This window comes from Patulibacter brassicae, assembly GCF_033949425.1.
GTDB lineage: Bacteria > Actinomycetota > Thermoleophilia > Solirubrobacterales > Solirubrobacteraceae > Patulibacter > Patulibacter brassicae.
Window position 1 is genome coordinate 55644 of the sequence record NZ_JAXAVX010000001.1, and the last position, 56651, is coordinate 112294.

Consider the following 56651-nt stretch of genomic DNA (forward strand, 5'->3'; position numbering starts at 1 on the left):
CCGTGCCCGTTCCGAGCCCCGCGCCCGAGCTGCCCGTCGTGATCCTCTGCGGCGGCCGCGGCACGCGCCTGGGGGCCGGTCAGACGCTGCCCAAGCCGCTCGTGGAGGTCGGCGGCCGTCCGATCGTCGAGCACGTCGTGGCGATCTACGCCGCGCAGGGGCAGCGGCGGTTCCACCTCGCCGCCGGCTACAAGGCCGACCTCCTGCGGCAGGCGGTCGCGGCGATCGCCTGGCCCGACGGCGTCGAGGTCCGCTGCCACGACACCGGGCTGGACACCGAGACCGGCGGGCGCGTGCTGGCGCTGCGCGACGCGCTGGCCGGCGAGCCGTTCCACCTGACCTACGCCGACGGCGTGGCGGACGTCGACCTCGCGGCGCTGGAGGCCGAGCACGTCGCGGCGGCCGCGACCGCCACGGTGACCGTCGTGCGCCCGGAGCTGCAGTTCGGCGTCGTCGACCTCGAGGGCGACGGGCGGATCAGCGGCTTCCGCGAGAAGCCGCGCTCCTCGCACTGGATCAACGGCGGATTCATGCGCGCCGAGCCGGCCCTGCTCGACGTCCTCACGCCCGAGGCGGTCCTCGAGCGGGAGCCGCTCGAGCGCCTCGCCGCCGCCGGCACGCTCCGCGGGCACCGGCACGAGGGGTTCTGGGCCTGCATGGACACGTACAAGGACGCCCGCCGGCTCAACGAGCTCTGGGAGTCCGGCGCGGCGCCGTGGGCCGGACCGGCGGTGCCGCCGCTCGTCGACGTCGATCGCCCCGCGACGGGCGCGCCCCGCCCGTGAGGCCCGAGGCGCTGCAGCGACTCGCGGAGCTGCCGGCCGCGGCGCGGGTCCTCGACGTCGGCGGCTGGGCGGCACCGGTCGCGCGCGCGGACGCGGTGATCGACCTGCTGCCGTACGAGACGCGCGGGCTCTACGGCCCCGCCCGGCCGGAGGAGGAGCGCTTCGACGCCGGCAGCTGGGCCCAGGCCGACATCTGCGGGCCGGACCCGTGGCCGTTCGACGACGGCGCCTTCGACGTCGTGCTCTGCTCGCACACCCTCGAGGACGTCCGGGACCCGGTCTTCGTCGCGCGCGAGCTCTCGCGCGTGGCGCGGTCCGGGTACGTCGAGGTGCCCGCCCCGGTCGAGGAGCTCACGCACGGCGTCCAGGGCGACTGGGTCGGCTGGTCGCACCACCGGTGGATCAGCGAGCGCGAGGAGACCCCGGACGGCCCCGGGCTCGTGCTGACGCACAAGCCCCACCTGCTGAGCGAGCCGGGCCGGCACCTCCCGACGGGCGCCCTGGACGGCGTCCCCGCTCCGCAGCGCGTGCTGGCCTGGTGGTGGGAGGGCGCCCTGCCGGTGCGCGAGCAGGTGCACGTCGCGGCCGAGACCTTCGACGCCTGGCTCGACGGCGTCCTGCGCGACGCCGCGGCCGTCGCCGGCGTCCCGGTGCCGCAGCGGCGCCCACCGGGCGATCCCGGTCGCGTCCGACGGATCGCGCGCCGGCTCGCCGGGCGCTGAGCGGGCGGGCGCGTCGCCCGGGTCCGGGGACCGCGCCCGAGGCCGGCGGCAGGCTCCCGGCCGGCGGCCGGACGACGTGGCAGGATCCGCGCCGATGACGGAGCACGGGAGCGCGATCGCCGGCCGGTCGGTGCTGGTCACCGGCGCCTACGGGATGCTCGGCGGCTGGCTCGTGAAGGCCCTGCTGGAGCGCGACGCCGCCCGGGTCGTCGTCCTGCGCCGCGACCAGGTCCGGGCCTCGCTGCTGACCGTCGAGGAGCTCGAGCGCCGGTGCGTCGTCGTGCAGGGCGACCTCACCGACCCCGGGTTGCTGGAGCGCGCGATCGGCGAGCACGAGTGCGACACGGTCTTCCACCTCGCGGCGCAGACGATCGTCGGCACCGCGAACCGCTCGCCGCTCTCGACGTTCGAGGCGAACGTCCGCGGCACGTGGCTGCTCATGGAGGCCTGCCGCCTGCAGGGCGTGCGCCGCGTCGTCGTGGCGGCCTCCGACAAGGCCTACGGCCATCACGCCGAGCTGCCCTACCGCGAGGACCTCGCGCTGCAGCCGCGGTACCCCTACGACGTCTCGAAGGCCGCGACCGACCTCATCGCCCGCTCGTACTGGCACACCTACGGCGTGCCGGTCGCCGTCACCCGGCTGGCGAACATCTACGGGGGCGGGGACCTCAACCCCTCGCGGCTCATCCCGGAGGCGGTCTCCGCCGTGCTCCGCGGCCGGGCGCCGGTGATCCGCTCCGACGGCTCGCCCGAGCGCGACTTCCTCTACGTCGAGGACGCGGTGGCCGCCTACCTGGCGATCGTCGACGCCCTGGACGCGGACGTGCACGCGACCCCGGGCGAGGACCCGGGTCCGGACGCCGTGCGCGGCGAGGCGTTCAACGCCGGCGGCGACCGGCCCTACCGGGTGCTCGACGTCATCGCGGCGATGATCGCCGCCAGCGGCGTGGCGCTCGAGCCCGACGTCCGCGGCGCGGGGGTGCCGGAGGGCGAGATCTCGCGCCAGTACCTCGACTCGACGAAGCTCCGCACCCGCACCGGCTGGGCGCCGCGCGTCGGCCTGGAGGAGGGCCTGCGCCGCACGCTGGAGTGGTACCGCGCCCACCCCGACGCGCTCGGGCGCTGATGGCGCGAGCCGGCCGGGCCGGGCTGGGGGCGACGGGGGCCGTCGCCGAGCGGCCGGACGCGCCCGAGGCGCCGCGATGAGCGCGCCGCGGCCACTGCGCCCGACGCTGCTGGCCCCCGCCTACTGGCCGGAGGTCCGTCGCGGCACCGAGCGGGTGATCCGCCTGCTGGCCGACGGGCTGCGCGACGCCGGCCACCGGCCGCGGCTCGTCACCGGCCACCCGGGCGCCCGCCGCGCCGTCGCCGAGGAGGACGGGCTCGAGGTCGTGCGCCTGCCGCGGCCGCCGGCCGTCCGGGCCGCCGTGTCCCGGGGACGGATCGACGAGCACGCCGCGCACCTCCCCGGCGTCGTCGCCGAGCTCGTGCGGGACCCCGGCGACGTGCTCCACGCGCTCTATCCGACCGACGCCGTCGCCGCGGCGCTCGCCCGGCGCGCGCACCGGCTGCGCGGCCGGCGGGTGCCGCTGGTCGTGTCGAACATGGGCCCGCCCGATCGTCGCTGGGCCCGCGAGCGCCGGGGTCGCACGACGGGACTGGTGACCGTCGCGCGCCGCGCCGACGCGGTGACGACGCTCAGCGCGTTCGCCCGCGACCGCGTCCGGGCCGAGCTCGCGGTCGACTCGCTCGTCGTCGCCCCGCCGGTGGACCTCGACGCGTTCGCCCCGCCCGCCGACGACGTCCGCCACGCCGCGCCGACGATCCTCTTCGCGTCGGCGCCGGAGAGCGACGCCAAGCGCCTCCCGCTCCTGCTGGAGGCCGTCGCGCTCCTGCGCGACCGCGACCCGGCCGTGCGCCTGGTGGCGCAGGCCCCGCGCGATCCGGCCGCCCGGCGGGCGCTCGACGCGCAGCCCGGCGTCGCGACCGTCGACCTCGACGACCACGCCGCGCTGCGCGAGGCGTACGGCCGAGCCTGGGTCACGGCGCTGCCCTCGCGCGACGAGGCGTTCGGGCTCGTCGTCGCCGAGAGCCTCGCCTGCGGGACGCCGGCCGTCGCCTGCGCGGGCGAGGGGCCGGCGGAGATCGTCGTCGACGACGGCGTCGGCCGGATCGCCGCGGCCGCCACGCCGCAGGCGCTGGCCGACGCGCTCTGCGGCGCGCTGCGCCTCGCCGGCGAGGCGGGGGTGCGCGCGTGCTGCCGCGCCGCGGTGCGCGACCTCGGCGTCGACGCCCACGCGGCGCGCTGGCTGGCGCTCTACGAGCGCCTGCTCGCGGACGCCGCGCGCTGACCGGCCGGGCGCGGACGGGACGTCGGCACGCCGCCCGGCGGTACGCTGGAGACCATGGCCGGGCACTCCAAGTGGGCGGGGATCAAGCACAAGAAGGCGATCGTCGACGCGCGGCGCGGCAAGCTCTTCACGAAGCTCGCGCGGCACATCACCGTCGCGGCGAAGGAGGGCGGGGGCGACCCCGTCGGCAACGCGGCCCTGGCGCTGGCCATCCAGAAGGCCAAGGACGCGTCGATGCCCAAGGACAACATCCAGCGGGCGATCGACAAGGGCACGGGCGCCGGCGCCGACTCGGCGAGCTTCGAGTCGGTGCTCTACGAGGGCTACGGACCCGGCGGCGTGGCGCTGCTCGTGGAGGCCCTGACCGACAACCGCAACCGGACCGGCTCGGAGGTCCGCCACCTCTTCTCGAAGCACGGCGGCAGCCTCGGCGAGCCCGGGTCGGTCGCCTACCTCTTCGACAAGAAGGGCGTCATCGCCGTCGACGGCGAGAAGCACGACGAGGACGCACTGATGGTCGCCATCGACGCGGGCGCCGACGACATCGAGTCCGACGAGGGCACGTTCGAGGTCCTCACCGACCCCTCCTCGCTGACCGCCGTCCGCGAGGCGCTCGAGGCGGAGGGCATCGAGTTCGAGCGCGCCGAGGTCGTCTACCGCCCGCAGACGCGCACGCCGATCGACGAGGAGCAGACGACGAAGCTCATGAAGCTCATCGACGCGCTCGACGACAACGACGACGTCTCCGAGGTCCACGCGAACTTCGACGTCGACGCCGAGATCCTCGAGCGCGTGCTGGGCTGAGCCGGCGCGCCCCGGCCCACCCGTCACCGCCGCCCGCGCGCCGGTCGTGTCCGCTCCCGCCGCGCCGCGCGTCCTGGCGATCACCAACCTCTACCCGCCGCACCACCTCGGCGGCTACGAGCTCGTCCACGCCGGCGCCGACGAGCACCTCGCCGGGACCGGCTGGGCGGTCCACGTGCTGACGACGGACCATCGCGAGGCCGGCGCGCCCGCGGACCCGCGGCCGTCGGCGCCGGGGGGCCCGGGCACCGTGTCCGTCGCCCGTGCGCTGCCGTGGTACTGGCAGGACCACGCGTTCCCGCGGCGCAGCGCCCGCGAGGTGCTCGCCCTCGAGCGTCGGGCCCACGCGGCGCTCGACGCCGCGCTGGCCGCCCATCGCCCCGACGTCGTGGCGCTCTGGGCGATGGGCGGCCTGAGCACGTCGCTGCTCGGGACGCTCGCGCGGCGCGGGGTGCCGGTCGTCTCGGTCGTCCACGACCTGTGGCCCCGCTACGTGCACCGCGTCGATCCGTTCGCGCGGCGCCTGCGGCCGCTCGGGCCGCTGGCCGGCCCCGTCGCGCGGCGGCTCGGCAGCGACGCGGGGCCCCGGCCGGCGCCGGTCGCCCGGGCGGCCGGGGGCGCCGGGCCGACGGCGACCGCCCGCCGCACCGCGGCGGCGCTGCGCCGCCGCGTCCGCGGCGAGCTGCCGGTCCTCCCGCCCGGGCCGGTCCTCCTGAACTCCCGCCGGCTGGGGAACGAGCTGCTCGGGGCCGAGGACGCGCCGTGGCCGTCGGGGTGGCGGGTGGTCGCGCCCGGCGTCGCCCTGCCGGACGCGCCCCCGCCCGAGCGGGCGTGGACGGGCGCGCTGCTCTGCCTCGGCCGGCTCGACGAGCGCAAGGGCGTCGACCTGGCCGTCGCCGCGCTGGCGCAGCTGCCCGGCCACCGGCTGACCGTCGCCGGCGGCGGGGACGACCGCGTCGCCGCGGGGCTGCGCGCGCAGGCCGCCGCGCTCGGGATCGACGACCGGGTGACGCTGCTGGGAGCGGTCGGGCGCGAGCGCGTGGCGGCGCTGCTGGCCGCGCACGACGCCGTCCTCTTCCCGGTCCGCTGGTCGGAGCCGTTCGGTCTCGTGCCGCTGGAGGCGATGGCGCACGGCCGGCCCGTCGTCGCCACCGGGGGCGGGGGGCAGGACGAGTACCTGCGCGACGGCGCCAACGCGCTCGTCGTGCCGCACGAGGACCCGGCGGCGATCGCCGCGGCCGTCCGGCGGCTGGCCGGGGACCCGGACCTGCGCGCCCGCCTGCGTCGCGGGGGCCGCGAGACGGCGGCCGGGCTCGACGAGCGAGCGTTCCGCGAGACGGTCGCCGGGGTCCTCGCGGACGCGGCGGCGGGCGGACGTGGCGCGTGACGCCGCCGACCGGCGCACGCGGGGGCGCGACGGCCGCCGGCGGCGGGCGGCGCACGAGATCGTGCGAACATCCGTTCCCGTGCAGGACGTCCGGCCCGATGCGGAGAATGACGGCGTGGTGATCGTCCTCGGCATCGACCCCGGCCTGGCCAACACGGGCTTCGGCGTGGTCCAGCGGCGCTCGCGCGACCTCGTGGCCCTCGACGGCGGCGTCATCGCCACCGGGGCCCGGGAGCCGCTGGCGGACCGGCTGACCCGCATCCACCGCGTCGTCGGCGAGCTCCTCGAGCACTACCGACCCGACGCGGTGTCGATGGAGTCCCTCTACTTCGGGCGCAACGCCACGAGCGCGCTGGCCGTCGGCCAGGCGCGCGGCGTCGCCCTGCTGGCCGCCGCGCAGCGCGGGATCGACTGCATCGACTACACCCCCCAGCAGATCAAGGGCGCGGTCTGCGGTCGCGGGGGCGCGGACAAGGCCCAGGTGCAGCGCATGGTCCAGGCGCTGCTGCGGCTCGACGCCCCGCCGACGCCCGACCACGCCGCCGACGCGCTGGCCGCGGCGATCTGCCACGCCAACCACGCGCCGCTGCGGGCGGCGCTCAGCGCGTGATCGCGCTCCTGCGGGGCACGGTCGTCGAGCGCCGGGCCGATCAGGTCGTGCTGCTGACCGCCGGCGGCGTCGGCTACGCGGTCGGCTGCTCGGCGACGACGCTCGCCGCGCTCCCCGGCAGCGGCGAGGTCGAGCTGCTCTGCCACCTCGCGGTGCGCGAGGACGCGATGACGCTCTACGGCTTCGGCACGCCGGCGGAGCGCGACCTCTTCCACCTGCTCGTCGGCGTCCAGGCGGTCGGGCCGAAGATGGCCCTCGCCGTGCTCTCCGGCGGCACGCCGGACGAGATCGCCGCGGGCATCGCCGCCGGCGACGCCAAGCGGCTCCAGCAGGCGCCCGGGATCGGCAAGCGGCTCGCGGAGCGGATCGTCAGCGAGCTGCAGGAGAAGCTCGCCGGCCACGCGACGCTCGGCGGGGGCGTCGGCGTCCCGGCCGGGATCGGGGACCCGGGCTCGCCCGTCGGCGAGGCGCGCGAGGGCCTCCTCGGCCTCGGGCTGCCGCTGGCCGAGGTCGACGCCCTGCTCGCGGTCGCCCACGGCGAGACCGCGGCGGAGCTCATCGCCGACGCCCTGCGGAGGTCCCGCGCGTGAGCGACCTCGACCCGCTGGGTCGGCCGCTCGGCAGCGGCATCCGCACCCCGGACGGCGCGTCCGCGCGCCTGCCCGATCCCGTCGCCGCGGCGGGGGAGGAGGACGAGGAGCGCTCCCTGCGCCCGCGGACCCTCGAGGAGTTCGTCGGCCAGCCCCACGTCCGCGACCAGCTGTCGATCGCCGTCGACGCCGCCCGCCGTCGCGGCGAGGCGCTCGACCACGTGCTGCTGGCCGGCCCTCCGGGCCTCGGCAAGACGTCGCTGGCGCGGATCCTCGCCGAGGAGCTCGAGGCGCCCTTCGTCCTGACCGCCGGGCCGTCGCTGGAGCGCAAGGCGGACGTCGCGGCGCTGCTCACGGCGCTCGAGCCCCACAGCGTCTTCTTCGTCGACGAGCTGCACCGGCTCCCGCGCGCGCTGGAGGAGACGCTCTACCCGGCGATGGAGGACCGGCAGCTGCCGGTGACGATCGGCCAGGGCCCCGGCGCCCGGGTCGTGACGATCGACCTGCCGCCCTTCACGCTCGTCGGCGCGACGACGCGCGCCGGGCTGCTCTCGCGCCCCCTGCGCGACCGCTTCGGCCTCCAGCAGCGGCTGGAGCCCTACGCGCTGGACGACCTCGTCTCGATCGTCCACCGCTCCGCCCGGCTGCTCGGGCTCGGCGTCGACGAGGAGGGCGCCGCCGCGATCGCGCTGCGCTCCCGCGGCACGCCCCGCGTCGCCAACCGGCTGCTGCGCCGCGTGCGGGACTTCGTCGAGGTCCGCGCCGGGGGGCACGTCACCGGCGCCGCCGCGGGGGAGGCGCTCGATCGCCTCGGGGTCGACGCCCGCGGCCTCGACCGGCTGGACCGCGAGATCCTCGCGGCGATCTGCGGCCAGTTCGCGGGCGGGCCCGTCGGGCTGTCGACGCTCTCGGCGGCGGTCGGCGAGGAGGCCGACACGATCGAGGACGTCTACGAGCCCTACCTCCTGCAGCAGGGGCTGCTGCAGCGCACCCCGCGGGGGCGGACCGCGACCCCCGCGGCCTACGAGCACCTGGGCCTCGCCCCGCCCGGCTGAGCGTCGTGCCCGGGAGGTCGCGCGGATCCCCCGCGCGACCGGGGAGCGGGTCGCGGCTCGGGTCGCGCGGGCGACGGGTACCCTTGCCAGCGCGCCATGACCGACCGTCGCCGCAACTCGCTGATCCTCCTGCTCGTGGCCCTGATGGTCGCCGCCTCGTGCGTCGTGCTGGCCACGAAGCCGACGAAGCAGGGCCTGGACCTCAAGGGCGGCGTCCAGCTCATCTACGAGGCGCAGGCGACGAAGGGCGAGGAGCTCGACCAGGCCGCGCTCGACCGCACGATCGACGTCATGCAGGAGCGGGTCAACAGCCTCGGCGTCGCCGAGGCCGAGATCCAGCGGTCCGGCAGCAACCAGATCGACGTCGGCCTGCCGGACGTCACGAACCCGCAGGAGGCGGCCGACACCGTCGGCTCCACCGCGCAGATGGCGTTCTACGACTGGGAGGCGAACGTCGTCGGCCCGGACGGGGTCATCGACCCGACGAACCCCGAGATCGTCCAGGCCGCCGGCTTCCGCCAGAACGTCGCCGCCGCCCCCGCCTACGAGGCGATCATGCGGGCGCGGGAGCTGAAGCCCGCCGACGGGCGCCGAGCCGTCGCCGACGCGCAGTGGTACGCGGTCAACGACCGCACGAAGACCGTCGTCGCCGGACCGCAGCAGACGCGGGAGCAGCTCGCCACGAGCACGTCGCTCGGGCGCGCCTTCGAGCGCCAGCCGGACGTCCTGCGCGACCTGCGCCGCTCCGGCACCGCCAAGCCGTACCGGCTCGTCAGCATCCCGTCGGGCTACCGGATCGTCGAGGCCGAGGACGACCCGGACACGAAGATCGAGGGCGACCCGATCACGCGGCGCAACAGCCGCTGGTTCGTCCTGCGCGACGTGGCCGAGCTGCGCGGCGAGGACATCAAGAACCCGGCCCAGGGCTTCGACCAGCGTCCCGGTGGGCGCGGACCGAACGTCACCTTCGAGTTCAGCGACCGCGGCAAGGACGTCTGGAAGGACATCACGAAGCGGATCGCCGACCGCGGCCGCGACAACTGCGTCGCACCGGCCGGGGCGAACCCCCGCCAGCAGGCCCAGATCTGCGCGAACCACTTCGCGATCGTCCTGGACCAGAAGCTCGTCTCGGTCCCGCTGATCGACTTCAACGAGAACCCGAACGGCATCTCGGGCTCCGGCGGCTCGTCGATCTCCGGCAGCTTCACGATCGACTCGGCCCAGCGCCTGGCCAACCAGCTGAAGTCGGGCTCGCTGCCGCTGAAGCTCGAGCTCATCTCGCAGCAGCAGGTCTCCGCGACGCTCGGCCAGGAGGCGCTCTCGCAGGGCCTGAAGGCCGGCATCTTCGGCTTCCTCGGCGTCGCGATCTTCCTCGTCCTCTTCTACCGCGCGCTCGGCGTCGTGGCCGTCCTGGGCCTCGCCGTCTACACGGTCTTCTTCCTCGCGCTGATCAAGCTCATCCCGATCGTCCTGACGCTGCCGGGCATCGCGGGCCTGATCCTCACCGTCGCCGTCGCCGCCGACGCGAACGTCGTGATCTTCGAGCGCGTGAAGGACGAGCTCCAAGCGGGCAGATCGGTCCCACGGGCGATCAAGGACGGCTACCGCAAGGGCCTGTCGGCGATCCTCGACGGCAACGCGATCACGTTCCTCGTCGCGTTCATCCTCTTCATGGTCGCCACGGCCGGCGTGAAGGGCTTCGCCTTCAACCTCGGCATCGGCGTCATCGTCTCGATGGTCACCGCCCTCGTGATGACGCAGGCGATCCTCGGCCTCCTGTCCCGCTCGCCGATCATCACCCACCCGGCGATGCTCGGCGCCCGCAAGCGCGACCCGATCTGGCACCGCTTCGACTTCGTCAAGGCGTCGAAGTGGTTCTTCTCGATGTCCGGCGTGATCCTCGCGATCGGCGCGATCGGCATCGGCGCCAAGGGCCTGAACTTCGGCATCGACTTCGAGTCCGGGACGCAGATCACCGCGACCGCGCGCCAGGGCACGACGGTCGAGGACGTCCGTCGCGTGCTCGAGCCGCTCGGCGAGGGCGACGCGAAGATCCAGACGGTCGAGCTCAGCGGCGACGCCGCCCGCGAGCGCGGCAACGGCCAGACCTTCCAGCTGGCGACCCAGAACCTCGACCGCGACGAGCTCGAGGCGGTGACGCGGGCGCTCGGGACCCTCGGCGTCGATCCGGCGACGCTGGACTCCAACACCGTCGGACCGACCTTCGGGCAGACGGTCGCCCGCCTCGCGGTGATCGCGATCATCGCGTCGTTCATCCTCATCGCGCTGATCGTCTGGTTCCGGTTCGGCGTCCGGTTCACCGTGCCGATCCTCATCGCGGTGGTCCACGACCTGCTCATCACCGCGGGCATCTACGCGCTCACCGGGGCGGAGATCACCGCCTCGACGGTCGCGGCGCTGCTGACGATCATCGGCTACTCGATCTACGACACGGTGATCGTGTTCGACCGCATGCGCGAGAACCTCAAGCGCCTGCCGTCGGCGGCGTTCAGCCAGATCGCCAACCGCTCCCTGAGCGAGGTCCTCGGCCGATCGCTGATCACCTCGTTCTCGGCCGGCGTCCCGACGCTCGCGCTGCTGCTCTTCGGCGGCGACACGCTGAAGGACTTCGCGCTCGCGATGCTCGTCGGCACCCTGTCGGGCGCGTACTCGTCGATCTTCATCGCCGGTCCGGTGCTCACGGAGTGGATGGAGCGCCTGCCGACCTTCAAGGCCAAGCGCCGTCGCCTGACGCTCGCCGCCGGCGGCACGCTGCCGCCGTACCCGGACGCCAACGCGTCCAAGGGCGGCGTCGACCCGTTCGCGCAGCGCCCGAAGAGCGAGCGGATCACGGCGCCGGAGCCCGAGGCCGGCACCGCGGTGTCGGCGAACGAGTTCCAGCGGATGGTCGACGAGCTCGGCATCGAGCCCGGCTCCGGTGGCCGGCAGCGGACCGCCGCGCCGGAGGAGCCCGCCGCGCCGGAGCAGCCGTCGCGGGCCGCCGACCTCAGTCCGGAGGAGGTCGTCCTGCGCGACGACCGGACGCGGGGGACCGGTGCCCGCAAGGGCAAGGGCAAGAGCAACCGACGCCACGGCCGGCGCTGAGCCGTCGTCCCCGGAAGCGAGGAGCTGCACCATGGCCGCGTTGACCTGGGTCCTGATCGCCCTGGCGATCTGGCACTTCACGATCTTCGTCCCGGACAGGTTCTGGGGCGGGATCGTCGGCGGGTTCGTGTTCTCGATGATCGGCGGCGTGCTCGGGGGCTGGCTCCTGAGCGGCCTCTCGATGCCCTCCCGCGCCGACACCGACGTCGTCACCGTCCTGCTCGGGATCCCGGGGACGCTCGTCGCCCTGACGGCGCTGTGGTTCTACGGCGCCCGCAAGGAGGCGCAGGAGGAGGCGGCCGCCGCCGCGGCCGGCCGCGCCTGACGCCGTCCGGCGGGGCCCCGGCGACCGGACGCGACCGTCCGGTCCGGGCCCTACCGTGCAGGGGGTGAGCGTCCGCTTCGAGATCCCGCCGGCCCCGCAGGCCGCGGTCGACGGGATCGTCGCGGCGCTCGGCGTCCACGAGGTCACCGCCCAGGTGCTCGTGCGGCGCGGGCTCGCGGACCCGGACGCCGCCGCGCGGTTCCTCGCGGCGGAGGAGCGTCATCCGCTCGAGGCCTTCGACGGCCTCCGGGAGGCGGCCGAGCGGATCCTCGGCCACGTGCGACGGCGCGGCCGGATCGTCGTCCACGGCGACTACGACTGCGACGGGGTCTGCGCCACCGCGACGCTCGTGCGCGCCGTCCGCCAGGTCGGCGGCGACGTGACCTGGTTCGTGCCGCACCGGCTCGAGGACGGCTACGGGCTCGGCGCCGACACCGTGCGGCGGCTCGCCGGCGACGGCTTCGACCTCGTCGTGACCGTCGACTGCGGCGTCACCGCCGTCGACGAGGCCGCGCTGGCCGCGGAGCTCGGCCTGGACCTCGTCGTCACCGACCACCACCGCCCGCGCGCCGACGGCGCGCTGCCCGCGGTGCCGATCGCCCACCCGGGGCTGCCGCGCGACCCCGCCGACCCGGACGGGCCGACCCGCTATCCGGCGCCCGAGCTGTGCGGCGCCGGCGTCGCGTGGCGGCTGGCCGGGGCGCTCCTGGCGGCCGCCGGTCACGATCCCGCCGGCGCGGACATCGACCTCGACCTCGTCGCGATCGCGACGATCGCCGACGTCGTGCCGCTGCGGGGCGAGAACCGCTGGATCGTCCGCCGGGGCCTCCAGGCGATCACGGACTCCCGCCGCCCCGGGCTGCGGGCCCTGCTCGACGTCTCGCGCACCGCGCCCGCCGACGTCGACGAGCGGTCGGTCGCGTTCCGGCTCGCGCCGCGGATCAACGCCGCGGGCCGGGTCGGCGACGCGAACGCGGCCGTCGCCCTGCTCGTCGAGCACGACCCCGGGGAGGCGCGGCGGCTCGCCGACCGGCTCGATCTCGCCAACCGCGACCGCCGGGAGCTCGAGCGACGGATCCTGCGCGAGGCCGAGGCGCAGGCCGACGCCCAGGGCGAGCAGCCCGCGTACGTGCTGGCCGGCGAGGGCTGGCACCCGGGCGTCGTCGGGATCGTGGCCTCGCGCATCGTCGAGCGCACCGGCCGGCCGGCGGTGCTGCTGGCGATCGAGGGGGAGGAGGCGGTCGGCTCGGGGCGCTCCGTGCCCGGGTTCGACCTGCTCGCCGGACTCGACGCCTGCGCCGATCGGCTGCTCGCGCACGGCGGCCACCGCGCCGCGGCGGGCCTGCGGATGCAGCGGGACGCGATCGACGGCTTCGCCGCCGCGTTCCGTGCCCACGCGGCGGAGCACCTCGACGAGGACGCGCTCGTCGCGGTCGAGCGGGTGGACGCGATCGTGGGCGGCGCCGACCTCTCGCTCGGTCTCGCCGAGCAGCTGCTCGCCCTGGGGCCGTTCGGCGAGGGCAACCCCGAGCCGGTCCTGCAGGTCGTGGGGGCGCGCGGCGAGGGCGTGCGGACCCTCGGGAGCCGCGGCGCGCATCTCGCGTTCACCGTCCGCAGCGGCGGTACGCGGATCGCCGCGGTCGCGTTCGGCTGCGAGGAGCTGCCCTGCCCCGACGGCCCGTTCGTCGGGAGCTTCGCGCTCGAGCGGCACGCGTTCGCCGGCTCGGTGCTCCCGCGCCTGCGAGCCCGGCGCATGGCGCTCGCCGCCCCGTCGGCGATCGACCGGCTGGACGGGGATCCGCTCGACGCGGCCCTCTCGGTGCTCGAGGCGGAGGACCCGTTCCCGTCGCCGTCGGACCCGGGTGCCCCGCCGACGCTCGCCGCCGCGGCGGAGCGGCTCGAGGATCGCGCGCCGTGCGGCGCGGTGGCCGCCCTCGCGGCGCTCGTGGCCACCGGCGAGCCCGTGGTCGCGCTCGTCGCCGATGCCCGTCGCCGTCACGCGCAGCTCGCGCCGATGCTCGGCGGCTTCGCGCTCACGGACTGGTGGAGCGCGGTGCGCACGCCCGCGACCCTCGACGGCGCGGTGCACCTCGTCGCCGTGGACCCGCCGAGCGACGCCGCCCACCTCGGGCTGCTCGACGCGTTGCCGGACGGGCGCGCGTGGCGGACCTGGGGCGACCCTGAGCTACGCTTCACGGTGGATGCGCTGCATCACGAGCACGACCTGCGCGGCGACGCGATCGCCCTCTTCCGCGACCTGCGGACCGCGGGTCCGTCGCCGTTCGCCGCGCTCCTGGGCGAGCGCCCGGGCTGGCGCCTCGGGCTGCTGCTCCGCGTCCTGGAGGAGTGCGGCGCGGTCGTGGTCGACCGCGCCGAGCGGATCGTCGCGCCCGGCTCCGGACCCGTGGCCCCGCTCGAGGACGGCCCGACCCATCGCGCGTGGACGGCGCGCGGCGAGGAGCGGCACCGATGGCTGAGCACCCCGGACCCGCGACGAGCGCCGCTCCGGGCGTGACCGACGCCGCCGACGACGCCCGCTCGCCGGTCACCGTCACCGACGAGCGCACGCGCGAGCGGATCGGCGTGTCCGCCGGTGCCCCGGCGAGCTGCGACGACGCCACCGCCCGCGACCGCGACGCGCTGACCGAGGAGGAGCTGTCCCTGCGGGCGGACCTCCACGCCGTGATCGCCGAGCACGCGGAGGACGACCGCACCGCGGTCGATCTCGCGCGGGTCGACGACGCGTTCCTCTTCGCCTGCCTGCACCACCGCGACCAGCGTCGCAAGTCCGGTGAGCCCTTCATCGCGCACCCCACCGAGGTCGCGAAGATCTGCGCGGGGATGCGGCTGGACACCGAGGCGGTCGTGGCGGCGCTGCTGCACGACACCGTCGAGGACACCGCCGCGGAGCTCGACGAGATCGAGCGCCGCTACGGCGCGACCGTGCGGCTGCTCGTCGACGGCGTCACGAAGCTCGACGGCATCCAGTTCACGAGCCGCGACGAGGCGCAGGCCGAGAACTACCGCAAGATGGTCGTCGCGATGGCCGCCGACGTGCGGGTCATCCTCATCAAGCTCGCCGACCGGCTGCACAACGCCCGCACGCTCCAGGCCCACAAGCGCCCGAAGCAGCTGGAGATCGCGAAGGAGACGCTCGAGGTCTACGCGCCGATCGCGCACCGGCTCGGCATCCACGCGATCAAATGGGAGCTCGAGGACCTCGCGTTCGCGACGCTGCACCCGCGCAAGTACCAGGAGATCAAGGGCCTGGTGAACCAGCAGCGCGGCGAGCGGGAGACGTACGTCGCGAAGGCCGGCGAGTACCTGCAGCGCGAGCTGGAGGCCGTCGGGATCGAGGCCGAGATCTCCGGCCGGGCGAAGCACTTCTACTCGATCTACCTGAAGATGACCCGCAAGGGTCGGGAGTTCAACGAGATCTACGACCTCACCGCGATGCGGGTCGTCGTGGACTCCGTGAACGACTGCTACGGCGCCGTCGGGGTCATCCACGCGCTGTGGAAGCCGCTGCCGCGACGGTTCAAGGACTTCGTCGCGATGCCGAAGGCCAACATGTACCAGTCGCTGCACACGACGGTCGTCGGGCCCGAGGGTCGTCCGCTCGAGATCCAGATCCGCACGTACGACATGCAGCGGACCGCCGAGTTCGGCGTCGCCGCGCACTGGATGTACAAGGAGCGCCCCGCGGGCAGCACCGCCCCGGTGACCCCCGGCGACGCGGCGTCCGGCAACGGCCACGAGGCGCGCGCGGCCGGCAACGGCGCCGCGCCCGCCCCGGGCACGGCCGACGGCGACAAGTTCGCCTGGCTGCGCGCGATGCTCGACACCTCGCGGGACAACGACGACCCGCAGGAGTTCATGGACGACCTGAAGGTCGCCCTGTTCGAGGACGAGGTCTACGTCTTCACCCCGAAGGGCGACGTGAAGTCGCTCTCCCGCGGCGCCACCCCGGTGGACTTCGCCTACGAGGTCCACACGGACGTCGGTCACCGCTGCGTCGGCGCGAAGGTCAACGGCAAGATCGTGCCGCTGAGCTACACCCTGCGCTCCGGGGACATCGTCGAGGTCCTCACCGCCAACCGCGAGCGCGGACCCTCGCGCGACTGGCTCGCCCTCGCGCAGACGAGCCGGGCGCGGTCGAAGATCAAGGCGTGGTTCAAGGCCGTCGGTCGCGAGGACGACGAGCACCAGGGCCGCGACCTGCTGCAGGAGCAGCTGCGCAAGGCCGGCCTGCCGGCCCAGCGGCTCGTGGGATCGACGCTCCTGGCGGACGTCATCCACGAGATGGGCTACCGCAAGGCCGACGACTTCTACATCGCCGTCGGCGGCGGCAAGGTCAGCCCGCGCGTCGTCGTCAACAAGGTCCTGAAGCACCTCAAGGAGGGCGAGGCCGGCGACGACGAGACCGCCGGGCCGGTCGAGCAGCTCCTGCGCCCCGACGTCGCCCGCCGGCAGCCGACCGGCTCGGCCTCCTCCTACGGCGTCGCCGTCGACGGGGTCGGCGACGTCATGCTGCGGATGGCGAAGTGCTGCCGCCCGGTGCCCGGCGACCCGATCGTCGGCTACGTCTCGCTGGGCCGCGGCATCACGATCCACCGCGACGACTGCCCGAACGTGCAGCAGCTGCGCAAGGACCCCGAGCGGTTCGTGCCGGTCGACTGGGCCGGGCAGCACCAGCAGTCCTTCAAGGTCGAGATCCAGGTCGACGGCTACGACCGGCACCGGCTGCTGGAGGACCTCACGCGGATCTTCGCCGAGGGCGGCGTGAACATCGTCTCCGCCGTCTGCACGACGACGCCGCCGATGGTGCGCAACCGGTTCGTCGTCGAGGTGGGGGACACGCGGCAGCTGCGCACGACGATCAATCGCCTGCGCAACATCGACGCGGTCTTCGACGCCTTCCGCGTCACGCCGAGCGCCTAGACGGCGGCGCGCCGGTCCTTCCCCGCCGGACCCTGCGCCGCCGGGTCGTGCGGTCACCGGCGGCGACGCTCAGGCGATGACGCGCAGCGCGTCGTGTCCGACCGCGATCTCGGCCTCGACGAGGTCGCCGGCGTAGTCGCCGTCGACCTGGAACGGCAGCGGGCGACCGTCGCGGGTGCGCAGCGTCGCGCGCTCGAGGTCGCGGGCCGCGTCGATCGCGCGGCCGGCGGAGACCTCGAGCGACGGCACGAGCGCGCGGAGCATCACGCCGGGCATGACGGTCGGCCGCGTGTGGCGCAGCACCGCGCCGCTCACGCGGCCGGACTCGAGGGTGACGTCCTGGATCAGCCGGACCGGCGAGCGGGAGAAGTACGTGAACTCGCGCGCGTTCTGCAGCACGAGGGTGACGCCGTCGAGCCGCTGGCCGTCGGGGAGCTCGAGCTGGAGCTGCGGCGGGTTGACGGTGTAGCGCCGAAGGAACACGCCGACGGCCACCGACGCGAAGAACCACGGCCCGAGGCGGGCCTTCAGCGCCGGGCGCGCGTCGACGCGCCGCACGACGTCCGCGTCGAGGCCGACGCCCGCGGCGAAGGTGAACCACCGCTCGCCGATCCGGCCGAGGTCGACCGGGCGCGGGACCCAGCGATCCGCGAGCGTCAGCGCGTGCTCCGTCGCGTCGATGAGGTCCGGCGGCATGCCGATGAGCCGGTGGTAGACGTTCGTGGCGCCGCCGGGCAGCGGCAGGAGCGCGACGTCGCTGCCGGCCAGGCCGTTGGCGATCTCGTTCACCGTCCCGTCCCCGCCGAGGCTCACCACCGCGTCGACGCCCTCGTGCACGGCCTGCCGCGCGAGCTCGGTGGCGTGGCCCGGCGCCTCGGTGTCGGTGACCTGGACCTCGTACCGGTGGTCCAGGGCGTGGACGACGAGCGCACGGAGGCGCGGGTTCGTCGTCGTCGCGTTCGGGTTGACGATGACCTGGAGGCGACGACGCTCGGTCGTCGGCAGGCCCTCGACGGGGAGGGAGGGCGACGAGGCCACGGACCCGGACACGTCTGCTGGAGACACCACGGCCGCGCGCAGGTTACCCGCCACCCGCTGGCGGGGGCCCGCGGCGGCCGGCGGCGGTGCTCATCTAGCATCGGCGCTCGTGACCGACGAGCACGCCGTGGCCCGGATCGCGCGCTTCTGGGAGGCGCGGGCCCGCGAGAGCGCCCTGCGGTTCTCGCTCCCCGGCGCGCCCGCGGGCCCGGCCGGCACCGATCAGCTCGCCTTCGCGGCGTCCGGTCGCGACCTGCTCGACGCGGCCGCAGAGCTCGTGGGCTGGCGGCCGTCGGGCCTGCGGCTGGCCGTCGACGTCGGGTGCGGCGCGGGCCGCCTGCTCGAGCCGCTGAGCCGGCTGTCCGACGCGGTGATCGCCGTCGACGTCGCCCCGACGATGATCGAGACGGCGCAGGAGATCCACGGGCACCGCGAGGGGTTCTCGTGGCTCGTCGGGCACGCCGGCGCGCTCGAGGGCGTCGCCGACGCCGCGGCCGACGCCGTGCTCGCCCTCGGCGTCCTGACGCACCTGCCGACCCAGGCGCTGCAGCTCGAGGCGCTCGCGGAGCTCGCCCGCGTCCTGCTGCCCGGCGGAGCGGCGCTGTTCGACGTCCGCGACCGGCCCGCGCCGCTGGAGCTGCCGGGCGAGTCGGCGGTCCCGGACCGGGTGGCCCGCCACCCGCTCTGGCGCGGCGTGCCGCTCGACCTCGAGACGCTCGCCGGTGCCGCGGCCGAGGAGGGGCTCGAGCTGGAGCGGATCGCCGGCTCGGGCAGCGGTCGCTGCCTCGTCCTGGCCCGCCGCGCCTGAGCCCGCGCGGGGAGCCGCCGCGGATGCCGGCGCGGAGCGCCGGTCCGGGCACGAGCGCGCGCCACGGCCCGGTCGGGCCGTAGCATCCGCCGTCATGTCGCAGCCCGCCGCACCCGCTCCGACCGTCTCGCCGGACGAGGTCCGTCGCGCGGTCGACGACGTCCGGCTCTGGTACCACACGATCGAGCTGCCGCACGGCGTCGCCTCGCCGGGCTGGTTCGACCTGCGCCCGATCCTCGACCGGATGCCGTGGCCGGACGTCCGCGGCAAGCGCTGCCTCGACGTGGGGACCTGGGACGGCCACCTCGCCTTCGAGATGGAGCGCCGCGGCGCGTCGGAGGTCGTCGCGATCGACATCCCGGACCACTCGATGTGGGACATCCCGATCCGCGGGCGCAAGGCGGTCAGCGGCACGCTCGACGCGATGGTGGGGGAGAAGGCCTCCGGCTTCCAGACCGCGCACCGCCTGCTGGGCTCGGCGGTCGACCGCCGCACGATCTCGGTCTACGACCTCGATCCGGCCGAGCTCGGCACGTTCGACGTCGTCGTCTGCGGCAGCCTCCTCCTGCACCTGCGCGATCCCGTCCGGGCGCTCGAGGCGATCCGCTCCGTCACCGCCGGGGTGCTGCTGAACACCGACCTCATGCGGGTCGGCACGACGCTGCTGCACCCCCGCACGCCGGTGACGCGGCTCGACGGCGACCCGAACCTCGTCCAGTGGTGGCACTCCAACGCCGCGGCCCACCGCAAGATGCTGGAGACGGCCGGTTTCGACGTCGTGCGCAGCGTCCGTCCGTACGCGATCCCCTACGGCGACGGGCACCCGCCCGACCGCGGCCTGCGCGACCGCGTGAACGCGACGATCCGTCGGGCGCTGCTGGGCAACGACGGCGTGCCGCACACCGCGTTCCTGGCGCGCCCCGCCGCGCTGTAGCCGGCTCGGCGCGCGGCCCCGCCGCGGCTCAGAGGATCGGCGCGCCGCTGCGCGCCGACCCGAGGGCCAGCGCGACCGTCGTGACGAGGTCCCCGGCCGCGAGGCCCAGCGCGGTCGCGGGTCGCCGGCCGCGCGCCACCGGCCGCGTGCGGCGCTCGAGCTGGGCCGCGTAGGGGAGCGCGCCGACCGCGGCGAGCGCCGCGGCGAGCGGGCGGCGGCGTGCCACGAGGACGCCGGCCAGCGGCAGCGCGGCCGTCGCGGCGAGCACCGCGGGCCGGTCGGGCGTGAGGAACCAGCGGCGGTGCAGCGCATCCTCGCGCAGCTCCGGCCAGCGGGCCACGAGCGTGCAGAACGCCCCGGCGCGGGCGCGCTCGGCGGCGGCGGCCCGCCAGCCGCGCCGGCCCACGGGGTGCTCGACGACCGCCTCGGGGGACCAGTGCACCCGGGCACCGGCGCGCAGGAGCCGGCGGCCCAGCGCGAGGTCCTCGCCCATCTCCTTGCCGCCGAGCGGACGCAGGCCGCCGGCGAAGCCGCCCGCGGCCACCACGTCCTCCCGCCACGCGGCGAGGTTCGCGGTCTCGAAGAGCGGGCTCGCCGACTCGCGCGCGAGCACGCGGTCGAACGGCGTCGGCGCGCTGCCCTCCGGGATCCGGATCGGGCCCTGCACGACATCGCCGGGCGCGCGCAGGGGGCCCAGCAGCGCCGCCAGCCATCCCGGAGCGGGCCGGCAGTCGGCGTCGACGAACGCCAAACGCGGGGCGGCGGCGCGCGCGACCGCGGCGTCGCGGGCGGCGCCGGGGCCGGCCGGCGAGGCGCCCGGTGCGGCGACGCGGACGACGCAGGCGCGCAGGGCGGGCGCGACCGCGAGGGCCGCGACCGGGTCGCGCCGCGAGCCGTCGTCGGCCAGGACGACCTCGAACGGGGGCGCGTCGCGCTGCCCGGCGAGCGCCGTCAGCAACCGGCGGAGATCGTCGTCGGCGTCGCGGACGGGGACCACGACGCTCACGGCGGGCGCGGTCCCGTCGCGGGACGGCCGGGGTGAGGGGGAGCTCCCGTGCGGGGCGCGCGGCACGCCGCAACGATAGGGCGCCGCCGCGCAGGCGGACCGGCGGCTACGGTTCCGCCGGTGAGCGATCCGCGACACATGGCCCGCTTCTGGGACGAGCGGGCCCGGGAGCACGCCGAGTACTTCGTCGACAACCGCCTGGACTATCGGCGCGGCGACTACGGGCCCGACGACCCCGAGGACTTCTGGGCCAAGGGGCGGCGCGACTTCGACGTCCTGCTGGAGACCGTCGGGGCGCCCGCCATCGGCGAGCGGGACGTCGTGCTGGACATCGGGTGCGGCGTCGGTCGCCTCACGCGCGTGGCCGCCGAGCGCGCGGCGCACGTCCACGCGCTCGACGTGAGCGCCGAGATGATCGACCGCGCGCGGGCGAACCTCGCCGATCGCGACGACGTGACCTTCCACGTCGGCGACGGCGCGACCCTGCGGCCGCTCGAGGACGACAGCATCGACGTCGTCGTCTCGCTCGTCGTCTTCCAGCACATCCCGGATCCCGAGATCACGTACGGCTACGTGCGCGAGATCCTGCGCGTGCTGCGGCCCGGCGGGTGGGCGGCGTTCCAGGTCTCCGACGACCCGGTGATCCACGCGATGGACCATCCCGGCCCGTCGCTGGCCCGGCGGATCCTCGCGCGGCTGCGCGGCGGGCTGCCGGGGGGCCAGGACGACCCGGCCTGGCGCGGCTCGGCGATCGAGCGGACCCGGCTGGAGCGCGAGATCGCGCAGGCGGGCGGGCGCGTGGAGCGGCTCGAGGGCGCGGGGACCCAGTACTGCCTCGTGCTCGTGCGGGCCGACGCCGCCTGAACCGGGCCGACCGGCGCCCGGGGCGCGGCGCGACCGCCGCTGGCGCGCCGCCACCGGCGGGGCGCGTTCGCCGGACACTCCGGGCCCCGACCCTCCCGAAGGCCGTCCAGATCCGCGTCCAGACGGCGCTGGCCGCGGGCCTGGCTGGTACGTTCGTCCGGTCCAGCACGCGCCGATCGTCCGAGCCTCGCTCAACGGACGATCCATCGCTCCGCTCGTGCCCGACCGCCCCGCATGACTCGCTCACCTCGCCGCCTGCTCACCCTCGTCGCGCTGACCGGCGCCGCCATCGGCGGTCCGGCGACCGCCGCACACGCCTGGGAGCGCCCGACCTGGGCCGACCTCGCGCCGCTGGCGACCGAGCAGCCGGTGCAGACGCACCAGGCGATCGGCGAGCAGAAGGCGATCATGATCGCCGTCCCCGGCGGCGGCTGGGGCGCCGGCGGCGACGAGCTCTTCCGGCTCTACAGCTACCTCGACTGGTGGACCACGATGCTCCAGGAGCACGGGATCACCGTCGACGTCGTCGGGCACCGCGGCCACAGCGGCAACGGCACGGTCGCGCGGCAGATCGCCGACATCGTCAACGCGATGGAGCGCGCCCGCAAGCGCGCGCCGGGCACGCCGATCTGCATCTACGGCCTGTCCTCGGGCGGCCAGCTCGCCGTCATGTCGTCGATGATCCGGCCGGACCTCGCCGACTGCGTCATCGCGGACGGCGCCCCGATGGACCTCGACCGCTGGCTGCCGCACGCCACCCAGCTGCACGGCCTGCGGCTGGAGGACTTCGTCGCGTCGTTCTTCTACCCGAGCGCCGCGAACGAGCGCTTCGACTACCCGCCGAAGTTCCCCGAGGGCCTGAAGAGCTTCGATCCGGCGCGCCAGGCGGACCGCATCGGCCGCCTGTTCACGATCAACGCGGGACGCAACCCCGACGGCAGCGAGTCCGACGACACGGTCGGCAGCCAGCAGGGCGAGCTCATGCGGCGGCGGATCCCGGACCGCACGATCGTGCGCTACGTCCACGCCGCGGCCGACGGCGAGCCCGCGCTCTCCACGGCCCATCTGCTCTACAGCTCGTACCTCGACCTGACGCGCGGCGGCGCGAAGGAGCAGGAGGCCCGCAAGGTCTACGAGGAGGCCGCCCGCTGGGCGGTCCAGAACGCGACGCCCCCCGGCGGCCGTCGGGCCGCGACGACGCCGAGCGTCACGCCGGACGCGCGCACGCCGGACGCCGGACCCACGCCGGTCGCGCCGGCGCCGCGGGCGAAGGTCGTGGGTCGCACCCTGCGACTGGACTCCCGCGGCCGCATCCGCGTGCGCCTGCGCTGCACCGACGCCACGACCGCCTGCCGCTTCGCCCTGCGCGTGCGCGCCGCCGGCGGCTGGTCGCGGACGGTGACCACCCGCCTGGGCAAGGGCAGCGCGTCGCGGCAGGTCCTCATCGCCCTGTCGGCCAAGCAGCGCCGGGCCGTCGCCCGCAGCGGCCGCGTCCGCGCCGACCTCCGCGCGATCGCCGTGGCCCCGCGTCCCGACGGCTCGCAGCAGCTGCACCGGATCTTCCTCACGCGCGCCGCCACGAAGGCGCGCTGAGCCGCCCGCCCCGGCCCGCTGCACGGGCTGGGGCCCGCGCCCCCTGAAGCGACAGCGGTCATCGCGGGACGCCCGTGCCCGGCCGACCCGTGCCCGACGGTCGTGACGGCCGACGCACGGGCTGGGGCCCGCGCCCCCTCTGGAGCGACAGCGGTCATCGCGGGACGCCCGTGCCCGGCCGACCCGTGCCCGACGGTCGTGACGGCCGACGCAGGGGCTGGGGCCCGCGCCCCCTCTCACAGGAGGTCGTTGCGGCGGAACCACCAGATCATCAGCCCGAGCATCGCCGCCATCGCGCCGATGAGGATGAAGAACGGATGGGCCTGGGCCTCGCCCGGGACCTTGACGTTCATGCCCCAGACCGAGGCGATGAGCGTCATCGGCATGACGATCACGGTGATCGCCGTCAGCACGCGGAGGGAGTCGGACTGCGCGTGCTGGAGGACCGACTCGTTCGAGCTCTCCAGCGCCTCGGAGACCTCCTTGAAGTTCTCGAGCATGTCCCAGATCCGCTCGTTCGCGTCGTTGATGTCGTCGAAGTAGAGCTCGACGTCCTCGACGAGGTAGCGGCGCGCGACGTTCAGGTCCTTCAGCGCGGTGCGCTGCGGGCGCACGACGCGGCGGAAGTTGATGATCTCCTGCTTCGCGTTGGAGATGTCGCGGACGATCTCCCGCGAGCGGCCCTCGAAGATGTCCTCCTCGAGCTGCTCGAGCTTGTTCCCGATCTTGCGCAGCATCGGGAACGAGGCGTCGACGCACTCGTCGATGATGCGGTAGAGCAGGTAGCCCGAGCCCTTCGTGAACAGCCGGTCGCGCTCCTCGTCGCGCTGCTCGGCGCGCGAGAAGAGGTACTCGATCGTCCGCAGCGGCCGGTTCGGGATCGTGATGACGAAGTCCGGTCCGACGAAGACGTCGACCTCGGCGGCGTTCAGGCGGCCGATCGTCTTGTCGTAGTCGGGGAAGTGCAGGACGACGAAGACGTAGTCGTCGTACGCGTCGACCTTCGGGCGCTGGTTGCGCGAGAGGACGTCCTCGTAGTCCAGCGCGTGGAAGTCGAAGTGCTCCCGCAGCCAGGCGAGCTCGAGGCGCCCGGGGCGGGCGACGTTCACCCAGCGCAGGCCGTTGGCCTCGAGGGTCTCGATCTGCGGGCCCTCGACCTCAGCCGAGGGGACGTCGACCGGCTCGACGGCGCGCGAGCCGAGGCCCAGCCGCGGACGTGGCAGCGACGGCACGGGGACTCGGAGGTTCGTCGATGGCGGGCACGGCCGGTCCATCGTACCGGCGCGTGCTCGCGGCGGTCGGTCGCGCGCCCGGCGCGACGGGGCGGGCGCGCGACCCGGCGGGAGGACGGGACCGGTGCGTCGCGCCCGCCGCCGCCCGCGCCCGAGGACCTGTCCCTAGACTGCCGCGCGTGACGCAGCCCCGCGATCTCCAGGACCGGATCACCGCCGCGCGCGAGGCGCTGACCGAGAACCCGGTCTGGTACCACACGATCGAGCTGGCCCCGGGCGTCACCACGCCGGGCTTCGTCGACCACCGTCCGATCACGCCCCGGATCCTGCCCGCCGACATGCGCGGCCTGCGGGTGCTCGAGGTCGGGACCTTCGACGGCCACTGGTCCTTCTCGATGGAGGAGCGCGGGGCCGAGGTCACCGCGCTGGACCTGCCGGACTTCGACGCGACGAGCTGGCCGCCCGTGCACCGCGAGCGGCTCCAGGCCGAGATCGCCGAGCGGAACATGGAGCTCGGTCGGGGCTTCCGACTCGCGCACGAGCTGCGCGGATCGTCGGTCACCCGCGTGACCGGCGACGTGCAGACCCTCGGTCCCGGGGAGCTCGACGACGAGCCGTTCGACGTCGTGTTCATCGGCGCGGTCCTCCTGCACCTGCGCGACCCCGTCGGCGCGCTCGAGCGGATGGCCCAGCGCACGCGTCCCGGCGGCCGTCTCATCGCGCTGGAGACGTTCTCGCTCCTGGCCACCGTGCTGTCGCCGTGGCGGGCGATGGCGCGGTTCCAGACCCTGGAGACGCCGTTCAACTGGTGGGTGCCGAACATGGTCGCCCTGCGCGACTGGTTCGCGACCGCCGGCTGGGTCGACGTCCGCCGTCACGGCATCCACAAGCCGCCGGCGAAGGCGGAGATGTCGGACCGCTACGTGCACTTCTCCGCGCGCAAGCCGGGCTGATCGTCGCCGTCGCCGGGAGCGGCTGCGCGCCACGGCCGGGTCCGGACCGCCGTGGCCCGCGGCCGCCGCGACCGGCGCCTCGACGAGGCCGAACCCCCTGCTATCGTTCCCGCCCGGACATAGCTGAACGCATCCAGAGGAGTGGAGGGACTGGCCCTTTGAAGCTCCGGCAACCATCGCGAACCCGCCGGCCGCGAAGAGGTGCCAATTCCAGAGAGATGTGTGGTTGGACTCCCCTCGGACCCTTCGCCACACGACCGGCGAAGGCCCGAACGAAAGCAGGAGAGCCATGGCTGCGACGTCCCTGATCTGCCGCGAGTGCTCGAGCACCTACCCGCTCGAGGCGCAGTTCGTCTGTTCCCGGTGCTTCGGCCCGCTCGAGGTCGCCTACGCGGAGCACGACGCCTCCGACGTGGACTCGATCCGCCGCCGGATCCAGGCCGGTCCGCGGAGCATCTGGCGCTACGCGGACTTCCTCCCGCTCGGCGCCGGCTCGCCGACCGGCTCGGGCGAGTTCGCCACCGAGGCCGGGCTCCCCGCCGGCGGGACCCCGCTGGTGCGCGCGGACCGGCTGGCCGAGCGGCTCGGCCTGCGCGAGGTGTGGGTGAAGAACGACGCCGCCAACCCGACGCACTCGTTCAAGGACCGCGTCGTGGCCGTCGCCGCCGCTCGCGCGAAGGAGCTCGGCTTCACGACCCTCGCGTGCGCGTCGACCGGCAACCTCGCCGGCGCCGTGGCCGCCGCCGGCGCGGCGCTGGGGATGCCGACCTACGTGTTCATCCCGGCCGACCTCGAGGAGCAGAAGATCCTCTCGACCGGCGTCTACGGCGCGAACATCGTCACGGTCCGCGGCAACTACGACGACGTCAACCGGCTCTGTACCGAGATCGCGGGCGAGCGCGAGGACTGGGCGTTCGTCAACGTGAACATGCGCCCGTACTACGCCGAGGGCTCCAAGACCCTCGCGTACGAGATCGCCGAGCAGCTCGGCTGGACGGTCCCGGACCGGATCGTCGCGCCGATCGCCTCCGGCTCGCTCTTCACGAAGATCGGGAAGGGCTTCAAGGAGTGGATCGACCTCGGGCTGCTCGAGGCCGCCGGCACGCCGAGCGGCCTGCCGGCGATGAGCGGCGCCCAGGCGGCCGGCTGCAACCCCGTGGCCGCGGCCTTCGAGGCCGGCCAGGACGTGTGTCGCCCGGTGAAGCCGGACACGATCGCCAAGTCCCTGGCGATCGGCAACCCGGCCGACGGCCCGTACGCGATCGAGCTGGCTCGCACGACGGACGGCACGATCAGCCAGGTCAGCGACGACGAGATCCGCGAGGGCATCCGGTTGCTCGCCGAGACGACCGGCATCTTCACCGAGACCGCCGGCGGCGTCACGACGGCGACGCTGAAGCAGCTCGCCGAGGCGGGGGCGATCGACCCCGACGAGCGCGTCGTCATCGTGATCACGGGCGAGGGCCTGAAGACCCTCGACGTCGTCCGCGGCACGTTCGAGTGCCACGAGATCGATCCCCGCTTCGAGCAGTTCGAGCGCGTCGAGGGACGCACGGAGGTGACGGTCTGATGGCCACGGTGAAGGTGAAGATCCCGACGCAGCTGCGCGACGCCACCGGCGGCGAGGGCACGCTCGAGATCGAGGGCGACACGGTCGGCTCGACGCTGGAGGCGCTGTTCGTCGCGCACCCCGAGCTGCGCTCCCGCCTCGCCGACGACGACGGCAACCTGCGCCGCTTCGTCAACGTGTACCTCGACGGCGAGGACATCCGCTTCGGCGACGGCGTCGGCACGCCCGTCGCCGACCGGCAGGAGCTCCAGATCCTGCCCGCCGTCGCCGGTGGCCGCTGAGCCCGGACGCCTGCGGCGCGCCGCCTCCGGCGCGCTGCGCCGGGCGCTCGCCCGCCACGATCGGCGGCTCGTCGACCTCCGCCACCACCGGGTGGTCGAGCGCTCCTACGCCGGGCCGGTGCCCGAGTGGGAGCGCCTGCCGCCCGAGACGTTCACCGCGCCCCACCCGATGCCGGGCGTGGCGTGGGACCCGCTCCCGGGCCTCGCGCTGCTCGAGGGGGAGCTCCGCGACGGGCTCGCCGAGCTCGAGCTGCCGGCCCTCGCCGAGATCCCACCGGCGGAGCGCGCCGAGCTGCTGCGCTTCTACGAGGGGCTCGACGCTGCGGCGCTCCACGCGCTCGTCCGCCACGTCCGACCGCGCCGGGTCGTCGAGCTCGGCAGCGGCGTCTCGACGCTCGTGACGGCGCGCGCGCTCGAGCGCAACGCCGCCGACGGCGCCCCGGGCGAGCTCGTCGCCTACGACCCCTACCCGCGCGCCCCGACCGCGGCCGCCGTCCACGACATCCGCCGGGTCCCGGCCGAGGAGGTCCCGCGCGCCGCGGTCGAGGAGCTCGACGCGGGCGACGTGCTGTTCGTCGACACGACGCACGTCGTGCGCACCGGCGGCGACGTCGTGCGGATCTACCTCGACCTCGTGCCGCGGCTCGCGCCGGGCGTCCTGCTGCACGTCCACGACGTGCTGCTGCCCTACGACTACCACCGCGAGTGGCTGGCCAACGGCTGGTTCTGGAACGAGCAGTACCTCGTCCAGGCGCTGCTGCAGGGCAACCCGGAGTGGGAGGTCGTCCTGGCCCACCACCAGCTGCACCGCGAGCACGGCGACCGGGTCGCCGCCGCGGTGCCGGCCTACGACGGCGCCGGCCAGCACCCCAGCGCGCTCTGGCTGCGGCGGCGCGTGCCGGGCGAGGAGGGGCCGCTGGCCGCGCGCCTGCGCGCCCACCGACCCGACGGCCCGGAGCCCACGCGATGAGCGCCCGCGAGATCGCGGTCCGCGGCGACGGCATCCGTCTCGGGCAGCTGCTGCAGCTCGCCGACGTCGTCGGCTCCGGCGGCGAGGCGAAGGCGCTGCTCGGGACGCGCACCGTGACGGTCAACGGCGAGGTCGAGGACCGCCGCGGCCGTCAGCTGCGCGACGGCGACGAGGTGGTCGCCGAGGGCGCGGTCCTGCGCGTGCGCGCCGCGGGCTGATCGGGGTCCAGCGGCAGCCGGACCCGGATCCGGTAGCCGCCGCTCGGGCGACGCCCGGCGTAGAACGTCCCGCCGCACGTCCGGGCGCGCTCGCGCATCGCCAGCAGCCCCTGGCCGCGTCCCGGGTCGCCGGTCGGCGGTCGACCGTCGTCGAGCACCTCGAGCTCGACGACGTCCTCCTCCCAGCGCAGCGTCGCCGTGGCCCGGGGCGGGTCGGCGTGCTCGACGACGTTCGTGAGCGCCTCCTCGAGGATCCGGTGCAGGGCGAGCTGGAGGTCGACGGCGAGCGCCACCGGCTCGCCGTCCTCCCGCCAGTCGACCTCCGCGCCCGCGCGGCGCGCGGTGTCCAGGAGCCGCGGGACGTCGTCGAGTCCCGGCAGGCGCTCGTCGTCGGGCACCGGCACGCCGATCGCCGCGGCCAGCCGGCGCAGCGTGGCGTCGTGGTCGCCCGGGGTCCCGTGCTCGGCGCGCAGGACCGCGAGGGTCTCCGCCGCGATCTGCTCGCGCTGCCAGGCGACGCCCGGGGACGCGGCGTGCCGCCGGACGAGCTCGCGCCGGGCGTCGTCGCGCTCCGCGAGCCCGTCGTGGCGCGCGCGCTGGAGCAGGTGGCCGGCGAGGAACGGGACGAGGAAGGCGACGCTCGCGAAGACCGCGTCGGCGAGGGAGCGGTCCGGCAGCGAGAGCACCAGGGCGTAGGCCGCCATCACCGCCCCGAGCAGCCCCGTGAGCGCTCGGTCGGGACGCTCGTGGCGACCGAGCGCGAACATCGCGAGCGCGACGGCCAGCGCCGGGACGACGCTCGCGTCCGCGTCGACGCCGAGCGCGGTCTGGACCATGAGGACGACCCAGACGCCGGTGCTGACGACGAGCGGCTGCGCCCGCCGCTGGACGAGCAGCAGCGCGGCCGCGATCGCCGCGCACGCCGCCACCGGCTCGGGCGCCGAGCTCGAGCCCACGACGAGCGCGTCCAGCAGCCAGGCGGCGCCGACGAGGAGGGCGAGGAGGACGTCGAGGCCGTCGTCGGGCGGTGCCTCGGTGACGTCCGGCGGGGCGGGGGATGAGAGGCTGGAGGAGGCAGCCACCGGGCCAACCCTAGTCGGTCGCCTCGGGCGCTCCGGCCGCCGACGGGTCGCGCCGCGGCGTTCCCCGGGGTTTGCAGGGACGTTCCGTCCGACCGACGCCCTAGGTTCTCGACCATGCCACGTACGACGACCGGCGCCGACGGGCGCCGGGCCGTGGGGACCTCCGAACCATCGTCCGACGCCGCCCAGGCCGCGGACGACCTGCTCACGCAGGCACGCCACCTGGCCGCCATGGCCTTCGGCACGACGACGTCCCCCGAGCTCGCGGCGGCGGCGGAGGGCTTGCAAGCCCGCTGCGCCGGGCTCGTGGCGGCCGCCCCGTCCCGCTCGCGTCGGCGACGGGCCCGCGCGCTGCCGCGGCTGGAGGCGCTCGCCCTGGCCGCGGACGACCTCGCCGCCGTCGTGCTCCTGCGCTGCTGCGGCGGCGAGCGGGAGGTCGGCGGGATCGACGTCGGCGCGCTGCTCACGCGGGTCGCTGATCGGCACGCCGCGGTGCGCGAGGTGCTCCCGGCACCGGCGGCGGCGATCCTGACCGGGCCCGGCCGCGAGCCGCGGGTGCGCGAGCTCGCCGACGGCGAGGCCCGGCGCCGGCGCGACCGGCACGCCGCCTGAGCGGCGCGCGTCTCCGATGAGGAGCGCGTGAGAAGCGGCTTGGGTGCGCTCGACGGGTGCCGTAGCGTCGTGCGCACCGCGGGTCCTGCCCGCTTCGACACCGACCTCCGGCCGACAGGCCGTCCCCCGAGGAGGACCTCATGCCCCGTACCGCGATCCGCGTGACCCCGCTGGCCGCGACGCTCGCCGTCGCGGCGATCGCGCCGGCCGCCGCGCCCGCGGCCAAGGCGCCCGCCGTCACCGCGCCGTCCGTGAAGACCGGCCTCTCCGGCTCGCTGACCCCGCAGAGCGCGACCCTCACCGGCACGGTCGACCCGAACGGCGCATCCACGCGCTACTGGTTCGAGTACGGCACGACGTCGAAGCTCGGCAAGCGCACCGATACGGCGACCGTCGGCGGCACCGACCCCCTCGCCGCGACCCGCGGCGTCACCGGCCTGCGGTCGGCGACCACGTACCACTACCGCCTGGCCGCGCGGAACAAGAAGGGCACGCGCCGCGGCGCGATCCGGACCTTCAAGACGAAGGTCCAGCCGCTCGGCTTCAGCGTCGCCGCCAACCCCGCCGGCTTCGGCTTCGGGGACGCGACGGTCATCGCCGGCACGCTCGGCGGCACCGGCAGCACCGGCCGCCAGGTCCAGCTGCAGGCGAACCCGTGGCCGTACGCCGGGTACCAGGACGTCGGGAACGTCCAGCTCACCTCGGGCGAGGGCGCGTTCGCGTTCCCGATCCTCGGGCAGTCGATCAACACGCGGTACCGCGTGCGCACGACGGGCAAGGACCCGGTCCTGAGCGCCGAGGTCCAGACCGCCGTGGCGCCCGCCGTGAACACCGTCGCCTCGGATCGCAGCGTCCGTCGCGGCACGAGCGTCCGCTTCAGCGGCAAGCTCCGGCCCGCGAAGGTCGGCGCGACGATCTACGTCGAGCGCGAGGTCCGCGCGGGCGTGTGGCGCCGCTCGGCGGAGACCGCGACCGTGGCGTCCGAGGACCAGGCCTACACGCGCTTCTCGGCCCGCGTGAAGGTCAACAAGACGAGCCGCTACCGCGTCCGCGTCGTCGTCGCCGACCAGAGCCTCGGGATCACCGAGGGCACGCCGATCCGGATCCGCGCGACCCGCCGCTGAGCCCGGCTCGCGGGCGGCGCGCCGGGTGGCGCGTCGCCCGCGCCGCGCGCCGCCGGGCGGCGTGCCACAATCCGCCACCCGGCGCCCGTAGCTCAGTGGATAGAGCGCTCGCCTCCGGAGCGAGAGGTCGAAGGTTCGAATCCTTCCGGGCGCGTCGCCCACCGCCACCGTCGTCCCCGACGCGCGGAGGGCCGCGGCGCGGTCCGTGGACCGCGCGACGCGCGCGTCGTCGCGGGCCGGTCCACCGACCAGGCCCGCCCGTGAACCTCGACCTCCTCTTCGTCGGCACCGGCGGCTCGGCGCCCACGGCCCGCCGCGGCCTCCCGTCGACGCTCGTGCGCCGGGGCGGCGAGCACGTCCTCGTCGACTGCGGCGAGGGCACCCAGCGCCAGCTCATGCGCGCCGGCGGGCTCGTCGAGCTCGACCTCGTCCTGCTCACGCACCTGCACGCCGACCACTGGCTCGGCCTGCCGGGGATGCTGAAGACGTTCGACCTGCGCGAGCGCTCGGCACCGCTCACCGTCGCCGGCCCCGAGGGCACGGCCCGGGCGCTCGGCGACCTGCTGCGGATCACCGGGGGCGTCCGCTACCCGCTGGAGATCCTCGAGCTCGCCGGGGGGGCCCAGCTGCGGCGCGACGGCTGGACGGTCCACGCGCTCGACGTCGAGCACCGGACGCGCGCCCGCGGCTACGCGCTCGTCGAGGACGTGCGCCCCGGCCGCTTCGACCCCGACGCCGCCCGCGCCCTCGGCGTCACGGAGCCGCGCGACTTCGGCCGGCTGCAGCGCGGCGAGACGGTCGGGGCCGTGCGCCCCGAGCAGGTGATGGGGGAGGCACGGCTCGGGCGCAAGGTCGTGCTCTCCGGGGACACCCGCCCGTGCGACGCGATCCGGCTGGCGGCCCACGGCGCGGACGTCCTGGTGCACGAGGCGACGTTCACGAGCGTCGAGCGCGCCCGGGCGCGCAAGACCGGCCACTCGACCGCCGCGCAGGCCGCCGAGCTCGCCGCCGAGGCCGGGGTCCGGCTGCTGGCGCTGACGCACCTCTCGGCCCGCCACCGGCCCTCCGAGGCGCTGGAGGAGGCGCGCGCGATCCACGCGGGGACCGTGCTGCCGCGGGACTTCGACGTCGTCGAGATCCCGTTCCCCGAGCGGGGGACGCCCGAGCTGCGCCCCGGCGCGGGACGCACGCGCGCCCCGGCCGGCGGCGCGGGCGGTCTCGACGACCCGGACGCCGAGCCGCGCGACGGCTGACGGCGGCGGTCGGGAGGCCGCGTGGCGCCGCTCGGTGCGCTCCGTCACGACCGACGCCGTCGCCGCTGCTAGGGTCAGCGGCGGTTCGTTAAGCCGGTCCCGTGAGGCCGGGACGACCGCTCCCCGTGTCCGAGACCACCGTCCTCGACGGCGACGACCTGTCGCGCACGCTCGCCCGGATCGCCCACGAGATCGTGGAGCGGCACCCGGACCCGTCCGAGCTCGTCGTCGTCGGCATCCACACGCGCGGGGCGGTCCTCGCCGCCCGGCTCCAGCGGCGCCTCAGCGAGCTGCTGGACCGCGAGGTCCCGCTCGGCGACCTCGACATCGCCTTCTACCGCGACGATCTCGCGACCCGCGGCGCCGGGGGCGCCGACCCGGCCGGGCCGGTGATCCACGCCACGCACCTCGACGCCGTGCCGGTCGAGGGGGCCTCGGTCGTGCTCGTCGACGACGTCCTCTACACCGGACGCACGATCCGGTCGGCGATCGAGGCGATCTTCGACTACGGCCGGCCCGGGCGGGTGCAGCTCGCCGTCCTCGTCGACCGCGGCCACCGCGAGCTGCCGTTCCGCGCCGACTACGTCGGGAAGAACCTGCCGACCGCCACCGCCGAGCGCGTGAACGTCCGGCTGGAGGAGGTCGACGGTCGCGACGAGGTCGCGATCGAGCGCGGCGACGCCCACCCCGACGACCCGGAGGCGCGCTGATGCGGCACCTGCTCTCGATCGAGGACCTCGACCGCGCGGCGATCGAGCGGATCTGCGACCGCGCCGCGTCGTTCGCCGAGGTCGCCGACCGGCCGATCAAGAAGGTCCCGGCGCTCCGCGGCCGCACGGTCCTGAACCTCTTCTACGAGTCCTCCACGCGCACCCGCTCGAGCTTCGAGCTGGCGGCGAAGCGGCTCTCGGCGGACGTCGTGAACTTCGCGGCGTCCGGCTCGTCGGTCGAGAAGGGCGAGTCGCTGCGCGACACCGTCCAGACGCTCGCCGCGCACCGCCCGCACGCGATCGTCGTGCGCACGCCGTGGGCCGGCGCGTCGCAGCTCATCACGAAGTGGACCGACGCGGCGATCGTCAACGCCGGCGACGGCCAGCACGAGCACCCGACCCAGGCGCTGCTGGACGTCTACACGCTGCGGTCGCGGCTCGGCTCGCTCGACGGCCTGCGCGCCTGGATCGTCGGCGACGTCCGTCACAGCCGCGTCGCCCGCTCGCTCGTGCTCGCGCTGCAGACGATGGGCGCGAAGGTCACCGTCTGCGGACCGCCGACCCTCATCCCGCAGGAGTTCGACGTCCTGGGGTGCGAGGTGCGCTACTCGCTCGACGGCCTGCAGGAGGCCGACGTCGTCTACACCCTGCGGATGCAGCACGAGCGGATGCGCCAGGCCTGGGTGCCGTCGCTGCGCGAGTACGCCGCCGTCTACCAGATCGACGCCCGCCGCCTGGGCCCCGACCAGCTGCTCATGCACCCCGGTCCGGTGAACCGCGGCGTCGAGCTCGCCGGCGACGTCGTCGACGGTCCGCGGTCGCTGATCCTCGACCAGGTGCGCGCCGGCGTGCTGGTGCGGATGGCCGTCCTCTACGAGGTGCTGGCCGCCACCCCCGCCGTCGCGCCCGATGCCCTGACCCCGGAGGTCGCCCGATGAGCCTGCGCCCCCTCGTCTGGTCCGGCGGGCCGGAGACCGACGCCGACCTGCTGATCCGGCACGCCCACGTGCTCGATCCCAACGACGGCATCGACGAGCCGGCCGACGTCCTCGTGCGCGGCGGCGAGATCGCGGAGATCGGCGCGCCCGGCTCCGTCGAGCCCGGCCCCGGCGTCGAGATCGTCGAGGGCGAGGGCCGCCATCTCTTCCCGGGCTTCGTGGACCCGCACGTCCACCTCCGCACGCCCGGCCAGGAGCACAAGGAGGACCTCGAGTCCGGCACGCTCTCGGCGGCCGCCGGCGGCTACTGCGCCGTGGTGGCGATGCCGAACACCTCACCCGTCGTGGACTCGGCGTCGCTCCTGGGCTCGCTGCGCGAGGCCGCGCTGCGGAGCGCCCGGATCCCCGTCGGCTTCACGGCGGCGATCACCCGCGGCCTGCAGGGCGACGAGCTGACCGAGATGGCCGAGCTGCGCGCCGCCGGCGCCGTCGGCTTCACCGACGACGGTCGCCCCGTGACGAGCGCCGGCGTCCTGCGTCGCGCGATCCAGTACCAGCGCCTCGCGGGCGGCGTCATCGCGCTGCACGAGGAGGACCCGACGCTCTCGGCCGGCGGCTCGATGCGCGAGGGCGCCGTCTCGGCCCGCCTCGGCCTGCCGGGCATCCCGAGCCTCTCGGAGTCGACGATGGTCGCCCGCGACGCCGCGATCGCCGGCTACGAGGGCGGGCGGGTGCACTTCCAGCACCTCTCGGCCGTCGCCTCGATCGAGGCGCTGCGCGCGGCGAAGGAGAAGGGCTACCGCGTCAGCGGCGAGGCCTCCCCGCACCACCTGCTGCTGACGCACGACGCCGTCCGCGAGCTCGACACCTCGATGAAGATGAACCCGCCGCTCGGGTTCGAGGAGGATCGCCAGGCCCTCATCGAGGGCCTGCGCGACGGCACCGTCGAGTGCATCGCGACCGACCACGCGCCGCACGCGCCGGACGAGAAGGACGTCCCGTTCGAGCAGGCCCCGATGGGCACGACCGGGCTCGAGTCCGCGTTCGCCGTCGTCTACACCGAGCTCGTGCGCCCCGGCGTCCTGCCGCTGGCCACCGTCGTCCAGCGGCTCGTCGCCGGCGCCGCGCTCATGGACCTCGAGACGCCGACCATCGCGGTCGGCGAGCGGGCGAACCTCGCGCTCGTGGACCTCGAGCGCGAGTGGACGGTCGGCGAGCACGGCTACGTGAGCCGCTCGCGCAACTGCTGCTTCGACGGCCGCCGCGTCCGCGGGCGCGTGCTGCTGACGGTCGCCGACGGCGGGGTCGCGCACACCGACCCCGCCCTGGGCGCGACCGCCTGACCCCTGTCCCGGAGGACCGGATCACCCTCATGACCGCCGCATCGGACGACCTGCGCCCCGCCTACCTGCTGCTGGAGGACGGCACCCGCTTCGACGGGCTCGCCTGCGGCGCCGCCGTGGACGCCACGGGGGAGGTCGTCTTCACGACCGGCATGGCCGGCTACCAGGAGTCGGTCACCGACCCGTCCTTCGCGGGGCAGCTGCTCGTCTTCACGTATCCGCAGATCGGCAACTACGGCGTCAGCGGCTCGGCGATGGAGTCCGACCGGATCCACGTCCGCGCCGTGATCATGCGCGAGGCGGTGAACCACGACGACGCGCCGGCGGCCGAGCAGGGCTGGCTGGACTGGCTGCGCGACTGCGGCGTGCCGGCGATCACCGGCGTCGACACGCGAGCGCTCACCCGCCACCTGCGCGACACCGGCGCGATGCGCGGGGGGCTCTTCGCCGGCGACGTGCCGACGGAGCAGGCGGCGGCCGCGGTCGCCGCCGAGCCGCCGATGGCCGGCCAGGACCTCGCGTCGACGGTGACGCCGGAGCGGGCCGAGATCGTCGGCGCCGAGAACGACGGGCCGCTGATCGCCGCGCTCGACACCGGCATCAAGCGGTCGATCGTCTCCGAGCTCGTCCGCCGCGGCGCGCGCGTGCGCCTGCATCCCCTGAGCGACGGTCCCGCCGCGGTCCTCGAGGGCGATCCCGACGCCGTCTTCCTCGCCAACGGCCCCGGCGACCCCGGCGCCGTGCCGCACGTCGTCGAGACGATCCGCGAGCTCATCGGGCAGAAGCCGATCTTCGGCATCTGCATGGGCCACCAGCTGCTCTGCCAGGCGGTGGGCCTGGAGACCTACAAGCTGCCGTTCGGCCACCGCGGCGGCAACCACCCGGTGAAGGACCTCACCACCGGTCGGGTGGAGATCACCTCCCAGAACCACGGCTTCGCGGTCCAGACGCCGGACGGCACGGGCCGGATCGACGGCGACGAGCCGGTGCGCTGGGAGACCGACTTCGGCCCCGCGCAGCTGAGCCACCTGAACCTCTACGACCGCACCGTCGAGGGGCTCGTCCTGCCCGAGGCCAACGCCGCCACGGTCCAGTACCACCCGGAGGCGGCGCCCGGCCCGAACGACGCCCACTACCTCTTCGACCGGTTCCTCGACCAGATCGGCAAGCGAGACGGCGCCCCGCCCTCCCTCGCCGGGATCACGAAGCAGACCGGCGACGCGGCCGCGAGGGCCGCGGGCGTGACCGGCGACGACGAGGCCGCTCGGTGAGCGCGGCCGACCGCCTGCAGATCGACCTCGACCCCCGGAGCGCCTGATGCCCCGCCGCGACGACATCCGCCGGATCATGATCCTCGGCTCCGGCCCGATCGTGATCGGCCAGGCCGCCGAGTTCGACTACTCCGGCGCGCAGGCCTGCAAGGTCCTGCGCGCGGAGGGCTACGAGGTCGTCCTCGTGAACTCCAACCCGGCGACGATCATGACCGACCCGGAGTTCGCCGACGCGACGTACGTCGAGCCGCTCCTGCCCGGTCCGGTCGCCCAGATCATCGCCAAGGAGCGTCCCGACGCGCTGCTGCCGACGCTCGGCGGCCAGACGGCGCTGAACCTCGCCAAGGCGCTGCACGAGGACGGCACGCTGGAGCGCTACGGCGTCGAGCTCATCGGCGCGAACTACGACGCGATCAACTGCGCCGAGGACCGCGACCTGTTCGCGATCGCGATGGAGAAGGCCGGGCTGAAGATGCCCGCCTCGATGATCATCCGCTCGAAGGAGGGCGACGCCGCCGACGGCGCGCCGCTCCCGGCCGCGGAGGTCGAGCGCCAGATCGCCGAGGCGCTCGAGATCGCGGGCCTGCCGGCGATCGTCCGCCCGGCGTTCACGCTCGGCGGCCGCGGCGGCGGCATCGCCCGGACCGAGGAGCAGTTCCGCCAGATCGTCCGCGGCGGGCTCGACGCCTCGCCGATCGGCCAGGTCCTCGTGGACCAGTCCGTGATCGGGTGGGGCGAGTTCGAGCTCGAGGTGATGCGCGATCACGCCGACAACGTCGTGATCGTCTGCTCGATCGAGAACATCGACCCGATGGGCGTGCACACCGGCGACTCGGTGACCGTCGCCCCGCAGCAGTCGCTCACCGACCGCCTCTACCAGCAGCTGCGCGACCAGGCGATCCGCGTGATCCGCGCGGTCGGCGTGGAGACCGGCGGCTCGAACGTGCAGTTCGCGGTCAATCCCGAGACCGAGGAGATCCTCGTCATCGAGATGAACCCGCGCGTCTCGCGCAGCTCGGCGCTGGCGTCGAAGGCGACCGGCTTCCCGATCGCGAAGATCGCCGCGCGGCTCGCCGTCGGCTACCGGCTCGAGGAGATCACGAACGACATCACGAAGGCGACGCCGGCTGCCTTCGAGCCGACGATCGACTACGTCGTCGTGAAGTGGCCGCGGTTCGCGTTCGAGAAGTTCGTCGGGGTCGACGAGCGGCTCTCGACGCACATGAAGAGCGTCGGCGAGGCGATGGCCATCGGCCGCACGTTCCGCCAGGCGTTCGTGAAGGCGATGCGCTCGCGCGAGCTCGACGCGAAGGTCGTCATCGGCGAGGACGAGAGCGTCGAGGACCTCGTCGAGCGGATCCGCGAGCCGCGCACCGAGCGCTACGACGTCCTGCTCGAGGCGATCCGCCGCGGCGCGACCGACGAGCAGCTCCACGAGAGCACCGGGATCGACGCGTGGTACCTCGCCGAGCTGCGCGCGATCGCGCTCGGCGCCGATCCCACGCCGGGCGACGACGCACAGCTCGTTCGGACGTTCAAGTCCGTCGACACCTGCGCCGCCGAGTTCGCCGCCTCGACGCCGTACTTCTACTCCGGCTGGGAGCGGCCCGTCGTGGGCGCCGACGGCGTGGCCCGCCCCGCCCACGAGGTCGCCGCGGGGAGCGACCGGCAGGCGGTGGTCATCCTCGGTGCCGGCCCGAACCGGATCGGCCAGGGCATCGAGTTCGACTACTGCTGCGTCCACGCCGCGATGACCGTCCGCGCCAGCGGCCGGGACGCGGTGATGATCAACTGCAACCCCGAGACGGTCTCCACCGACTACGACACGTCGGACCGGCTGTACTTCGAGCCGCTGACGCTCGAGGACGTCCTCGGCGTGATCGAGGTCGAGCGACAGGCCTCCGGACGCGACGACGTCGCGGTGATCGTCCAGTTCGGCGGCCAGACGCCGCTGCGCCTCGCCGAGGGCCTCCAGGCCGCCGGCGTGCCGATCCTCGGCACCGGGGTCGAGGCGATCGACCGGGCCGAGGACCGCGGCGCGTTCGGCGACGTGCTCGCGAAGCTCGGCTACCAGGCGCCGCCCTACGCGACGGCGACCGACTTCGACGGCGCGCTGGAGGCGGGCGACCGCGTCGGCTATCCCCTGCTCGTGCGCCCGAGCTACGTGCTCGGCGGACGCGCGATGGAGATCGTCTACGGCCGCGACGGCCTGGCGGACTACCTCGAGCGCGAGGCGGACACGACGTCCGGCAAGGCGATCTTCCTCGATCGGTTCCTCGAGAACGCGATCGAGGTCGACGTCGACGCGCTCTGCGACGGCGAGGACGTCTGGGTCGGCGGCATCATGCAGCACGTCGAGGAGGCCGGGATCCACTCCGGCGACTCGGCGTGCGTCCTGCCGCCGCACTCGCTCGGCCACGAGATGGTCGACCGGATCCGGGAGTGGACGCGCGGCATCGCGCTCGAGCTCGGCGTGCGCGGGCTGATCAACATCCAGTTCGCCGTCCACGGGGGCGAGCTCTACGTCATCGAGGCGAACCCGCGCGCGTCGCGGACCGTCCCGTTCGTCTCGAAGGCGATCGGCGTCCCGCTGGCGAAGATGGCCTGCCGGATCATGCTCGGCGAGCGCATCGCCGATCTCGACCTGCCCGCCGATCCGTTCGCCGGCGGCCACATCGCGGTGAAGGAGGCGGTGCTGCCGTTCGACCGGTTCGTCGGCTCGGACGCGCTGCTCGGTCCCGAGATGCGCTCCACCGGCGAGGTCATGGGCGTGGCGCGGGACTTCCCGGCCGCGTTCGCGAAGGCCCAGGCCGCGGCAGGCTCGCCCCTGCCGTCCGGGGGCACGGCGTTCATCTCCGTGACCGACGCCGACAAGCCGGGTGCCGTGGCGGTGGCCCAGCTCCTGCACGACCTCGGGTTCGAGCTCCTCGCCACCCGGGGCACCCAGGAGTCGATCGCGCGGATGGGCGTCCCGTGCGAGCCGGTGGCCAAGCTCCAGGACGTGCTGCCGGACACGGGTGCCGACCCGTCCGGCCACCGCACCGCGGTCGCCGGCATCGAGGCGGGGGAGATCGTCCTCGTCGTGAACACCCCGACCGGCTCGGGCGCGCGCACCGACGGCTACGAGATCCGGCGGGCCGCGATCACGGCCGGGGTGCCGTGCCTGACGACGGTCTCCGCGGGCCTCGCCGCCGCGCGGGCGATCAAGGCCGCCTCCGAGGGCGAGCTCGAGGTCGTCGCCCTGCAGGAGCTCTAGCGCGCGGACGACCGGTCCGGCCGCGGCGGCACCCGGCGCGGGTCGTCCGGCGCGGCGGCGGGCCCGCGCCCGCGCTCGCTCGCGGCGGCCGGCTTACCGGCCGGCGCGGGCGACGGCGCGGTCGATCCGGCGCACGAGCCCGGGCCCGCGGTAGACCATCGCGGTGTAGAGCTGCAGCAGGCTCGCGCCCGCGTCGAGCATCCGCAGCGCGTCGTCGGGCGAGCCGATGCCGCCGACCCCGATCACCGGCAGGCGACCGCCGGTCTCGGCCACCACCCGCGCGACGACCTCGCGAGCGCGCTCGCGCAGCGGCCGCCCGCTGAGGCCTCCCGCCTCACCCGCCAGGGGCGCGTCCGCGCCCGCCAGGCCGGCCCGGCCGATGGTCGTGTTCGTGGCGATGAGCCCGGCGACGGCGTGCGCGTCGCAGACCTCGAGCAGCTCGTGGATCGCCGCGTCGTCGAGGTCGGGGGCGATCTTCACGAGCAGCGGCACGGGGGACGCGTCGCCCGCGAGGGCGACCGCCTCCTCGCGCAGTCCGCCGACGAGCTCGTCGAGCGCGGCCCGGTCCTGCAGGCCGCGCAGGCCCGGCGTGTTCGGCGAGCTCACGTTGATCGCGACGTAGTCGGCGAAGGGCGCGAGCAGCCGGAGCGAGCGACGGTAGTCCTCCAGCGCGTCCTCGACGGGGGTCGCCTTCGACTTGCCGAGGCTCACGCCGAGCGGGGCGCCGAGCGGCCCGAGCTGCCGCAGCCGCGCGGCGAGCGCCGCGGCGCCGCGGTTGTTGAAGCCCATCCGGTTGATGACGGCCTCGCTCTCCGGCAGGCGGAAGAGCCGAGGGCGCGGGTTGCCGGGCTGGGGGAGGGCGGTGACGGTCCCGACCTCGACGAACCCGAAGCCCAGCGCCGTCCACGCGGGGAGGGCCGAGCCGTCCTTGTCCGCGCCGGCGGCGAGCCCCAGGACGCCCGGGAAGCGGACCCCGAAGACGGTCCGCGGGGTCCGCGGTCCGCACGCCTGGGAGATCGCATGCAGCAGCGCCGGTCGTCGCGACAGCCGGGCGAGCCCGGCCACGGTCCGGGCGTGAGCGACCTCGGCGTCGCCTCCGCCGAGGGAGAAGAGCAGCGGGCGGACCGTTCGCTCGTACAGCACGGGCGACATCGTGCCACGGGCGCCGTACGCACCGACGGCCGCCGCCGCCGCGCCGCGGGCCCGACCTCCGCTCCACGTCCCTTGACCTCGACTTCAGGTCGAGGTGAGTTGCCGAACACGGCCCGCGCCGGCGCCGATCGGGGGGTAGACTCGCCGACCGATGTCGTCCCCGGCCAACGCTCCGTCCAAGTCCTCCGTCACCACTCCGGAGCGGTCGCTCAACCAGCGACTGGACGCGCTGCAGCGCGCCAACGAGGTGCGGTCGAAGCGGGCGGCGCTGAAGCGGGACCTGAAGTCCGGACGGCAGTCGATCGATCGGCTCCTCGAGTCGCCGCCGGAGTGGCTCGAGACGGCGAAGGTCATGGACATGCTCTTGGCCGTTCCGAAGTACGGGCGCGTCCGCGCCGGGAAGATCCTCGCCCAGTGCCGGATCTCCGCGTCGAAGACGATCGGCGGCCTCACGCCGCGCCAGCGCGCCGAGCTCGTCCAGGCGCTCCGGCAGCCGCGCGGCTGACCCCGGGCGGTGGCGCGCGTCTTCGTCATCACCGGTCCCTCGGGGGTCGGCAAGGGCACGCTTATCCGTCGCCTCCGCGCGGCGGTGCCGGAGCTGCGCCTGAGCGTCTCCGCGACGACCCGCGCGCCGCGCGCGGGCGAGCAGGACGGTCGCGACTACTGGTTCCTCGACGAGGAGACCTTCCACCGGAAGGTCGAGGACGGGGAGTTCGTCGAGCACGCCGAGTACGCCGGCCGCCGGTACGGCACCCTGCGGTCCGAGCTCGAGCGCCATCTCGCCGCCGGCGCGCCCGTCGTGCTGGAGATCGAGGTCCAGGGCGCGCAGCAGATCCGCGGGACGATGCCCGAGGCGGTCCAGGTGTTCGTCGCGCCGCCGAGCTTCGACGTCCTGCGCGAGCGGCTCGCCGGTCGGGGGACCGACGACCCCGAGGTCATCGAGCGCCGGCTCGACGTCGCCCGGGGCGAGCTGCGCCAGCAGGAGCAGTTCGACCACCTGCTGGTCAACGACGACCTCGACGCGACCACCGAGCGGCTCGTCGGGATCGTGCGCGAGCAGCTCGCGACCGCCACGGCCGGCTGAGGGCGCCGGGCCGGGACGCCGCGGTGCGGCCCGCTACACTGGCTTGGATGATCTCGCCGCGGATGGACCAGCTGCTCGACAACGTCGACTCGCACTACGCGTCGGTCCTCGTCGCCGCCAAGCGCGCGCGGCAGATCAACGCCTACTACCACAACCTCGGCGAGGGCGCCTTCGACGAGTTCCCGCCGCCGATGGTCGAGACGGCGTCGAAGAACTACCTCACGATCGCCCTCGAGGAAGTCGCGGCGGGCAAGATCTCCTACCGGTACCGCTGACCCGCGGACACCGGACCTGCCGACGGGCCGCCCCAGGGCGGCCCGTCGTCGTCCTCGAGCCCGGCGACCGCCCGCGTGCAGCGCGGCTCCCGCCGAGGGGCCGGCGACCCGTGGGCGCGTAGGCTCCCCGTCGATGGCACGTCTGCTGCTCGGGGTCACCGGCGGGATCGCCGCCTACAAGGCCGTCCACCTGGTCCGGCTCGCGACGGGCGCCGGCCACGCGGTGCGCGTCCTCCAGACGCCGGCGAGCCAGCGGTTCGTCGCGCCGGAGACGTTCCGCGCCATCACCGGCGCCCCGGTCCTCGTCGACGAGTGGCAGCCGGACCCGCTGCGCGGGGCCTTCCCCGGGGACCCCGTGCCGGCGCACGAGCCGATCAGCCACCTGGCGGTCGTCGAGGCCGCCGACGCCTACGTCGTCGCCCCGGCGACGGCGAACACGATCGCCGCGCTCGCCCAGGGCCGCGCCGACAACCTCGTCACCTCCGCGTACCTCGCCGCCGACGGCCCGGTGCTCGTGGCGCCCGCGATGAACCACCGGATGTGGCACCACCCCGCCACCGCCCGCAACGTCGCGCAGCTGACGCAGGACGGCGCGACGATCGTCCCGCCCGGGTCCGGGCGGCTCGCGTCGATCGGCGAGTCCGGCGACGGCCGGCTCGCCGAGCCCGAGCAGCTCCTCGCCGCGATCGAGGCCGCGCTCGGCCGCGGCAGGGACCTCGCCGGCGTGCGGCTCCTCGTCTCGGCGGGCGGCACGCGCGAGCCGATCGACGCGGTCCGCTACGTCGGCAACCGCTCCTCGGGGCGCATGGGCTACGCGGTCGCGGCGCGCGCGGCCGCGCGCGGCGCCGAGGTCATCGTCGTCGCGGCGAACGTCGCGCTGCCCGACCCGCCGGGCGCGCGGGTCGTGCGCGTCGGGACCGCCGAGGAGCTGCGCCAGGCCTGCGGCTCGGCGTTCGCGGAGGCCGACGTCCTCGTGATGGCCGCCGCGGTCGCGGACTTCCGACCGGCCGATCCCGCCGGCGGGAAGATCAAGAAGGACGGCCGCGAGGGCCTGACGATCGAGCTCGAGTCGACGGTCGACGTCCTGCGCGAGCTGTCCGCCGCTCGCCGTCCGGGCCAGACGCTCATCGGCTTCGCCGCCGAGCACGGCGAGGGCGCGCTCGAGCACGCCCGCGGCAAGCTCCGGCGCAAGGGCCTCGACGGCGTCGTCCTGAACGACGTCTCCCAGCCCGGGATCGCCTTCGACGCGACCGACAACGCGGTGACGATCGTGACCGCGGAGGACGAGCGCGTCGTCGCGCGCGCGGCGAAGGAGCAGATCGCCGACGCGATCCTCGACCGCGTCCTCGAGCTGCGCGCCGCGGCGTCCTGAGCCGCACGCGACGGCGCGGGACGGACGCGGCGCGCCGTTTCCGCTTGACCGGGTTGTCACACTCGGTGTGGAGGTTCGCGACATGCCCGACGCCTACGAGCTCTATCGATCCGGTGCCGCCCTGCTGGAGCACGGCGACCATCACGCCGCCACGTTGCCGCTCATGCGGGCCCGCGACCTCGAGCCCGACTCGCGGATGGTGCGCGAGGCGCTCGGGCGCGCGCTCTTCGGCGCCCAGCGGTTCCGCGAGGCCGCCGGGGAGTTCGCCGCGGTCGTCGACGCCGAGCCGAACAACGACTACGCGCAGTTCTGCCTCGGTCGCGCGCTGCAGCTGCTCGGCCGGCACGCGGAGGCCCGCCCGCCGCTGACGATGGCCGCGCTGCTGCAGCCCCAGCGCGCGGACTACCGCGTGTACCGCGACCGGACGATCGCCGCGCTCGAGCGCGAGGTCGCCGACGACGCCTGACCGTCGCGCCGCGGGCCGGGGACGCCGTCCGGCCCGGCCCGCGCGGCGGCGCGCCGGCCACCGAGCGGCCGGGCTCCGGCGCGGCGGGTCACGCGTGCGCGGCGACCGCGCGGACCGCGGCCGCCGCGTCGAGCAGGCGGCCGAGGAGCTCGTCGACCGCGGCGGCCCGCACCCCGTCCGCCGGCAGGTCGCCCTGGACCCACACCGCGCCGGCCGCCGACGTCGCGAACCGCACGAGGCGCAGGTCGCGGCGGTTGCGGTGCAGGAGCCAGCCGGGGTCGACCCGTCCGGGGGCGCAGGCCTCGGCCTGGGCGCGCAGGAGCCCGCCGCGCAGCGCGAGCCCGACGTGCAGCGGCAAGCCCGCGCACGGGACGGTCAGTCCCCACTCGCCGGGAGCCGGCCGGTGGGCGGCCACGCCGGCGCTACGCAGGGCTTCCTCGACGGCCGCCGCCGCCCCGTCGTGCTCCCCCGGGGGCGGGTGCCCCGGTCGATGCCCTGCTGCCGGCCGCATCCGCCGATGGTACGATCGGTCTCCGTCGTCTCCGGACGCCGGACAACCCCAGCATTCGAGGACGCCGCACCGCGGCACTCCGAGGCGGGCATCGAGCCCGCCTTTTTCGTGGCCGAACACCACCCGATGACCACTTCCATCCAGGACACCGTCGAAGCCCGCCTCCGGGACGCCGCCCCGGCGGTCGAGGTGCTGCTGGCCGAGGTCGTCTCGGGCGGCACGCTCCGCGTGGTCATCGACCATCCCGACGGGGTCACGCTCGACCTCTGCGCGGAGGTCACGCACCACCTCGGCGAGCTGCGCGAGCAGTACGCGATCGAGGTGTCCTCGCCCGGCACGGAGCGTCCGCTCGTGAAGCCGGAGCACTTCCGTCGCTACGTCGGCCGGCGCGTGCGGGTCCGCACCCGCGAGCCGCTGGACGGCGTCGGCACCCGGCCCCGCCGGTCCTTCTCCGGGGAGCTCGTCGGCGCGGACGACGTCGCCGTCACGCTCGCCGCCGACGACGGGATGGTCACGGTCCCGTACGCCGGCATCCACCGCAGCAACCTGATCGAGGAGTAGCCCATGTCTCGCGAGATCATCGAAGCGATGCGCGCGCTGGCGCGCGAGAAGGGGATCCCCGAGGAGCGGCTCGTCGCCGCGCTCGAGGACGCGCTCCTCTCCGCGTACAAGAAGCAGCCGGAGGCTGCGAAGTACGCGCGCGTCGAGCTCGACCAGGAATCGGGCGACTATCGCGTCATCGAGCTCCTCGTGCCGGAGATGCTCGAGGCCGGCCTCATCGTCGAGACGATCGACGAGCAGTCCTACGAGGACCCCGAGACGGGGGAGTGGGTCGAGCCCACCGAGGTCGAGATCCCGGCGGAGAAGCTCGCGGAGCACCGCGACGAGATCCCCGAGCAGGACGTCACGCCGGACGACTTCGGTCGCATCGCCGCGCAGACCGCCAAGCAGGTGATCCTCCAGCGGATCCGCGAGGCCGAGCGGGACATGATGTACGACGAGTTCGCCGACCGCGTCGGCGAGATGGTCACCGGCATCGTCCAGCAGTCCGACAACCGCTACACGCTGCTGCAGCTGCGCGACCGCGTCGAGGCCCTGCTGCCCCGCTCCGAGCAGGTCTACGGGGAGCGCTACGACCACAACCAGCGCCTGAAGGCGGTGATCAAGGAGGTCTCGCAGTCCGCGAAGGGCCCGTCGATCATCGTCTCGCGACGCGATCCCGAGGTCATCCGCGCGCTCTTCGAGCTCGAGGTCCCGGAGATCGCCGACGGCCTCGTCGAGATCACGGGCGTCGCCCGCGAGCCCGGCTACCGCTCGAAGATCGCCGTCGTCTCCCACGCCAACGGCGTGGACCCGGTCGGCGCCTGCGTCGGCCCCCGGGGCTCGCGCGTCCGGATGGTCGTCTCGGAGCTCAAGGGCGAGAAGATCGACATCATCCCGTACAACGACGAGCCCGGCCGGTTCATCGCCAAGGCGCTCTCGCCCGCGCAGGTGCGCGAGGTCTTCATCGACGACGAGCAGCGCCAGGCGACGGTCGTCGTGCCGGACGAGGACCTCACGAAGGCGATCGGCCGGGAGGGGCAGAACGTGCGGCTCGCCGCGCGCCTGACCGGCTGGCGGATCGACATCAAGAAGTCCAGCGACGTGCTCGCGCAGGCCGCCGCGACCGGCGGCGACGGCGCCGACGTCGAGGAGCCGCAGGGCGACGGCCGCTGCCAGGCGATCCTCACGAGCGGCCGCCGCTGCCCGAACGCGGCGCTGCCCGGCTCGATCTTCTGCGGCCTCCCCGGCCACCAGGCGCTCGTGCGCTTCGGGATGGTCGAGGTCGCGGTGCTCGACGACCTCCCCGAGGACGAGCTCGACGCGCTCGCCGATCCGGACAAGTCCCAGGAGGACGTCCAGGAGATCGTCGATCGCGCGGGCGAGGCGTACGCCCAGCGACTGGCGGAGCAGGGCATCGACCCGAGCGCCGGGTACGCGGAGGCCGCCGACGGCGAGTACGCCGAGGGCGAGGTCGCCGCGGACGAGTACGCGACCGAGGGCGAGTACGCCGCGGAGGGCGACTACGCCGACGCGGAGGCCGCCCAGGGCGAGTACGCGGCCGAGGTCCCCGAGGGCGACGCCCCGGTGGACGAGGCGCCGGTCGAGGCGGAGGACGCGCCGTCGGCCTGAGCGCCCACCAACCCGAGCGGCGGTGCGTCGGCTGCGGCCGGCGCGCGCCGCAGGCGCTGCTCCAGCGCCTCGCCGCGGACGGCGACCAGGTGGTCGTCGACCGCGCGCGCCGCGCCCCCGGGCGCGGCGCCTACGTGTGCGGCGCAGACTGCGCCCGCACCGCCGTCGAGCGCCGCGCGCTGCCGCGCGCGTTCCGACGGCCGATCAGCAACGACCAGGACTTTCTACACTCACTCTGATGGCGAACAAGCGCGTGCATGAGATCGCCAAGGCCCAGGGCCTCCCGAGCAAGCAGGTGATCGACGCCCTCCAGAAGGACGGCCACGACATCTCGAGCGCCTCGTCCAGCGTGGACGAGGCCGTCGCGCTGCGCGCGCTGAAGGCGCGCGGGGGCGGCGACGAGGCGCCGGCGAAGCCCGCCGCGCCCGCGAAGGCCGCGGCTCCGGCGCGCCCCGCGCGCCCCGCGCCCGCCGGCACCCCGCAGCGCCCCGTGCGCCCGGCGGCGGGCGCCGCCGGCCAGCGTCCGGTGCGTCCCGCCGCCCAGCGGCCGGCCGCTCCGGCGGGTCAGCGTCCCGCGGCGCCCGCCGGGCAGCGTCCCGCGGCGCCCGCCGGGCAGCGTCCCGCGGCGCCCGCCGGGCAGCGTCCGGCGACTCCCGCCGGGCAGCGCCCCGCCGGAGGTGCCCCCCAGCGTCCCGCGCGCCCCGGCGCGCCGGCCGGCCAGCGCCCCGCCCGCCCGGCCGCACCGGCCGGTCGCGGTGGTGGCGACGACCGCCCCCTCGGGCCGCGCCCGACCCCCGGCGCCCGTCCGCTCGGGCCGAAGCCGACCCCTGGCGCGCGTCCGGCGCAGCCGGCCCCGCAGCGTCCCGTGCGCCCGGGCGCGGACGCCCCGCAGCGCCCCGTGCGTCCCGCGCCCGGCGGCGAGCGCGGCGGCAAGCCGCTCGGCCCGCGCGTCATCCAGCAGGCCCAGCCCGCGGCGCCGAAGGCGCCCGCGCGCCCGGCGCAGTCGCCGACCACGAGCGCGCGCGGTCCGGTCCGGCCCGGCGGCGGCGGTCAGCCGCAGCGCCCGGGCGGTCAGCCCCAGCGGCCCGGGCAGCCGCAGCGCCCCGGCGGCCAGCCCCAGCGTCCCGGCGGACGTCCCGACGGCCGCGGTGGCCGTCCCGACGATCGCGGTCCGCGACGCAGCGAGCGGCCGACCGGCCGCGACGGCCGCAGCGGCGGCGGCGGCGATCGCCCGCTCGGCCCGAAGCCGACCCCCGGCGCGCGGCCGCTCGGGCCCAAGCCGACCCCGGGCGCGCGTCCGGCCGGCACGCCCTCGCCGTTCCAGCGCCGCAAGCCGGTGGACCCCGAGGCGCCGGTCCCGACGCGCGACCTGCGCACCCGCAAGCCCGACGTCCCGAAGGGGCCGCTCGCGCCCGGCGAGAAGCCGGCGCAGGGCGCGGGTCCGAAGATCATCGCGATGCCCGACCCGTCCGCCACGCGCCCGCAGCGCGCCGGCGCCGGCGGTCGTGCCGGCGGACCGGGCGGTGGCCCGGGCCGCCGTCGGGTCGTCATCGACCAGCCGGGCGGCCCGCGCCGCCCCGGTCCGGGCGGACCGCCGAGCCGTCGCCCGCGTCGTCGTCGCCGCCGCCAGAGCATCGAGGAGGCGCTGGCGCCGATCAACCGCGACAACAGCAAGACGGTCGACGTCCCGAAGATCAACTCGGGCGCCACCGTCAAGGACGTCGCCGAGCACCTCGGCGTCCCGGTCCCCGACGTCATCAAGCGGCTCATGCTCATGGGCGAGATGGCGACGCTCACGCAGTCGCTGTCCGACGACACGATCGAGCTGCTCGCGACGGAGTTCGAGCGCGAGATCGAGATCGTCACCGCCGCCGACGAGGAGATCCCGGAGCTCGTCTTCGAGGACGCCGAGGAGGACCTCGAGGAGCGGCCGCCGGTCGTGACCATCATGGGTCACGTCGACCACGGCAAGACCTCGATGCTCGACAAGCTGCGCGAGACGGAGATCGCCGCCAGCGAGGCGGGCGGCATCACGCAGCACATCGGCGCCTACCAGGTCCACCACGACGACCTGACGGTGACCTTCCTCGACACCCCGGGCCACGCGGCGTTCACCGCCATGCGCGCCCGCGGCGCGGAGATCACCGACATCGTCGTGGTCGTCGTGGCCGCCGACGACGGCATGAAGCCGCAGACGCAGGAGGCCATCGACCACGCGAAGGCCGCCGACGTCCCGATCATCGTCGCCGTCAACAAGATCGACAAGGAGGGCGCCGACCCGGCGCGCGTCCGTGCCGAGATGGCGGAGAAGGGCATCACGCCGGCCGAGTGGGGCGGCGAGACCGAGTTCGTCGACGTCTCCGCGAAGACCGGCGAGGGCCTCGGCGACCTGCTCGACACGATCGGCGTCGTCGCCGAGCTGCTCGAGCTGCGCGCGAACCCGGACACCGAGGCGCACGGCGCGATCATCGAGTCGAAGCTCGATCCGGGCCGTGGCCCGGTCGCGACCATGCTCATCCAGCGCGGCACGCTGGAGATCGGCGACGCCCTCGTCGCCGGCGGCGAGTGGGCTCGCGTCCGCGCGCTCATCGACTACACGGGCGAGCGCGTCGAGGTCGCCGGCCCCGGCGACCCGGTCGAGGTCCTCGGCTGGAACGGCGTGCCGTCCGCCGGCGACGTCGCCCTCGTGGTCGAGAACGAGCGCACGGCGCGCACGCGCGCCGAGGAGCGGGCGAACCGGCTGAAGACCGAGGCGATCGCCCGGCGCTCCGGCCGCAAGTTCGCGCTCGAGGACGTCTTCAAGCGCGCCCAGAGCGGCGCGGAGATGAAGGGCCTGCCGCTCATCCTCAAGTCGGACGTCGCGGGCTCGCTCGGCGCGTTCGAGGACGAGATCTCGAAGCTCCCGCAGACCGAGGTCTTCGTGGACGTCGTGCGCTCCGGCGTCGGCGGCATCACGGAGTCCGACGTCATGCTCGCGGCGGCCTCGGGCGCGGTGATCATCGGCTTCAACGTCCGCCCGGTCGGCGACGCCCAGCGCGTCGCGGACCGCGAGGGCGTCGAGATCCGCAGCTACGAGGTGATCTACCGCGCGCTGGACGACCTGCGCGACGCGATGGAGGGCCTGCTCGATCCGGAGCAGGTCGAGGAGACCGTCGGTCAGGCCGAGGTGCGCCAGATCTTCCGCGCGTCGAAGGTCGGCACGATCGCGGGCTCCTACGTCACCGACGGCAAGATGATCCGGAACGGCCGCGCGCGGCTCATCCGGGACGGCAACGTCGTCACGACGACGAAGATCGAGAGCCTCCGGCGCTTCCAGGAGGACGCGCGCGAGGTCGCGACCGGGTTCGAGTGCGGCATCGTGCTGCGGGACTACCCGGACGTCAAGGAGGGCGACATCATCGAGGTCTTCCAGACGAAGTCGGTCGAGCGCGAGCTGTCGTGAGCGGGCCGCTGCCCGGCGCGACGGGAGGCCCCCGGTGAAGCCCGACCGCATGCGGCGCGTCGACGAGGCCCTGCGCAAGGTCCTCGGCGACGTGCTGCAGCACGAGATGAAGGATCCCCGGATCGGGTTCGCCACGATCACGGGGGTCCGCACGAGCTCGGACCTCAGCCACGCCACCGTGCTGGTGAGCGTCCTGCCCACGCCCGACGCGCCCGAGCCGGAGGACACGATCGCCGGGCTGCGCTCGGCGAGCGGGTTCCTGCAGCGGCGCATCGGGCACGAGCTCGGGCTGAAGAACACGCCCGTCCTGCGGTTCGAGCTCGACGAGACGATCGACCGCGCGATGCGCATCCAGGAGCTCCTCGACGATCCGCCGCCTCCGGCCGTGCCGTCGTCCGAGGACGACGCCGACGGCGACGCGCCGCCCGACGACCCGGCGACGAGCGGCGGGGCCTCAGCCTGATGGCCCCCGAGCTGCCCGTCGACACGGCCCGACGCCTCGTCCTCGAGCGCCTCCGGGACGACGAGCGGTTCGTCGTCGTCTCCCACGAGCACCCAGACGGGGACGCGCTCGGCTCGGTCGTGGCGCTCTCCCGCGCGCTGCGCCAGATCGGCAAGGACGTCGTCGCGGTCCTCGACGCCGCCGACATGCCGGTGCCCCGCGAGTACCGCGGCCTCGCGCTCGAGACGGTGACCACCACCGTCCCCGACGACCTCGAGCAGCGGACGGCGGTCTACGTCGACTGCGGCAACGCCGACCGGATGCCGGTCCCCGGCGTCCGCGAGGGCGCGCGGACCGTCCTGAACGTCGACCACCACCACGACAACACCCGGTTCGGGGACGTCGACCTCGTCGATCCGTCGGCCTCGTGCACCGCCGAGATCCTGTGGGACCTGCTCCCCGACCTCGGCGTCGAGCCCGACCGCGAGACGGCGCAGGCGCTCTACATCGGCCTGGTGACCGACACGGGCCGGTTCATGTACGGCAACACCTCGACCCGGTCGCACCTCATGGCGGCGGACCTCATCGCCTGCGGGGTCGCGCCGTTCGACGCCTACCGCCGGCTCTACGAGGGCGTGCCGTGGGCGAAGCTCGCGCTGCTGGGACGGGCCCTGGAGCGGGTGCGGCGCGAGCTCGACGGCGCGCTCACCGTCGTGCACCTGCGCCGCTCCGACTACGCCGACACGGGCGCCGACGAGAGCGAGACGGAGGGCATCATCGACCACGTCCGGACCGTCGCGGGCACGACGGTCGCCGCGGTCGCCCGCGAGCTCCCCGGGACCGACGACGACGTGCGCACGAAGGTCTCGCTGCGGGCCGCCGACGGGACGATCGACGTCTCGGCGATCGCCCGCGCCGGGGGCGGCGGCGGGCACCCGCAGGCCGCCGGCTTCACCACGACGATGGGCGAGGACGAGCTCGTGCGCTTCCTCGCCGAGCAGCTCCTCGCGCACCGGTGACCGCGACGCCGTCCGCTGCGGGCGCCGGCGTCCCCGACGGCGTCCTCCTGATCGACAAGCCCGCCGGGCGCAGCAGCCACGACATGGTGGGCCGCGTCCGGTGGGCCCTCGGCGGACGCAAGGCCCGGCGCGTCGGGCACGCCGGGACGCTCGACCCCTTCGCGACCGGCCTGCTGCTCGTCCTCATCGGTCGCGCCACCCGGTTGCAGCCCTACCTCCTCGCGCTGCCGAAGTCCTACGAGACGGTGGCGCAGCTCGGCGCCCGCTCGTCGACGGGCGACCCGGAGGGCGAGATCGAGCGCACCGGCCGGATCCCGCCGGCACCGCCGGCGCTCCAGCTGCCCACCGGGCTGGTGCGGCAGCGGCCGCCCGCGTACTCGGCGGTCCGGATCGATGGCGAGCGCGCCTACCGGCGCGCCCGGCGGGGCGAGGAGGTCGAGGTGCCCGAGCGCGAGGTCCAGGTGTCGCGCTTCGACGAGCTCTGGCGCTCCGGGGACCGGGCCGCCTACGCGATCGACTGCTCGTCGGGGACGTACGTGCGCAGCCTCGTCGCGGACCTCGGCGACGCGTACTGCCTCGAGCTGCGGCGCACGGCGATCGGGCCCTACCGGGTCGCCGACGCCCACCAGCCCGAGGAGGAGCCGGCCGCGTGGCGCGTCGTGCCGCTGGCGGACGTCCTCCCGATCGTGCTCCCGGTCCACGAGCTCGACGCGGACGAGGCGCGCCGCGCCGGCCACGGGCAGCGGCTCGAGCTGCCCGACGCGCCCGCGGGCAGCGAGGTCGCGCTGCTCCACGACGGCGAGGCGATCGCCATCGGACGCCGCGAGCCGGACGGCCGGATCCATCCCGTCGTAGGCTTCCGGGCGTGACGGCGCGCATCGTCCCCCTCGCGGAGGTCCATGCCCGGCCCCGCACGGTCGCTCTCGGGATGTTCGACGGGGTGCACCTCGGGCACCGGGAGGTCATCGCCGGGGCCGACACGGTCCTGACGTTCCACCCGCACCCCACGACGATCATCGCGCCGGGGCGCACCCCGCCGCAGCTGACGACCGTCGAGCGTCGCGCCCGGCTCGTCGGCGACGTCGGAGTCCTCGAGCTCGTCCTCATCCCCTTCGACGCCCACGTCGCCGGCCAGGCGCCCGCCGAGTTCGTCGAGGAGATCCTCGTCGAGCGCCTCGACGTCCGCGGGGTCCGGGTGGGGGAGAACTTCCGCTTCGGCCACGGCGCGACCGGCACGCCCGAGCTCCTCGCCGCCGACGGGCGCTTCGATACGACGATCGTCCCGCTGCGACGCGAGGGCGGCGAGACCGTCTCCTCGACGCGCGTGCGCGAGCTCGTCGCCCGGGGCGAGGTCGCCGAGGCGCACGAGCTGCTCGTCGAGCCGTTCGTCATCGGCGGGACCGTCGAGCACGGCGAGAAGCGCGGTCGCGAGATCGGCTTCCCGACCGCGAACCTCCATCCGCCGGATGGCCACGCGCTGCCGGCCCACGGGGTCTACGCCTGCCGGGCGACGCTCGCCGACGGCAGCCGCCGCACGGCGGCCGTGTCGATCGGCATCCGGCCCCAGTTCGAGTCGGCGCTCGGCGTCCTCGTCGAGGCGTACCTCCTGGACTACGAGGGCGATCTCTACGGCCAGCAGCTCGAGCTGGAGTTCCTGCACCGCCTCCGCGGGGAGCAGCGGTTCGACAGCGTCGACGAGCTCATCGCCCAGATCGGGCGCGACGTCGACGACACCCGGCGCCTCGCACCCGTCTGAGCGGCGGGCCGCCCCTCCGAGGCGGGCCGCATCAGCAGGGGCTTCTTGCTACCTTCCCTCGTCGCATGTCGTCGCTCACGCAGGAACGGAAGCAGGAGATCGTCGGGCAGTTCGGCGAGTCCGACACCGACACGGGGTCCACCCGCGTCCAGATCGCGCTGCTCACCGAGCGGATCAACCTCCTCACGGAGCACCTGCGCGAGCACAAGAAGGACCACCACTCGCGCCGCGGGCTCCTGATGCTCGTCGGCCGCCGTCGTCGTCTCCTGAACTACCTGCGCAAGGACGACCTCGAGGGCTACCGCGGCCTCATCAAGGAACTCGGGCTGCGCAAGTAGTCCCGCGGCGACGCGCACCGCCACCACGGCACCGCTCGCCCGCGTCCCCGACGCGGGCGTTCTCGTTCCTGGACCGTCACCGGGAGCGGCGGACGGAGCAACTAGGATCCGGGCCATGGCCATCATCGCCCCCGGCACGCCCGTCCCGGAGATCACCCTCAAGCGCGAGGACGGCAGCGACTTCACGCAGGAGGACCTGCGCGGCCGCACGACGGTGCTCGTCTTCTACCCCTTCGCCTTCAGCCCGGTCTGCACCGACCAGCTGCAGGTCTACGAGGAGCTGCTCGGCGAGCTCGCGCAGCAGGACGCCGTGATGTACGCGGTGTCGACCGACGCGAGCTTCTCCCAGATCGCCTTCCGCGAGAAGCTCGGCGTCAGCATCGAGCAGCTCTCGGACTTCGAGCCCAAGGGCGCGGCGTCGAAGGCCCTCGGGGCCTACTTCGAGCCGGCCGGGATGACGAACCGCGCGCTCGTCGTCGTCGCTCCCGACGGCGTGGTGGCCTGGAGCCACCTCGCGGCGAGCCCGGGCGAGCTGCCCGGCGCGGACAAGGTCCGAGAGGGGCTGGCGGCCGTCCCGGCCGCGTGAGCGACGACCGGCTCGCCGCGCTGCGTCGGGAGCAGCCCGACGACCACGCCTGCGGGCCGGCCGACGCCCCGCTCGTCGTCGTCTACGGCGACGCGACCTGTCCGCGCTGCCAGCAGGCGGCCCGCCTGCTGCGCGAGCCGCCGCGGCCCGTGCGCCTCGTCTGGCGGCACCTCGTGCTGCGGGTGCGCGGACCGCGCCCGCGGGCGCTCGCGGGCGCGCTGGAGGCCGCGGGGCGCGAGGGTCGGTTCTGGGCGCTCCTGGACCGGCTGCTCGCCGAGCCGGGGCGCACGGAGGACCCCGACCTGTGGCGGATCGCGGGAGAGCTCGGGCTCGACGTCGACGCCTTCGACGGCGCGCGCCGGGACGCGGCGGCGACGGCGCGGATCGAGCGCGACCTCGCCGACGGCCTCGCGCTCGGCGCGGCCGCGACGCCGGCCATCCTCACCCCGGCCGGCGTCGACCACGGCGTGCCCGACGCGGCCTGGGTCGCCGCGCTGCACGCCGGCTGACGGTCAGCCGCTCACCGGCGGCCCCGCCGCCGGGCGACGAGCCACGTCACGGCGACGAGCAGTCCCACGACGGGGAAGAGCAGGAGCCACGCGGCACCGGGGGGCGCGTCGTCCAGGACGTCGTCCCGGGCCGCGTCGGGGGAGGGCGGCAGCGGCGAGGTCGCGAATCCCCGCTCGGACTCGAACGGATAGTCGGGGGTGGCGCGGAAGGGGCGATCGCTCGTCCCACGACGCAGCGCGACGGACGCGTTGCGGGCCGCGGAGCGCCCCGACGCCTGCAGCCGGGTGAGGTACGTCCCGCGCAGCAGCGCCCGGTCCGCGTCGCCGAGCGGCGGTCGCAGTCCGGCGACCGTGCCGGCGAAGGCGGTGTCGAAGCCGGACGCGAGCACGCGGTGCGCGCCGACGGCGTAGAGGACGACGGTCGCCGCGTCGGCGCCGGCGGCCCCGCCGAGCGGGTAGCTCGTGCGGTCGGCGGCGTAGCGGATCGTCAGCGGGCGCAGCGCCCGGGGCTCGTCGCCGAGCGTGTCGCGCGCGAGCTCGATCGCCACGAACGACCACCCGCGGCGCGCGTAGTCCCGCAGGGCGGGCGTGTCCGACAGCGGACGCGCGTAGCCGTGACGGCGGGCCCAGCGCGCGAGCTCGCGCTCGGCCGCCGGCCCGCGGCGGCCACGGAGCTCGGCGACGCCGAACCCGTCGACGCGCGGCCGGCCGAGCGCGCGCAGCTCGGCGTCGGGCGGGCCCGCGCTGCCGTCGGCGCGCACCGGGGCCGTGGCGGTCGCCAGCCGCACGAAGGCCCGCGTCTGGGCCTGGGGCACGACCTCGACGGTCGGCGGGGCGGGGACCGGCACGAGCACGACCCGGCGGGCGCGCTCGCCCTGCGCCTGCACGTCGAGCGAGAGGGTGATCCGTTGCTGGCCGTCGGCCGTCGAGACGATCGCGCGCTCGCGGTCCACGCGCACCCCGTCGCCGAACGTCGCCGCGGACGCGGGCGTCGCGGTGCCGAGCGCGCCGAGGAGCGCGAGCGCGGCGACGCTCCGGAGGGGACGGCGGCGGGACGGCGACATCGCGGCGCGATGTTACGGACCGCCCTCACCTGGCGTGCCGCCGCTCGTCGGCTCCCGGCCGGCGTCGCATCGGGCCTGCACGTCACGAGGTTTCGCTAAGGTCGCTCCGTTCGGAAACGATGAGAAGCCACCCCGCGCGCCAGGTCCGATGGGCGCGCGTTCCGAGGAACGACATATGAGTCACTTCGACGTGACGACGGTGTCCGTGGAGATCGCCGGCAAGGAGATCACCTTCGAGACCGGGAAGCTCGCCAAGCAGGCTTCCGGCGCGGTCACCGTGCGACAGGGCGACACGGTCGTCCTGTCCACCGCGACGATCGGTCGCGAGAAGGACGCCGACTTCCTGCCCCTCACGGTCGACGTCGAGGAGCGGATGTACGCCGCGGGCAAGATCCCCGGCTCCTTCTTCAAGCGCGAGGGTCGCGCGGGGGAGAAGGCCACGCTGACGGCGCGCATGATCGACCGCCCGATCCGCCCGCTCTTCCCCAAGACCTGGCGTCGGGACACGCAGCTCGTGACGCTGCCGATCTCGATCGACCACGAGCACCCCTACGACATCCTCGCGATGAACGGCGCGTCCGCCGCGCTGCAGATCAGCGGCGCCCCCGTCGCGCAGGCGGTCGGCGCCGTCCGGATCGGCAAGATCGACGGCCAGTTCGTCGTCAACCCGCCCGAGGAGTCGCTGACCGAGGACGGCGCGAGCGACCTCGACCTCATCGTCGCCGGCACCGC

The 56651-nt window shown here is 75.3% G+C and carries 54 protein-coding genes, 1 tRNA gene and 1 riboswitch (1 of these 56 only partly in view); of the genes, 48 read left to right on the top strand and 7 right to left on the bottom strand.

The window, feature by feature from the left end; translation table 11 throughout:
- The first annotated feature begins 2 nt into the window (after nt 1-2).
- The 13 genes from SK069_RS00280 (at nt 3) to SK069_RS00340 (ending at nt 16675) form a co-directional block, all read left to right on the top strand.
- Nucleotides 3-785: a sugar phosphate nucleotidyltransferase gene (locus SK069_RS00280; RefSeq protein WP_319952167.1), complete on the top strand. Its 783-nt coding sequence runs from the start codon at nt 3-5 to the stop codon at nt 783-785.
- Nucleotides 782-1507, top strand: coding sequence for a class I SAM-dependent methyltransferase (locus tag SK069_RS00285; RefSeq protein WP_319952168.1), 726 nt, complete (start codon nt 782-784; stop codon nt 1505-1507). The genes SK069_RS00280 and SK069_RS00285 overlap by 4 nt, the downstream gene beginning before the upstream one ends.
- Nucleotides 1508-1601: 94 nt before the next feature.
- Nucleotides 1602-2633 carry an NAD-dependent epimerase/dehydratase family protein gene (locus SK069_RS00290; protein ID WP_319952169.1) on the top strand — a complete coding sequence of 344 codons (1032 nt, stop codon included), beginning with the start codon at nt 1602-1604 and terminating at the stop codon, nt 2631-2633.
- A 76-nt stretch (nt 2634-2709) separates the two neighbouring features.
- Nucleotides 2710-3858 carry a glycosyltransferase family 4 protein gene (locus tag SK069_RS00295; RefSeq protein WP_319952170.1) on the top strand — a complete coding sequence of 383 codons (1149 nt, stop codon included), beginning with the start codon at nt 2710-2712 and terminating at the stop codon, nt 3856-3858.
- 54 nt (nt 3859-3912) lie between these two features.
- Nucleotides 3913-4662, top strand: coding sequence for a YebC/PmpR family DNA-binding transcriptional regulator (locus tag SK069_RS00300; protein WP_319952171.1), 750 nt, complete (start codon nt 3913-3915; stop codon nt 4660-4662).
- A 46-nt stretch (nt 4663-4708) separates the two neighbouring features.
- Nucleotides 4709-6049, top strand: coding sequence for a glycosyltransferase family 4 protein (locus tag SK069_RS00305; protein ID WP_319952172.1), 1341 nt, complete (start codon nt 4709-4711; stop codon nt 6047-6049).
- Nucleotides 6050-6164: 115 nt separating this feature from the next.
- Nucleotides 6165-6659: a crossover junction endodeoxyribonuclease RuvC gene (gene ruvC, locus SK069_RS00310; protein WP_319952173.1), complete on the top strand. Its 495-nt coding sequence runs from the start codon at nt 6165-6167 to the stop codon at nt 6657-6659.
- Nucleotides 6656-7249, top strand: a complete 594-nt coding sequence (ruvA, locus tag SK069_RS00315; protein ID WP_319952174.1) for a Holliday junction branch migration protein RuvA — start codon at nt 6656-6658, stop codon at nt 7247-7249. The genes ruvC and ruvA overlap by 4 nt, the downstream gene beginning before the upstream one ends.
- Before the next feature lie 38 nt (nt 7250-7287).
- Nucleotides 7288-8304, top strand: coding sequence for a Holliday junction branch migration DNA helicase RuvB (ruvB, locus tag SK069_RS00320; protein WP_406628231.1), 1017 nt, complete (start codon nt 7288-7290; stop codon nt 8302-8304).
- Nucleotides 8305-8400: 96 nt separating this feature from the next.
- Entirely contained in the window at nt 8401-11409 is a 3009-nt protein-coding gene (gene secD / locus SK069_RS00325; RefSeq protein WP_319952176.1) for a protein translocase subunit SecD, read from the top strand.
- 31 nt (nt 11410-11440) lie between these two features.
- On the top strand, nt 11441-11734 hold the full coding sequence (locus SK069_RS00330; RefSeq protein ID WP_319952177.1) for a hypothetical protein: 294 nt from the start codon (nt 11441-11443) through the stop codon (nt 11732-11734).
- Nucleotides 11735-11798: 64 nt separating this feature from the next.
- Nucleotides 11799-14249, top strand: a complete 2451-nt coding sequence (gene recJ, locus SK069_RS00335) for a single-stranded-DNA-specific exonuclease RecJ (protein WP_319952178.1) — start codon at nt 11799-11801, stop codon at nt 14247-14249.
- On the top strand, nt 14204-16675 hold the full coding sequence (locus SK069_RS00340) for a RelA/SpoT family protein (RefSeq protein ID WP_319952179.1): 2472 nt from the start codon (nt 14204-14206) through the stop codon (nt 16673-16675). The genes recJ and SK069_RS00340 overlap by 46 nt, the downstream gene beginning before the upstream one ends.
- Before the next feature lie 69 nt (nt 16676-16744).
- On the opposite strand, the gene SK069_RS00345 is transcribed toward SK069_RS00340, so the two are convergent.
- Complete coding sequence (locus tag SK069_RS00345) at nt 16745-17713, bottom strand: diacylglycerol/lipid kinase family protein (protein WP_319952180.1); 969 nt, start codon at nt 17711-17713, stop codon at nt 16745-16747.
- A 109-nt stretch (nt 17714-17822) separates the two neighbouring features.
- Here SK069_RS00345 and SK069_RS00350 point away from each other — a divergent pair, with 109 nt between their 5' ends.
- Nucleotides 17823-18521 carry a class I SAM-dependent methyltransferase gene (locus tag SK069_RS00350; protein ID WP_319952181.1) on the top strand — a complete coding sequence of 233 codons (699 nt, stop codon included), beginning with the start codon at nt 17823-17825 and terminating at the stop codon, nt 18519-18521.
- Nucleotides 18522-18615: 94 nt separating this feature from the next.
- Nucleotides 18616-19455, top strand: coding sequence for a class I SAM-dependent methyltransferase (locus SK069_RS00355; protein WP_319952182.1), 840 nt, complete (start codon nt 18616-18618; stop codon nt 19453-19455).
- 28 nt (nt 19456-19483) lie between these two features.
- Here SK069_RS00355 and SK069_RS00360 read toward each other — a convergent pair whose 3' ends face one another.
- On the bottom strand, nt 19484-20461 hold the full coding sequence (locus SK069_RS00360; RefSeq protein ID WP_319952183.1) for a glycosyltransferase: 978 nt from the start codon (nt 20459-20461) through the stop codon (nt 19484-19486).
- Between the two features lie 120 nt (nt 20462-20581).
- On the opposite strand from SK069_RS00360, the gene SK069_RS00365 reads away from it, so the two are divergent.
- Both SK069_RS00365 and SK069_RS00370 read left to right on the top strand, forming a co-directional pair.
- Entirely contained in the window at nt 20582-21325 is a 744-nt protein-coding gene (locus tag SK069_RS00365; RefSeq protein ID WP_319952184.1) for a class I SAM-dependent methyltransferase, read from the top strand.
- A gap of 234 nt (nt 21326-21559) precedes the next feature.
- On the top strand, nt 21560-22918 hold the full coding sequence (locus SK069_RS00370; protein ID WP_319952185.1) for an alpha/beta hydrolase family protein: 1359 nt from the start codon (nt 21560-21562) through the stop codon (nt 22916-22918).
- A 236-nt stretch (nt 22919-23154) separates the two neighbouring features.
- On the opposite strand, the gene SK069_RS00375 is transcribed toward SK069_RS00370, so the two are convergent.
- Nucleotides 23155-24150, bottom strand: coding sequence for a magnesium transporter CorA family protein (locus tag SK069_RS00375; protein ID WP_319952186.1), 996 nt, complete (start codon nt 24148-24150; stop codon nt 23155-23157).
- 179 nt (nt 24151-24329) lie between these two features.
- Between SK069_RS00375 and SK069_RS00380 the strand changes: the two genes are divergently transcribed.
- From SK069_RS00380 to SK069_RS00400, 5 genes are all read left to right on the top strand, one after another.
- Nucleotides 24330-25103 carry a class I SAM-dependent methyltransferase gene (locus SK069_RS00380; protein WP_319952187.1) on the top strand — a complete coding sequence of 258 codons (774 nt, stop codon included), beginning with the start codon at nt 24330-24332 and terminating at the stop codon, nt 25101-25103.
- A gap of 126 nt (nt 25104-25229) precedes the next feature.
- Nucleotides 25230-25328, top strand: a riboswitch (SAM riboswitch).
- A gap of 64 nt (nt 25329-25392) precedes the next feature.
- Complete coding sequence (gene thrC / locus SK069_RS00385; protein WP_319952188.1) at nt 25393-26673, top strand: threonine synthase; 1281 nt, start codon at nt 25393-25395, stop codon at nt 26671-26673.
- Nucleotides 26673-26954 (top strand): ubiquitin-like small modifier protein 1, encoded by a 282-nt coding sequence (locus SK069_RS00390; protein WP_319952189.1) that lies wholly within the window; start codon nt 26673-26675, stop codon nt 26952-26954. Before thrC ends, SK069_RS00390 begins: the two co-directional genes overlap by 1 nt.
- Nucleotides 26944-27924: a class I SAM-dependent methyltransferase gene (locus tag SK069_RS00395; RefSeq protein ID WP_319952190.1), complete on the top strand. Its 981-nt coding sequence runs from the start codon at nt 26944-26946 to the stop codon at nt 27922-27924. Before SK069_RS00390 ends, SK069_RS00395 begins: the two co-directional genes overlap by 11 nt.
- Nucleotides 27921-28142, top strand: a complete 222-nt coding sequence (locus tag SK069_RS00400; protein WP_319952191.1) for an RNA-binding S4 domain-containing protein — start codon at nt 27921-27923, stop codon at nt 28140-28142. Before SK069_RS00395 ends, SK069_RS00400 begins: the two co-directional genes overlap by 4 nt.
- On the opposite strand, the gene SK069_RS00405 is transcribed toward SK069_RS00400, so the two are convergent.
- Nucleotides 28076-29224 carry a sensor histidine kinase gene (locus SK069_RS00405; RefSeq protein ID WP_319952192.1) on the bottom strand — a complete coding sequence of 383 codons (1149 nt, stop codon included), beginning with the start codon at nt 29222-29224 and terminating at the stop codon, nt 28076-28078. The two genes, SK069_RS00400 and SK069_RS00405, sit on opposite strands and share 67 nt — an antisense overlap.
- Nucleotides 29225-29338: 114 nt before the next feature.
- Here SK069_RS00405 and SK069_RS00410 point away from each other — a divergent pair, with 114 nt between their 5' ends.
- The 9 genes from SK069_RS00410 (at nt 29339) to carB (ending at nt 39731) form a co-directional block, all read left to right on the top strand.
- Nucleotides 29339-29836 carry a hypothetical protein gene (locus tag SK069_RS00410; RefSeq protein WP_319952193.1) on the top strand — a complete coding sequence of 166 codons (498 nt, stop codon included), beginning with the start codon at nt 29339-29341 and terminating at the stop codon, nt 29834-29836.
- A 140-nt stretch (nt 29837-29976) separates the two neighbouring features.
- Entirely contained in the window at nt 29977-30960 is a 984-nt protein-coding gene (locus SK069_RS00415; RefSeq protein ID WP_319952194.1) for a hypothetical protein, read from the top strand.
- An 81-nt stretch (nt 30961-31041) separates the two neighbouring features.
- A tRNA-Arg gene (locus SK069_RS00420) sits at nt 31042-31114 on the top strand.
- 106 nt (nt 31115-31220) lie between these two features.
- On the top strand, nt 31221-32213 hold the full coding sequence (locus SK069_RS00425; protein ID WP_319952195.1) for a ribonuclease Z: 993 nt from the start codon (nt 31221-31223) through the stop codon (nt 32211-32213).
- A gap of 125 nt (nt 32214-32338) precedes the next feature.
- A complete protein-coding gene (gene pyrR, locus SK069_RS00430) occupies nt 32339-32923 on the top strand; it encodes a bifunctional pyr operon transcriptional regulator/uracil phosphoribosyltransferase PyrR (protein ID WP_319952196.1) in 585 nt (194 codons plus the stop codon).
- Nucleotides 32923-33861 (top strand): aspartate carbamoyltransferase catalytic subunit, encoded by a 939-nt coding sequence (locus SK069_RS00435; protein ID WP_319952197.1) that lies wholly within the window; start codon nt 32923-32925, stop codon nt 33859-33861. Before pyrR ends, SK069_RS00435 begins: the two co-directional genes overlap by 1 nt.
- Nucleotides 33858-35204 carry a dihydroorotase gene (locus tag SK069_RS00440; RefSeq protein ID WP_319952198.1) on the top strand — a complete coding sequence of 449 codons (1347 nt, stop codon included), beginning with the start codon at nt 33858-33860 and terminating at the stop codon, nt 35202-35204. Before SK069_RS00435 ends, SK069_RS00440 begins: the two co-directional genes overlap by 4 nt.
- Before the next feature lie 29 nt (nt 35205-35233).
- The gene (gene carA / locus SK069_RS00445; RefSeq protein ID WP_319952199.1) at nt 35234-36475 is read left to right on the top strand and encodes a glutamine-hydrolyzing carbamoyl-phosphate synthase small subunit; all 1242 of its coding nucleotides are present in this window, start codon (nt 35234-35236) and stop codon (nt 36473-36475) included.
- Between the two features lie 46 nt (nt 36476-36521).
- Complete coding sequence (gene carB, locus SK069_RS00450; protein WP_319952200.1) at nt 36522-39731, top strand: carbamoyl-phosphate synthase large subunit; 3210 nt, start codon at nt 36522-36524, stop codon at nt 39729-39731.
- Nucleotides 39732-39824: 93 nt separating this feature from the next.
- Here the strand turns inward: carB and SK069_RS00455 are convergent, their stop codons facing one another.
- Entirely contained in the window at nt 39825-40874 is a 1050-nt protein-coding gene (locus tag SK069_RS00455; protein WP_319952201.1) for a quinone-dependent dihydroorotate dehydrogenase, read from the bottom strand.
- Between the two features lie 160 nt (nt 40875-41034).
- On the opposite strand from SK069_RS00455, the gene mihF reads away from it, so the two are divergent.
- The 5 genes from mihF to SK069_RS00480 all read left to right on the top strand — a co-directional run bounded on the left by mihF (nt 41035) and on the right by SK069_RS00480 (nt 44080).
- Nucleotides 41035-41388, top strand: coding sequence for an integration host factor, actinobacterial type (mihF, locus tag SK069_RS00460; protein WP_319952202.1), 354 nt, complete (start codon nt 41035-41037; stop codon nt 41386-41388).
- A 9-nt stretch (nt 41389-41397) separates the two neighbouring features.
- Complete coding sequence (gmk, locus tag SK069_RS00465; RefSeq protein WP_319952203.1) at nt 41398-41967, top strand: guanylate kinase; 570 nt, start codon at nt 41398-41400, stop codon at nt 41965-41967.
- Between the two features lie 47 nt (nt 41968-42014).
- Nucleotides 42015-42242 (top strand): DNA-directed RNA polymerase subunit omega, encoded by a 228-nt coding sequence (gene rpoZ / locus SK069_RS00470; protein ID WP_319952204.1) that lies wholly within the window; start codon nt 42015-42017, stop codon nt 42240-42242.
- Between the two features lie 133 nt (nt 42243-42375).
- The gene (coaBC, locus tag SK069_RS00475) at nt 42376-43614 is read left to right on the top strand and encodes a bifunctional phosphopantothenoylcysteine decarboxylase/phosphopantothenate--cysteine ligase CoaBC (protein ID WP_319952205.1); all 1239 of its coding nucleotides are present in this window, start codon (nt 42376-42378) and stop codon (nt 43612-43614) included.
- An 82-nt stretch (nt 43615-43696) separates the two neighbouring features.
- The gene (locus tag SK069_RS00480) at nt 43697-44080 is read left to right on the top strand and encodes a hypothetical protein (RefSeq protein ID WP_319952206.1); all 384 of its coding nucleotides are present in this window, start codon (nt 43697-43699) and stop codon (nt 44078-44080) included.
- An 88-nt stretch (nt 44081-44168) separates the two neighbouring features.
- Here the strand turns inward: SK069_RS00480 and SK069_RS00485 are convergent, their stop codons facing one another.
- On the bottom strand, nt 44169-44591 hold the full coding sequence (locus tag SK069_RS00485; protein WP_319952207.1) for a hypothetical protein: 423 nt from the start codon (nt 44589-44591) through the stop codon (nt 44169-44171).
- A gap of 126 nt (nt 44592-44717) precedes the next feature.
- Between SK069_RS00485 and SK069_RS00490 the strand changes: the two genes are divergently transcribed.
- From SK069_RS00490 to SK069_RS00535, 11 genes are all read left to right on the top strand, one after another.
- On the top strand, nt 44718-45152 hold the full coding sequence (locus SK069_RS00490; RefSeq protein ID WP_319952208.1) for a ribosome maturation factor RimP: 435 nt from the start codon (nt 44718-44720) through the stop codon (nt 45150-45152).
- A 3-nt stretch (nt 45153-45155) separates the two neighbouring features.
- Nucleotides 45156-46763, top strand: coding sequence for a transcription termination factor NusA (gene nusA / locus SK069_RS00495; RefSeq protein WP_319952209.1), 1608 nt, complete (start codon nt 45156-45158; stop codon nt 46761-46763).
- Nucleotides 46760-47002: a YlxR family protein gene (locus tag SK069_RS20205; protein ID WP_406628232.1), complete on the top strand. Its 243-nt coding sequence runs from the start codon at nt 46760-46762 to the stop codon at nt 47000-47002. Before nusA ends, SK069_RS20205 begins: the two co-directional genes overlap by 4 nt.
- Nucleotides 47002-50205, top strand: a complete 3204-nt coding sequence (infB, locus tag SK069_RS00500; RefSeq protein WP_319952210.1) for a translation initiation factor IF-2 — start codon at nt 47002-47004, stop codon at nt 50203-50205. The genes SK069_RS20205 and infB overlap by 1 nt, the downstream gene beginning before the upstream one ends.
- A 34-nt stretch (nt 50206-50239) precedes the next feature.
- The gene (gene rbfA / locus SK069_RS00505; RefSeq protein ID WP_319952211.1) at nt 50240-50668 is read left to right on the top strand and encodes a 30S ribosome-binding factor RbfA; all 429 of its coding nucleotides are present in this window, start codon (nt 50240-50242) and stop codon (nt 50666-50668) included.
- A complete protein-coding gene (locus tag SK069_RS00510) occupies nt 50668-51666 on the top strand; it encodes a DHH family phosphoesterase (RefSeq protein ID WP_319952212.1) in 999 nt (332 codons plus the stop codon). Before rbfA ends, SK069_RS00510 begins: the two co-directional genes overlap by 1 nt.
- Complete coding sequence (truB, locus tag SK069_RS00515) at nt 51663-52535, top strand: tRNA pseudouridine(55) synthase TruB (RefSeq protein WP_319952213.1); 873 nt, start codon at nt 51663-51665, stop codon at nt 52533-52535. The genes SK069_RS00510 and truB overlap by 4 nt, the downstream gene beginning before the upstream one ends.
- On the top strand, nt 52532-53422 hold the full coding sequence (locus SK069_RS00520) for a bifunctional riboflavin kinase/FAD synthetase (RefSeq protein WP_319952214.1): 891 nt from the start codon (nt 52532-52534) through the stop codon (nt 53420-53422). Before truB ends, SK069_RS00520 begins: the two co-directional genes overlap by 4 nt.
- Nucleotides 53423-53487: 65 nt before the next feature.
- Nucleotides 53488-53760, top strand: coding sequence for a 30S ribosomal protein S15 (rpsO, locus tag SK069_RS00525; protein WP_319952215.1), 273 nt, complete (start codon nt 53488-53490; stop codon nt 53758-53760).
- Between the two features lie 115 nt (nt 53761-53875).
- A complete protein-coding gene (locus SK069_RS00530) occupies nt 53876-54346 on the top strand; it encodes a redoxin domain-containing protein (protein WP_319952216.1) in 471 nt (156 codons plus the stop codon).
- Nucleotides 54343-54855, top strand: a complete 513-nt coding sequence (locus tag SK069_RS00535) for a DsbA family protein (protein ID WP_319952217.1) — start codon at nt 54343-54345, stop codon at nt 54853-54855. Before SK069_RS00530 ends, SK069_RS00535 begins: the two co-directional genes overlap by 4 nt.
- An 11-nt stretch (nt 54856-54866) precedes the next feature.
- Here SK069_RS00535 and SK069_RS00540 read toward each other — a convergent pair whose 3' ends face one another.
- On the bottom strand, nt 54867-55919 hold the full coding sequence (locus SK069_RS00540; protein ID WP_319952218.1) for a DUF2330 domain-containing protein: 1053 nt from the start codon (nt 55917-55919) through the stop codon (nt 54867-54869).
- A gap of 175 nt (nt 55920-56094) precedes the next feature.
- On the opposite strand from SK069_RS00540, the gene SK069_RS00545 reads away from it, so the two are divergent.
- On the top strand, nt 56095-56651 hold the beginning of the coding sequence (locus SK069_RS00545) for a polyribonucleotide nucleotidyltransferase (RefSeq protein WP_319952219.1). Its footprint extends 1711 nt past the window's final position; the window shows 557 of its 2268 coding nt (coding positions 1-557); it begins with the start codon at nt 56095-56097; its stop codon lies beyond the right edge, outside the window.

What these genes read in the sequence shown, in the direction of transcription:
- SK069_RS00290 (WP_319952169.1), top strand. Translation starts at nt 1,602, where the DNA reads ATGACGGAGCACGGGAGCGCGATCGCCGGCCGGTCGGTGCTGGTCACC.
- SK069_RS00295 (WP_319952170.1), top strand. Translation starts at nt 2,710, where the DNA reads ATGAGCGCGCCGCGGCCACTGCGCCCGACGCTGCTGGCCCCCGCCTAC.
- SK069_RS00300 (WP_319952171.1), top strand. Translation starts at nt 3,913, where the DNA reads ATGGCCGGGCACTCCAAGTGGGCGGGGATCAAGCACAAGAAGGCGATC.
- secD (WP_319952176.1), top strand. Translation starts at nt 8,401, where the DNA reads ATGACCGACCGTCGCCGCAACTCGCTGATCCTCCTGCTCGTGGCCCTG.
- SK069_RS00330 (WP_319952177.1), top strand. Translation starts at nt 11,441, where the DNA reads ATGGCCGCGTTGACCTGGGTCCTGATCGCCCTGGCGATCTGGCACTTC.
- SK069_RS00340 (WP_319952179.1), top strand. Translation starts at nt 14,204, where the DNA reads ATGGCTGAGCACCCCGGACCCGCGACGAGCGCCGCTCCGGGCGTGACC.
- SK069_RS00355 (WP_319952182.1), top strand. Translation starts at nt 18,616, where the DNA reads ATGTCGCAGCCCGCCGCACCCGCTCCGACCGTCTCGCCGGACGAGGTC.
- SK069_RS00370 (WP_319952185.1), top strand. Translation starts at nt 21,560, where the DNA reads ATGACTCGCTCACCTCGCCGCCTGCTCACCCTCGTCGCGCTGACCGGC.
- thrC (WP_319952188.1), top strand. Translation starts at nt 25,393, where the DNA reads ATGGCTGCGACGTCCCTGATCTGCCGCGAGTGCTCGAGCACCTACCCG.
- SK069_RS00390 (WP_319952189.1), top strand. Translation starts at nt 26,673, where the DNA reads ATGGCCACGGTGAAGGTGAAGATCCCGACGCAGCTGCGCGACGCCACC.
- SK069_RS00400 (WP_319952191.1), top strand. Translation starts at nt 27,921, where the DNA reads ATGAGCGCCCGCGAGATCGCGGTCCGCGGCGACGGCATCCGTCTCGGG.
- SK069_RS00410 (WP_319952193.1), top strand. Translation starts at nt 29,339, where the DNA reads ATGCCACGTACGACGACCGGCGCCGACGGGCGCCGGGCCGTGGGGACC.
- SK069_RS00415 (WP_319952194.1), top strand. Translation starts at nt 29,977, where the DNA reads ATGCCCCGTACCGCGATCCGCGTGACCCCGCTGGCCGCGACGCTCGCC.
- SK069_RS00435 (WP_319952197.1), top strand. Translation starts at nt 32,923, where the DNA reads ATGCGGCACCTGCTCTCGATCGAGGACCTCGACCGCGCGGCGATCGAG.
- SK069_RS00440 (WP_319952198.1), top strand. Translation starts at nt 33,858, where the DNA reads ATGAGCCTGCGCCCCCTCGTCTGGTCCGGCGGGCCGGAGACCGACGCC.
- carA (WP_319952199.1), top strand. Translation starts at nt 35,234, where the DNA reads ATGACCGCCGCATCGGACGACCTGCGCCCCGCCTACCTGCTGCTGGAG.
- carB (WP_319952200.1), top strand. Translation starts at nt 36,522, where the DNA reads ATGCCCCGCCGCGACGACATCCGCCGGATCATGATCCTCGGCTCCGGC.
- mihF (WP_319952202.1), top strand. Translation starts at nt 41,035, where the DNA reads ATGTCGTCCCCGGCCAACGCTCCGTCCAAGTCCTCCGTCACCACTCCG.
- rpoZ (WP_319952204.1), top strand. Translation starts at nt 42,015, where the DNA reads ATGATCTCGCCGCGGATGGACCAGCTGCTCGACAACGTCGACTCGCAC.
- coaBC (WP_319952205.1), top strand. Translation starts at nt 42,376, where the DNA reads ATGGCACGTCTGCTGCTCGGGGTCACCGGCGGGATCGCCGCCTACAAG.
- SK069_RS00480 (WP_319952206.1), top strand. Translation starts at nt 43,697, where the DNA reads ATGCCCGACGCCTACGAGCTCTATCGATCCGGTGCCGCCCTGCTGGAG.
- SK069_RS00485 (WP_319952207.1), bottom strand. Translation starts at nt 44,591, where the DNA reads ATGCGGCCGGCAGCAGGGCATCGACCGGGGCACCCGCCCCCGGGGGAG.
- SK069_RS00490 (WP_319952208.1), top strand. Translation starts at nt 44,718, where the DNA reads ATGACCACTTCCATCCAGGACACCGTCGAAGCCCGCCTCCGGGACGCC.
- nusA (WP_319952209.1), top strand. Translation starts at nt 45,156, where the DNA reads ATGTCTCGCGAGATCATCGAAGCGATGCGCGCGCTGGCGCGCGAGAAG.
- infB (WP_319952210.1), top strand. Translation starts at nt 47,002, where the DNA reads ATGGCGAACAAGCGCGTGCATGAGATCGCCAAGGCCCAGGGCCTCCCG.
- SK069_RS00510 (WP_319952212.1), top strand. Translation starts at nt 50,668, where the DNA reads ATGGCCCCCGAGCTGCCCGTCGACACGGCCCGACGCCTCGTCCTCGAG.
- rpsO (WP_319952215.1), top strand. Translation starts at nt 53,488, where the DNA reads ATGTCGTCGCTCACGCAGGAACGGAAGCAGGAGATCGTCGGGCAGTTC.
- SK069_RS00530 (WP_319952216.1), top strand. Translation starts at nt 53,876, where the DNA reads ATGGCCATCATCGCCCCCGGCACGCCCGTCCCGGAGATCACCCTCAAG.
- SK069_RS00540 (WP_319952218.1), bottom strand. Translation starts at nt 55,919, where the DNA reads ATGTCGCCGTCCCGCCGCCGTCCCCTCCGGAGCGTCGCCGCGCTCGCG.